Origin of the sequence: Thalassotalea sp. PP2-459 (assembly GCF_001913705.1) — a bacterium.
Lineage (GTDB): Bacteria > Pseudomonadota > Gammaproteobacteria > Enterobacterales > Alteromonadaceae > Thalassotalea_C > Thalassotalea_C hakodatensis.
In genome coordinates this window covers 1-57,671 of record NZ_MKQD01000017.1, presented here as the reverse complement: position 1 = coordinate 57,671, position 57,671 = coordinate 1, and the positions used below count along the sequence as shown (strand labels likewise).

The following is a 57,671-nucleotide window of genomic DNA, read 5'->3' as shown; positions in this document are numbered from 1 at the left end:
GCCACCAATTGCGATGGTTGAAAATGCATGACAAATGGCATCAAATACCGTCATACCAGCTGCCCAATAACTTAATGAGCAAGCCACGGTAAGCGATAAATAAATATACCATAAGTGTTTTGCGGTATCGGCGATTCTGGGGGTCATTTTAGAATCTTTGACAGGTCCAGGCGTTTCTGCACGATATAACTGCATTCCACCAATACCTAACATAGGTAACACAGCTACTGCTAATACGATGATACCCATACCACCTAACCACTGTAATTGTTGGCGATACCATAATACAGCATGTGGTAAGCCATCAATTTGCGATAAGATCGTAGCCCCAGTTGTAGTAAGCCCTGAGAATGCTTCAAAAAAAGCATCTGTAATGGTTAAATTAGGCATTTCTAACAGCATTAATGGCACTGCAGAGAAGCTGGCCAAAACAGTCCAGAATAGCACAACAATCAAAAAGCCTTCTCGTGCTCTTAATTCGCCTTTTTCTTTACGAAGAGGATACCAAGTAATAAGTCCGCTAAATAAACAGAATAAAAAAGAAAGGATGAAAGCGACACCACCACCATCGCGGTAGAGTAATGAAATTAGCGCAGGCGGAAGCATAGTAACGCTCAGCAATGTTACTAACAGCCCTAAAATTCTAAGTATATTCTTATACTGCACTGTGCATTCTTATTATTTTTTGTTAATTTTATTCAGCGTTAACTGTCCGGAAGACATTGTTTTTAACTGTTCCGCTAACAATTCTACACCTTGTTCAGGAATAGCCAAGGTCAAATCAACTCTTTCGGTAAAATCTTGAGCCAAAATGTCTGCACCTGCTTGCTTCACTAAGTGCAGTATGTCATCGACCTGTGCATATTGACAAGCTAAGCTTTTGTAGACCTTAGGAATTTTAGTTGCTACATCAAGCAACGACAACGCACTTCTTACACTTGCACTATAAGCTCGTTGTAAACCACCAGTACCTAGTTTCGTGCCACCAAAATAACGAACCACAATGGCCGCTACTTCTCCTACTTCACTGCCCTGTAAAACAGCCAACATTGGTTTTCCAGCCGTTCCTGAGGGTTCTCCATCATCAGAAAAACCATAACATTGACTGTCTTGTGGATGCCCAGCAACAAATGCGTAACAATGATGATTGGCTTGAGGGTGGAGTTGCTGCACGTCATTTAGCAATTGTTTAAACGCAGTTGTTGAATCACAAGGTGATAAATAACAGATAAATCGACTGCGAGTAACCTCGATTTCATCAATAATGTTACTCGCTGCAATATTATAAGGTTCCACAAGCGTTAGTCTAAGCCATTTTCTCGTGTCATATTTTCATTGTGTGATTGATGAACAATAATATTATCTTCAATACGAATGCCACCAAATGGCCTCATTTCATCGACTTTTGACCAGTTAATCATACTACCATTAGCTGATTTTTTTAAATCAGCTAGCAATGAGTCAATAAAATACATACCTGGTTCAATAGTAAACACTTGGTTTGCTTCAACCATTCTCGAAGTGCGTAAGAACGGATGATTATCAGGGGTATTGACATGAGTACCACGCTCGTCTGCCATAAAACCACCCACATCATGTACTTGTAACCCTAAGTGGTGACCCAAACCATGAGGAAAGAAGGTAGAAACAATGCCTGCTTCTAATGCTGACTCAGGAGTTACATTAATAAATGAAAACTCACTCAATACTTGAGCAATTTGTAAGTGTGTTGCTATATGCAGATCAACGTAACTTGCCCCAGGCTTTAGCCCATCCACAGTTGTTAGCATTAAGCGATCCATACGCGCAATAAGTTCTGCAAATCGATTATTTTCAAAGGCATAGGTTCGAGTAATATCAGATGCGTAGCCGTGATAGTTAGCGCCCGCATCAATCAAAAAGGAACGATGGGCATCAGGTTTCGCTTTATCAAGCATGGTGTAATGTAAAATTGATGCATTTTCATTTACACAGACAATACTACCGTAAGGGGTTTCATTTTCACCATATTGCATAGCAAATAAATAGGCTTGCATTATTTCATACTCACTAGCCCCTGCTAAAAATGCTTGTTCAGCGGCTTTATGACCGATTACAGCTAAGGCATTTGAGCGCCTTAAACACTCTTGCTCATAGGCAGTTTTATAGGCTCTATGATAGTGAATATAATTAAGCACGTTTTCAGGATTAATCGTTTCGAAACCAAGAGCTTGCGCTACTTCAATATGCGCGCCAATGTATGCGTAACCTTTTTTATCATACGGCAATAATTTATCAACATCTGTTGCTTTACTTAGCATTTTAATATTGAAATGCTCATTCCAATAATCTTCTGGTAATGCGATTACTTTATGCCAAAAATCTACTGGCTGATAATAAATCAATGTTGGTTTATCTTCGCCATTAAGCAAAAGCCAACTGTTTGGCACATCAATGATTGGCAACCAATGTTTAAAATGAGGGTTTACTTTAAAAGGGTAACCCGTATCGTCTAAAAAGGCTTTTAACTCTTGGCCTGAATGAATCACAAGCCCTTGCAAGTTTTCTCTTGCTAAAACTTGCTTAGTGCGTTGTTGTAACTCATCAATATGTGCAGGATATAAGCTTGCTAGTGTCATCATTTTCATGTCCAAATGTATCATAGTTTGATCTTAACACATGGTAAGTCATCGCGTTATATTCATCCGGTGTAATTGCTCAAATAATGGTGTTGGCTGGCCTACTTTTTGTTGATAAATTTGCTGATAAGCCAATACGCTTTTGACATATTCACGCGTTTCTTTAAAAGGAATTGTTTCTATCCAAATATCAGCTGGCATGCTATCAATTGCGGCTAACCACTTTTTCACTCGGTAAGGCCCTGCATTATAGGAAGCTGTTGCTAATATTTGATTACCGTCATATCTATCTAGCAAATTCTTTAAATATTTAGTACCTAAGCGAATATTGTTTCCACTATCAAATAAATAACTGTTTGATATTTTTTTCTTGCGAGTTAATTGTTTTGCTGTGCCAGGCATTACCTGCATTAAACCCTTCGCGCCAACAGCTGAGTTTGCATCTGACATAAATGAACTTTCTCGACGAGCGATGGCAAATGCCCATGCCGATGGTATTTTATGTTGATCTGAATACGTTGTAATTTGTTCATTAAACGCTAGAGGAAATCGTAAATCTACATCGTCTAAATACCCAACTCGTGATAACGCAAAAATAGCGCGATCATACCAACCTATTTCATTTGCTAACTTCGCCGCCCCTAACCTTTGTCGTTTATCAAGTGTCGACACCCAATAGTTCCATTCTTTTCGTGCATGATAAAAGCGACCAAGTCGAAACAATTCAAACGCCCTTTTACCTGCGGAGTTTTCAAATAGTGATTGCTTTTCTAGTTCAGAAAACACTAATGGGTTATGCTGTAAGTTCATCGGCTGCTGCAAATAACTTGCAGCTAAAAAACCGTAATAATGTCGTTGATCTGCAAGGCTTTTCAGCTGTGCCTTACCCGCAGTGTCATCACCTGTTTCAATTAAACTTCTACCATACCAATACCGCCACTGATAAGTACTTTGCTGATTTTTCGGTAGTGCTGACAACACTTGCTTTATCGCATGCCAATCTTGTTGGCGTAATACATCAGCGATTTTCCACTGTACGATGTTCGATGTTAAGTGCTGGTCTGCTACTTTTGCTAACCAGGTTTTTGCTGCACGATGTTTTTTACTAGCAAGCGCTAATGAAAACTTAAGTGCCACTTGTTGCAACTGGTCATCTGTGATTGGAAATACTTTTGCTGCTTTGTTGAATGTAGCAATTGCATTGTCTGGACTTCGCCATACTAACCGTTTAATACCGTAAATGAAGATCTCAGTTTCTTTCTTAGACTTAGTCGGAAAGCGACTCAGTTTCGTAATATAGGCAGGGTTTCTTCTTACTTTATGCCAAAGCTTGCCTAGATATTGCTGCTTTTTTGGCATTAATGAGGTCAAGTATGGAATTAAGGTATGTTTGCCACCATCAGCAGCCTTTACTAAACGCTGCCATACATGACTCTGTGTACGTAAGCCTGCTTTTTGCCACTTCGCAAATAATGGATCACAAGACTTAGGCTGTGATTTACCGACAACCCATAAGCGTTCAATATTTTTCAATATTTGCTGTTCTTCCGCCCCACTATTGAGTTTATATTGATAGTAATGACAGGTTAAATTGACATCAGACGTTGGTTTAAAAAACGCCATAAACAACGTTTGCCTGTTCCTCTTTATTAAATACTCTAACCATTTTTTCCTCAATGGCCAGTCAAGTGGGCTCCCTTCATATTTTGTTAAGAATTGCTCAATTTCTTTTGCCGATGTTAAACGCATTTTAATCATCAGCCGGCGTTGATCTAGGTACGGTTGTAGTGGGTAATAATGTAATTGCTTATATAAGTTAAGATACGTTGACGAGTCAGTTTTCCATAATTGACGTTCAGCTTTTAAAAACGTATCACGCATCTGCGCATTATCGAAAGCAAATGCGACTTGAGTAAAAAGACTAAACCAACAGAAAAAGAAGGCACAAAAACGCAACATAAATAACCCTGAGAAAAACATTCTGTTTAAGAGTATTCAGGCTAGCATTACAAAGCAAGTAGTTATGAGGAATTTACACTAATTCAAAGAGAAAATAGTGTTACTAATAAACCACTGGTAGTATATCTACATAATCTTTTATTCTATGTGCTAATGCGTACTTATTTGCTACTTTCTTTACTTTTAAGCCTATCTTGTTTTGCTCAAGAACATAGCCTTAGTTTCGGTGTTGACTATCATCACCAGCAATCTTCTTCTAACGGTGTTCATCTTAGTTATCAATGGCAATTTTCCGAAAACTTCGCTATAGAAAGTCGCTTTGTTGATCATAGAACAATCATGATACAAACAAACGCTCAACAACAAGCCATCAAGCTTAAACGTGCAATGGTTGGCGTAAACTTTATTCGTCAAATAAATAATCAACTCACTATTAAAGCAGGCACAGGTTTTGGGTATCTAGTTCATTCTGATAAACCTTCGTTAATTAATAAGGACAGTGTCTCTTCTTATCTTAACTTGGCAACTCAATTTCGCTTTACCAACCAGCTCGCAGTTGAGTTTGGACAAACTAGTTATTTTGATCACTCAACATTAAATGCCAATCACAACCTTTATGCACAAGTAACCTGGCTTTTTTCTGACTCGAAATCTGCCACTATTAAGTCCCCATCGACAAAAAGAACGCTCAAGCAACCGTTAGAAACACCTCTAAAACGAATAGCGATTAATACCAGTTCGCAGTGGCAAGTTCAATTAGGTGCTTTTGCTCAAAAAAGCTATGCAGAAGTATTATTAGCTAAGATAAAAACAAAAATAGGTCAAAAACATTGGAGCATTATCTACCAAAACAAGCTTCACCGTGTGGTAAGTCAGCATTTTTTAGAAAAAGCCAATGCAGAACAACTTCTCAACATGTTAAAATCTCAATATTCTTTATCTGGTTTTCTTCGTCAAGTTAAATAGACTGAATATATCTATGCAAAATCTTTTCAATAATACCGATCATACACTAGATGCGTTGGGGCTTCGCTGTCCTGAGCCTGTGATGATGATTAGGATGAATATAAGAAAAATAAGTGCCGGTGAAACCTTATTGGTTATTGCCGATGACCCTTCTACGACCCGTGATATTCCAAGTTTTTGTCGCTTTATGGAACACGAACTTATTGCTTCACAAACCGATGTCCTCCCTTTTCAATATGTGATCAAAAAAGGGTAATTGTTAACAACTACCCTTTTTAATATAGCTTTGCTTAATTATCGCGTTTCTATTTTAACAATTAAATCAACATGGTTTAATTTTGTAATACCGAAATATCAGCAATATCTAAAAAGCGATTACGTATTTCATTTAACAGGGTTAAACGATTCACTTTCACTTGTTCATCATCAGCCATTACCATGACATTATCAAAAAAGTTATCAATGGGTTGCTTAATGTTGGCAAGTTCAGCTAATGCCTGCTGGTAGTCTTGAGCTGCAACTAATGGTTGAATCTTTTCTTTTACTTTTGCAAAAGTATTAGCCAATTCTGTTTCATTGTCATCAGTAGCATAGTCAGTATTAAAAGTAGAAAATAATTGACCATCAAACTTGGCTAAAATATTACCTACTCGTTTGTTTGCAGCTGCCAATGTTTGTGCTGCTTCCATTGTTTTAAAATGATTTACAGCTAATACTCGCTTTTCAAAGTCTAGTGGTGCCGTTGGTGAGTTAGCTAAAACAGCCTGAATGACATCAACACTAATTTTTTGCTCTTGATAGTGTGCTTTAAATCGACCAAGCACAAAATCAATCACTTGTTGGGTTGTACTGTCATTCGTTAACACTTCACCGTATAAGTTCACACTTCGTGACACTAGATCAGCAATGTCTAAATCAAGCTGTTTTTCAATAATTATGCGAATCATGCCAATGGCAGCTCTACGTAGCGCAAATGGATCTTTATCGCCTTTTGGAGGTTGGTTTATACCAAATATTCCAACCAAAGTGTCAATTTTGTCAGCAATAGCTACCGCACAACCAATAACACCTTTAGGAATACTATCGCCAGAATATCTTGGTCGATATTGATCTTCTAATGCTTGTGCTACCTCAACGTCTTCGCCATCATGCTGCGCATAGTATTTACCCATGGTGCCTTGCACTTGAGGAAATTCTAATACCATTTCTGTCATTAAGTCTGTTTTACTTAATAGGCCTGCACGGTATGCCAGTTTAGGTGATTGATTGATTTTTTCAGCAATATATTCACTTAGCGACGCAATTCGTTCTGACTTCGTTTTTAACGTTCCTAATTGTTTTTGGAACAAAACGGACTCTAAACTAGCAAGCCTTGATTCAAGTGTTTGCTTTTTATCTGTTTTAAAGAAAAACTCGGCGTCCGCTAATCGTGGACGTATTACTTTTTCATTACCGAAGATAACCTGGTTAGCATCTTTACTTTCAATGTTAGCAACAAAAATAAATTTGTTTAATAATTTTCCCTGCTTATCCTCAACTGGAAAATATTTTTGGTGATCTTTCATTGAATAGATTAATGGCTCTGGTGGTACATCTAAAAATTCTTTATCAAAGCTACCGATTAAAGTAACTGGCCACTCAACAATTGAGGTAACTTCTTCTAACAATTCTTCATCAATTAATGCCACAGCATTTAGCTCTTGCTCAGCTTTTTTAATCTGATCAACGATTAATTGCTTTCTTTCTTGATAATCTGCAACAACATACGCTTGTTTTAACGTTGCAACATAATCATTTGCATGCTCAAGTGAAACTAAACCTTGATGATGGAATCTATGACCTTGTAGCACGTTGTTTGACTCAATACCTAACGCTTCACCTTTTATAATGTGTTCACCAAACATTAGTGTTAACGTATGAATTGGACGAATAAATTGTGTTCTTGAGCTACCCCAACGCATTGGTTTTGGAATTGGTAGCTTTGCAATTGCTTTATTAACCATTTCAGGAATCAATTCCTGAATTGTTTTCCCTGGTTGTAATGCTTTGTGTAGTAACCATTCGCCTTTATCGGTTTTTAAACGTTGTGCTTGTTCAATAGTGATACCATTCGATTTTGCCCAACCTAAGGCGGCCTTACTCGGGTTACCTTCTTCATCAAACGCTACATTTATAGCAGGCCCACGTTTTTCAATTTCTTTATCAGCTTGCTTTTCGATTAATTGTGTAATTTGCACGGCTAAACGTCTTGGAGAAGCAAACCAAGAGGCTTGTTCAAAACCTAGTTCGGCTTGTTCCAATTGTGTCGTTATTTGATTGTAGAAAGTGGTCGCTAATTTTTGTAACGCTTTCGGTGGTAGTTCTTCGGTACCTAACTCTATTAATAATGTTTCTTTAATCATTTTTTATTCTCCCACCTTTTTATCACCACACAGTGGGAAGCCTAATTGTTCTCTCGTCGCATAGTAAACCTCTGCACACGCTTTGGATAATGCCCGTACACGTAAAATATAGCGCTGTCTTTCTGTCACTGAAATTGCATGGCGTGCATCTAATAAGTTAAAGGCATGTGAAGCTTTCATCACTTGTTCATAAGCTGGTAATGCTAAGCCTTTTTCAATTAACTTTTCACTGTCTTTTTCACACTGATCAAATTGGCCGAATAGCGCTTTTACATCTGCATGCTCAAAGTTATATGCCGATTGCTCTACTTCATTTTGATGGAACACATCTCCATAGAGGACTTTACCCATCGGGCCATCTGTCCACACTAAGTCATAAATACTATCTACATTTTGAATATACATTGCTAAACGTTCTAAACCGTAAGTGATTTCGCCTGTTACAGGAGCACACTCTAAACCACCGACTTGTTGAAAATAAGTAAATTGAGTGATTTCCATTCCGTTTAGCCAAATTTCCCAACCTAATCCCCAAGCTCCAAGTGTTGGCGACTCCCAGTTATCTTCAACAAAACGGATATCATGTACTAAAGGATCTATACCAAGCTCTTTCAGTGAGTTTAAATATAACTCTTGTATATTCTTCGGAGAAGGCTTTAACATCACTTGAAATTGATAATAATGCTGTAAGCGGTTTGGGTTTTCCCCGTAACGACCATCTGTTGGTCTTCGACAAGGTTGTACATATGCGCTACTGATAGGCTCAGGTCCTACCGCACGCAAAAATGTCATGGGATGAAAGGTACCAGCACCAACTTCTAAATCTAAAGGCTGTACAATGACACAACCCTGTCGAGACCAGTAATCTTGTAGTTGTAAAATCAATCCTTGGAATGTTTTGCTATTAAACGTACTCATGCGTGCCTGTATTTATAATATAAAATTTTAATTTGCTGGCGCTAGTATAACGTTTGTCTGTTTATTCGCCTAGTTTACAGCAGTGATAAATTGAGCAAAAACTCGAATATTTTAACTTTTTATTTATATCTTTGATAAAACCGTATATTTCATGACCGGTCATTATTTCAAATGGATACTTCTCCTTGCTGTATATAAAGCCAGTTATATAAAGCTACTTATACCAATTCTATTAAATATTTAATTGAGTTGGTATTAAAAGTTAAACCATTCCGTTAAGGTTGTTTTCATTCGCAGGCATAGTTTGTTTTTTGACATTCTAATGGTCCTTGATTTGGCTTGTTTTTGCTTTTTAGGCATTACAACCTTTTTTACCCTGTCTGTGCACACCAGAGTATCTTACCTTGAACATAACGCAGACCATAGTGAAACTGATCCACAACGCAGGTTCATTTGTCACTTTAGCTACCTCGCTTATCTCAACCTAACCGGACTTATAAGTAATCAATACCCCAAAATACTATTACCGTTTGTGGAGCGGTAAGCTCCTTTGAAAAACTTATCCGCTTTAGGCACCACAAATGTTTTCACATCATCTAGCCACATCAATTACATAAAAAAATAGCCCTATCATAAAGGTAGGGCTATGGTCGTATAAGCGTTTTATTCCCACCGATCAATTGCTTAATTGATCGGTATTGACTTTTTTATCTAAAACTAAACATCTAAGTTTTCTACTTTCAACGCATTTTCTTCAATAAAATGTCTACGAGGTTCAACATGATCACCCATTAACGTATTAAATAGTTGATCTGCTGCAATGGCGTCTTCAATCGTTACTTTCAACATACGCCTTGTTTCTGGGTCCATCGTTGTTTCCCACAGTTGATCTGGGTTCATTTCACCCAAACCTTTATAACGTTGGATATACTGCCCTCGTTTTGATTCAGCCATTAACCATGTTAACGCTTCATCAAAGGTTGAAACTGGCTTTATTTTCTCATTGCGTTTTACATAGCCGCCTTCTTCAATAAGGCCATTTATTGCAACGTTAAGGTCAATTAACTCTTTAAACTCTTTAGAATGTATAAATTCATAACCACAGTTATATACCTTATCAATTCCATGTTTTCTAACATTGAATCGAGGATAATAAATGTTACGCTCTTTATCTTGCTCTACCGAAGCTGTATAAATTGAACCATTGCCATCTTGATCATGAAGTTGCTTTAACAGGTTATCTTTCCAAGCCGTAACTTTCCCTTCATCTGAAAAATCTTCGATATTTATTGTCGATGAATAGATCATCTTAATGAGAATATCTTCTGGTATTTGGCGAGAAACACGTTTAATCGTGTTATATGCTCTTCTAAATTGATTTACTAATTTTTCTAATGCCAAGCCTGAAATTGCAGGTGCCGATTCATTTACATGTAATGAGGCATTTTCTAACGCTAGTGTTGTGAGGTATTCAATTAATGCATCGTCATCTTTAATATAACGTTCTTGTTTACCTTTCTTAACTTTATATAGTGGTGGTTGGGCAATAAAAACATGACCGCGTTCCATAATTTCTGGCATTTGACGATAGAAGAATGTTAATAACAAAGTACGAATATGAGAACCATCAACATCAGCATCGGTCATAATTATGATTGAATGATAACGAAGCTTTTCAGGATCATATTCATCACGGCCAATACCTGTACCCAATGCCGTAATTAATGTACCTACTTCTACCGAAGCAATCATTTTATCAAAGCGTGCTTTTTCTACGTTTAATATTTTACCCTTAAGTGGCAAGATTGCTTGGTTTTTACGATTGCGACCTTGTTTAGCTGAACCACCCGCAGAGTCACCCTCCACTATGTATATTTCAGATAACGCTGGATCTTTTTCTTGGCAATCAGCAAGCTTTCCAGGTAAACCCGCGATATCAAGTACACCTTTTCTTCTTGTCATCTCACGCGCTTTACGAGCAGCTTCCCTTGCTCTAGCGGCATCAACAATTTTCATGATTACTGTTTTTGCAGTACCCGGATTCTCTAATAGATATTCCCCAAGCTTTTCACCCATCGCTTGTTCTACCGCAGTTTTTACTTCAGAAGAAACTAGCTTATCTTTAGTTTGCGATGAAAACTTTGGGTCTGGGACTTTAACAGAAATAACCGCTGTTAATCCTTCACGGGCATCATCACCAGATGGATTTGTTTCACCTTTTTTAGATTTATTTAACCCTTCTTTTACCATGTAGCTATTTATGGTACGAGTTAACGCCGCTCTGAAACCACTTAAATGCGTTCCACCATCACGTTGAGGTATATTATTGGTAAAACAATGTATATTTTCTTGGAAACCATCATTCCATTGCATTGCTACTTCAACAGCAATTCCATCTTCACGTTCTAAGTCAAAATAAAATATCTCTTCATTTACCGCTGTTTTATTTGTATTTAAATAATCAACAAACGCTTGAATACCGCCTTCATAAAAGAAATGTTCTTCTTTACCTTCTTCACGTTCATCAATGAGTTTTATTGAGACACCTGAATTTAGGAAAGATAGTTCACGGATACGTTTTACCAGAATGTCATAATGAAACTCTACATCAGTGAATGTTTCTTCGCTTGGCCAAAACCTTAACTCAGTACCTGTTTGATCTGTTTCACCAACGAGTGCTAACGGTGCTTGCGGCTCTCCTAATTTATATTCTTGTTCGTGAAGTTCACCGTTCCTACGAATAGTAAGTGTTAGTTTATGGCTTAATGCATTAACTACAGAAACACCTACACCATGTAAACCACCTGAAACTTTATAACCAGAGTCTTCACCGCCAAATTTACCACCCGCATGTAATACCGTCATGATAACTTCTGCTGCAGAAACACCTTCTTCTGGGTGAATATCCGTTGGTATACCACGGCCATCATCTTTTACAGATACAGAACCATCAAGGTGAATAGTTACAACTATATCACTACAGTGACCTGCAAGTGCTTCATCTATTGAATTATCTAACACCTCAAAAACCATGTGATGTAAACCTGTGCCATCATCTGTGTCACCAATATACATACCCGGTCTTTTTCTTACAGCGTCCAGCCCTTTTAAAACCTTGATACTGTCTGAGCCATATTCATTTTCTACACTCATAGCTTTAGCCTACTCACTCATTAAAGAAATATTGCCATGTTTCACGTGAAACATTTTATAATTTTTGTTTTTCGGAACCAATGGTTCCACTGCACTTTTATCAATTGCGGTTATTATTGATTGACAATTCAATAACTGATTTGCCACAGACATTGCTGTTCTAGAACTTATGTCTAATTCAGCACCAATATCATCAATTAATAAAATTGGCTTTACTCGTTTAACTTTTTCAATTAACTTTGTTTGTGCAAAAGTTAACGCGAGTAAAAACAACTTTTGTTGGCCTCTTGAGAGTCTTTGCTCTAACGATAATGTATTAAATTGAAATCTAACATCAAATTTATGAGCACCAAAAAGTGAATGGCCACGTTCACGCTCTTTCTCTTTATTTTGACTTAGCACGTCAAATAACTCTTTTTTACTGTGCCATCCCTGTAAATATTGAAGCTTAATGGCATCGTTAATTTCTGGTAATAACACCGATAACCAATTGGTGACTTCTGTTGATAATTCTTTTATATACTCCGATCTTAATGCGGCAATTGTTTCTGAAAGTTGGCAGAATTGATCTGTCCAATAGTGTAATTGCTGATCACTCAATCGTTGTTTTAAACATGCATTTCGTTGTTTTAATGTTTTATTAAACTGTCGCCAAACTTCAGGAAAAGAATGTTTCACGTGAAACAATCCTAAATCGATAAACTTTCTACGTTCTCTTGGCCCACCAATAAACAACTTAAAACTCTCTGGTGTAACAACTTGTACCGCTAAATTTCTTGCAAGCTCAGAAAGTTTTGTTTGGCGTTCACCGTCTATTTTAATTCGTTTTTCACCCGTTAGAGAATATTCAATGCCTAACATTTGATCGGTAGATGTTTTAGCGCTTAACACAAAACGTTGTGACTCATTGCGAACTAAATTACTAACATTCGTTGTTCTAAACGACTTTCCATGGCTAAGATAATAAATACTTTCTAAAAGACTACTTTTTCCACTACCATTATCACCCAGAATAAAATTAAATTCAGAATGAAGCGAAACTTTTCCGTCTACTAAATTTCTAAATTGATATGCATTTAAATCTTTAATACTCATTACAAACGCATAGGCATCACAACATATAACGCTTCGTTTGAATCCTGCCCTTCGATAACAACACTACTGTTAGCATCAGCTAAAGTAAATTTAACCCCTTGCTCTTTAATTGCATTTAGTACATCAAGTACATAGTTTACATTAAAACCAATCTCGACATCTTCATAAGGAAAGTTCACTTCTAAAATTTCCTCTGCTTGTTCTTGTTCAGGATTATTTGCAGTAATTTTTAATTCACTGTCAGCAAAATTCAGACGTACACCTTTGAATTTTTCATTCGACAAAATTGAAGCTCTAGATAAAACTTGTTTAAGTTGATCTTTGTCTGCATTTAGTATTTTGTCACCATTGCGCGGAAGAACTCGGCGATAATCAGGAAAACGACCATCAACTAATTTACTGGTAAAAGAAAATTCAGTATCAATAATACGAATATGATTAGAACCTAAAAAGACTTGAACTTCTTCATCGACTGGGTCAAGTAAACGGATGATTTCTAAAATACCTTTTCTAGGTACAATCACCTGTCGATTTGGCAGTTGTAATTCATCATTTGAAATTTTACAAATAGCTAAACGATGACCGTCAGTTGCAACAGAGCGAATTTCATTAGCTTCTGTTTCAATAGACATTCCATTTAAGTAATAACGAACATCTTGGTTAGCCATGGAAAAGTGGGTACTTTCAATGAGGCGTAATAACTGAGCTTTACTTAATTTAAATTCAACGTCGCCTTTCCACTCTTCAATATTAGGAAAATCTGTTGCAGGTAAAGTAGATAATGAATACTTACTTCGACCGGAAGAAATAGTGACAGTATCTTCTGTAGATTCGAAGCTGATCAAGGCTCCATCAGGTAAGCTTTTACAAATATCTAAAAGCTTACGTGCTGGTATTGTTAATTTACCGTTGGCTTCGGCATTATCGATATCTGCATAAGCAACCATTTCCAGCTCTAAATCTGTGGCAGTCAAGGTAAGTGATTGCTCACTAACTTCGATTAACACATTACCAAGAATAGGTAAGGTACTTTTACGTTCAACCGCTCCGGATACCAATAGCAATGGTTTTAACAATAATTCTCTATTTAAGGAAAACTTCATTTTTTACCTACTCTTTATTACTCTTTTTGTTAGGAAGATAACGTTCTATTTAAATTTGAATAATCTTCTTTAATATCATGAGATTCTTCACGTAATGCTTTTACTTTCCGACAAGCATGTAATACCGTTGTATGGTCTTTTCCACCAAACGCTTCGCCTATTTCAGGTAAGCTATGATTAGTGAGATCTTTCGATAAAGCCATTGCTATCTGTCTTGGTCTTGCTACCGAACGATTACGTCTTTTTGATAATAAATCTGATACTTTGATTTTATAATATTCAGCAACAGTTTTCTGTATGTTATCGATAGTAACTAACTTATCCTGTAAGGCAAGTAAATCTCTTAGTGCTTCTTTAACAAAATCAATATTAATTGCTCTGCCAGTAAAATTAGCATTAGCGATTACACGATTAAGTGCACCTTCTAATTCCCTAACGTTTGACCTTAAACGCTTAGCAATGAAAAAAGCAACTTCATCAGCGAGATTGACGTGACTCTCTTGTGCCTTTCTTTTTAATATCGCAACACGCGTTTCAAGCTCCGGCGGTTCAATCGCAATGGTTAACCCCCAGCCGAAGCGAGATTTTAATCTATCTTCTACACCATCAATTTCTTTTGGATAGCGGTCACTGGTTAAAATAATTTGTTGATTACCTTCTAATAACGCATTAAAGGTATGAAAAAACTCTTCTTGTGTACGCTCTTTATTAGCAAAGAATTGAATGTCATCTATCAATAAGGCATCAACAGAACGGTAGTACTGCTTAAATTTTTCAATCGCATTATTTTGTAATGCACGAACCATATCTTGAACAAAACGCTCTGAATGCATATAAGCTATTTTTGCATCAGGTTTATTCAACAAAATACCGTTACCAACTGCATGTAACAAATGCGTTTTACCTAAACCAGTTCCACCATATATAAACAAGGGGTTATAAGCAGAGCCTGGGTTATCAGCTACTTGAGAAGCAGCCGCTCGTGCTAATTGATTAGACTTACCTTCTACAAAGTTATCAAAGGTATAATTAACTCTAACATTCGTTTTTTTCGGTAAGTTTGATTCTGGAACCTGGTTATTCGGAGCTTTCGGTTGACTAAGCGTCGCGGAAGGCATGGAAGCAGTATTATTACTACTAACCTTAACTTTAGGAATACTACCAACATCAAAACGCAATAAAGGCGGATTGCCACTTTCTTCCAAGCTGACTAATTCATTAATACGATTAACATATTTATCACGAACCCAGTCTAGTACAAAACGATTTGGCGCATACAACGTCATGACATTATTATCTACGACACATTGAAGCGGTCTAATCCACATACTAAACTGCTGAGCAGGCAACTCTTCTTGTAATACTGACAAGCAGCGTTGCCACAAAGAATGATCCAACGATAGGCTCCTAGCTGATCTACCACTTTAAAATTAGAATAAAGGGATAAACCTGTTTATCTTTTTTATAATATCCAAGCATTATCCCTCTACTTATCCACAACTTCAATATTGACTTTTGACTATTTTACAAAAAAGTAAAAATAATCGTTAAAGTCAGCTATTTAATGGCTTGATTTTTTATTTATCACTTGAAAAGAGCAGAAATTAACATCAGAAAAAACGCAAACAAGGGATAGAAAGATGGAATTACAATCGTAAATGTTAGAAAACTGTGGATATGTACAGGATCGATAAAAAGATCTATTTTGATCCTCTAACAATATAATCAAGATTAATGATTGACATTAGCGCGTATAATATATAGAATTCCGCCTCTTTTTTTGACCAAGTGTGCTCGAAACGGCGGTTTTGCCAGGGCAACAACAACCGACGGATAGCGTAATGAAAAGAACATTTCAACCTAGCGTATTAAAACGTAAGCGTAACCACGGATTCCGTGCTCGTATGGCTACTAAAAACGGTCGTGCAGTATTAGCACGTCGCCGTGCTAAAGGCCGCGCACGCCTAAGCGCTTAATCTCTTTATTAATCTTTCAATAAAGAGTTTGTAACCTCATGGTTACTTTTGAATTTACTCGGGAGTCAAGACTTTTGACTCCCAGTCAATTCCAATCAGCTTTTAAAAACCCATCTCGTTTTGGCTCTAGCCATATCACTGTACTAATTACACCAAATTCAGAACAAAATAGTCGTTTAGGTTTAGCCATTGCTAAAAAACGCGTAAAACTTGCTGTGCAAAGAAATCGGATAAAAAGATTAGTACGAAATAGTTTTCGCTTGAAACAACATCAACTACCCCATATTGATATAGTAGTTATGGTTCGCTCAGGCACAGATGAACTCGATAACCAACAAATAAGAAAGCAGTTGGATAAAATATGGCGAAAAATAATTCAACGCCACAAAAAATAGCCATATCTGCTGTAAAAGCTTACCAACGCTGGCTTAGCCCGTTATTAGGGAATAACTGCAGGTTCACGCCAACATGCTCTTTTTATGCAATTGAGGCAATTAATCGCTTTGGTGTTGTAAAAGGTTGTTGGTTAGCAGGCAAACGTATACTAAAATGCCACCCACTAAATGCGGGCGGTGAAGATCCCGTACCACCAAAAAAGAAGAGAAAGTATTAATTATGGAGTCTCAACGCAGTTTTTTATTTATTGCGCTTATGGTTGTTAGTTTTTTGCTGTATCAGCAATGGCAACAAGACAATGCGCCTGAACCGATCACACAATTCAGCCAAAGCGACAATGATTCAGCTATCACACAATCAAGTGATGACGACTTCGTTCCTGCGCCAAGTGCTTCAAAATCAACAGAAGTTACAACAAAAGCTAGTGCAACTTTAGTGGAAATTACAACGGATGTATTAGCCATAAAAATAGATACCAAAGGCGGTGATATCGTTGAGGCGACGTTGCTTAATTATGACACGGAACAAGGTAATGGTATTCCGTTTACCATGATGCAAAATGGTAACTTTAGATATATTGCGCAAAGTGGATTAACGGGTGCACAAGGCATAGACCGAACAGTGAAAGGTCGCCCTATTTACCAAGTTGAAAGCACTACTTATCAAATGAGCGAAGGACAACCCCTTGTTGTTTCATTAACTTATATTACAAACGATGGCTTAACCGTTAAGAAAAACTTTTCCTTTACACCAGGTAGTTACCAAGTCGACGTAGATTATATTGTTGAAAATGCATCAAACAGTGCAGCAAGTGTTGAACTATATGCTCAGCTACGCCAATCGGCTAGTGTTGATCAATCTAGCGCTTTAATACCAACCTATCGAGGTGCAGCTTATTCTACCCAAGAAGAACGCTACGAAAAATATGACTTTGATGACATTGCTGACGCAAAATTAAATGAAACAACTCAAGGTGGTTGGGTTGCAATGCTTCAGCATTACTTTGTATCAGCTTGGGTACCTAATGCTGAGCAAGTAAACTTATTATATACTGAGTTTTCACGTAGTAAGAATGAAGCGGTTATTGGCTTTAAAGCACCAGCTCAAATTATTGAATCAGGTTCAACTGAAACTATCTCAACAACATTCTATGTTGGACCTAAAGATCAAGACGCACTAGCTGAAATAGCAGATGGACTTGATCTCACCGTCGATTTTGGCTTTTTATTTATGATCAGTTCACCACTACATTGGTTACTGATTCAAATACAAGCACTTGTCATCAACTGGGGCGTTGCAATTATTATCATTACGGTCATCGTAAAAGGTATTATGTACCCGCTCACCAAAGCGCAATACACGTCTATGGCAAAAATGCGTGAACTACAACCAAAAATGACGCAGTTAAAAGAGCGTTTTGGTGACGATAGACAAAAACTTTCTCAAGCCATGATGGAGCTTTATCGCAAAGAGAAAGTAAACCCTGCCGGTGGTTGTTTACCGTTATTAATTCAAATGCCTATTTTCTTAGCATTATATTGGGTGTTTTTAGAAAGTGTTGAATTAAGACATGCGTCATTCGGTTTATGGTTAACTGATTTATCTTCTAAAGATCCTTACTACATATTACCAGTGTTGATGGGTATCAGTATGTTCATTATGCAAAAAATGCAGCCAATGACCATACAAGACCCAATGCAGCAAAAAATTATGCAATATATGCCGGTAATGTTTACTATCTTTTTCTTCTGGTTCCCGTCAGGCCTAGTATTGTACTGGCTAGTAAGTAATGTTATTTCCATCATTCAGATGAAAATTATATTTGCCTCACTCGAAAAGCAAAAAAATAAATAACATTAAGCGACCGAAAGGTCGCTTTTTTTTACCCTGAATACGATTATGTTTATAATACTGGCATTCATATTTAGTCGTTAGAGCATTATGACAACAACAGTATCCAATATTGAAACCATTGCAGCACAAGCTACTCCACCAGGTAGAGGCGGTGTTGGTATTATTAGAGTATCGGGCCCCTTAGCCTCTATAGTTGCAGAAAAAGTATTAGGTAGATGCCCTGCGATTAGAAAAGCTGAATACTTACCCTTTTATGATAATAATCAACAAATCATTGATCAGGGTATCGCATTATTTTTTAAAGGGCCACATTCATTTACCGGTGAAGATGTATTAGAACTTCAAGGTCATGGCGGCCCCATTATTCTTGATATGTTGTTAAAATCTATCATCGCAATTGACAATATTCGTATGGCCAACCCCGGTGAATTCAGTGAGCAAGCTTTTCTAAATGATAAGCTCGATTTAGCACAAGCTGAAGCGATTGCAGATTTGATCAATGCCACATCAGAACAAGCAGCAAAAAGCGCATTACATTCGTTACAAGGCGATTTTTCAGCACTAATTCACGAGATAGTAAACGACACAATTCATTTAAGAATGTATGTGGAAGCAGCTATTGATTTTCCAGAAGAAGAAATTGATTTTCTTGCAGATGAAAAAGTCGTCAATCAACTTAAAGCACTGATCAAAAAAGTAGAAGATGTGCAGCAAAAAGCAAAGCAAGGTAGTTTATTAAGAGAAGGTATGAGGGTTGTAATCGCTGGCCGTCCTAACGCAGGCAAATCGAGCCTGTTAAATGCGCTAAGCGGTAAAGAAAGCGCTATTGTTACAGATATCGCAGGAACAACACGAGACGTATTATCAGAACATATTCATATTGATGGGATGCCGCTACATATTATTGACACCGCAGGGCTTAGAAAATCATCTGATAAAGTCGAGCAAATAGGTATTGAACGCGCATGGCAGGAAATAAAACAAGCAGATCGAATTTTACTATTAATTGACGCGGATCAGTCAATTGAAGATCCAAAAAAATACTGGCCCGAGTTTTTTGAAAAACTTCCAGAAAACATTGAATTGACAATCATTAAAAACAAAGCAGATATATTCAACAAAGCCGTTCAATTTGATAAAGACACTGACTATCCAACCATAACCCTTTCTGCAAAAAACCAAGATGGTATTTCATTACTAACTGGCCACTTAAAAGATATTATGGGTTATCAAGGTAGTACAGAAGGTGGTTTTATGGCCCGTAGACGCCATTTAGCAGCCATTGAACAAGGCTATCATCATCTTAGTATTGGCTTAGAGCAACTTGAATCTTATGTGGCAGGTGAAATTCTAGCTGAAGAATTAAGACTTTGTCAGAACGCGTTAAATCAAATAACAGGCGAATTTACTAATGATGATCTACTAGGTGAGATCTTTTCATCATTTTGTATTGGCAAATAAAGGATCATTATGTCTTCATTTCAAATTATCGTTGGAAGCATGCTAGGCGGCACTGAATATGTTGCAGAAGCGTGCGAAGAAACATTAACGCAATTAGGACATGATGTAACGCTGCATTTATCACCTGATCTCACTGAAATACCCTCTCAAAATCAAACATGGTTAATATGTACCTCAACACATGGTGCTGGAGATTACCCAGACAACTTACTGCCTTTTATTGATCAACTCACAAATACGACGATCGATTTATCCTCAACTAAGTATACGGTGATCGGTATTGGAGACTCTAATTACGACACCTTCTGTTTTGCAGCAAAAAACATAGATAATCTAATATATTCAAAGGGTTGCAAAAGGTTAATATCAATAAAAACATTTGATATGACACTTGATATTGATCCAGAAGAAGAAGCACAAGCATGGCTTTTAGCAAATAAAGATCACTTATAAACTGCTTATAAGTATTTTATTCACAGAAAGAGTATTAAAACAAATCAAATGTGGATAACTTAAGAATAAACCCTGTATTAAAATTTATTTTCCAGTTAATAAAATATTAAATACGCACGGTTGTGGATAAATAGGCTTTTTGATCAAAGGTTATTTAGCAATTGATCATACTTTGATCACAAGAAACGATCATTAAGATCAAATTGATTTATATAAGGAAAAACCCTTTATCCACAGAAAATCACTTTACTAATAAAGATCAATAATAAGATCTTTATATAGATCTTTATATATTATTAATGATCCACAGCTGATCTTTTTAGTGATTTGATCGTTTCACTTCACATGAAAACAAGATAAAATACGTGCCCTTTTGCAAGAAATACATTTTAAGGTTAGTGGCATTATGTGGTATCAAGACACTTATGAAGTCATCGTTGTAGGTGGTGGTCATGCTGGTACAGAAGCGGCCTTGGCAGCTGCTCGTATGGGGTGTAAAACCCTATTGTTAACACATAATATCGACACGTTAGGTCAAATGTCTTGTAACCCTGCAATCGGTGGGATCGGCAAAGGACATTTGGTTAAAGAAATTGATGCGCTAGGTGGTTTAATGGCGACAGCCATTGATCATGCTGCCATTCAATTTCGTACCTTAAATGCAAGCAAAGGTCCTGCTGTAAGGGCTACTAGGGCTCAAGCAGATCGTACGCTTTATCGAAATTACGTACGTAACTATCTTGAAAACCAAGAAAACTTAACGATCTTTCAACAACCTTGTGATGATCTTATTTTAGAAAATGATCAAGTCGTTGGTGTATCAACGCAAATGGGCTTAAAGTTTAAAGCTCAAACCGTTGTATTAACCGTTGGTACTTTCCTCGCAGGTCAAATACATATTGGTTTGAATAATTATCAAGGCGGTAGAGCTGGAGATCCAGCAAGTGTTAATTTAGCAAATAAATTACGTGATATGCCTTTTAGAATGGATCGTTTAAAAACAGGTACACCACCAAGACTTGATGCTAGAACCTTAGATTTTTCAGTGATGGAAGCACAACCTGGGGATGATCCTAGACCCGTATTTTCATTTATGGGATCAACAACTGATCATCCAGAACAAATACCGTGTTTTATTACTCACACTAATGCCAATACCCATGACATTATCCGTAAGGGACTTGATAGATCACCTATGTATACAGGCGTCATCGAAGGTGTAGGGCCTCGTTATTGCCCTTCTATCGAAGATAAAATCATGCGTTTTGCAGATAAAGATACACATCAAATATTTGTAGAGCCAGAAGGCTTAACCACACATGAAGTATACCCTAACGGTATTTCAACGAGTTTGCCTTTTGATGTTCAAATGACGTTAGTTCGGTCAATTAATGGCTTTGAAAATGCGCACATTACCCGCCCTGGTTATGCGATTGAATATGATTTTTTTGATCCTCGAGATTTAAAACAAACCTTAGAAAGTAAATTTATCAATAACCTTTACTTTGCAGGGCAAATTAATGGTACTACAGGTTATGAAGAAGCTGGCGCTCAAGGATTAATTGCTGCAACTAATGCTGCTGCTCGTGTTCAAGGTAAAGATCAAATGATTTTAGGTCGTGATCAAGCCTATATGGGAGTACTCGTTGATGATTTAGCAACGCTTGGTACTAAAGAGCCATACCGTATGTTCACATCTCGTGCTGAATATCGATTATTGCTTAGAGAAGACAATGCCGATATTCGTTTAACTGAAACGGGTCGCAAACTTGGTTTAGTTGATGATGCAAGATGGCAACGTTTTAATGAAAAGCTTGAAAATATCGAAGTAGAACGTCAGCGATTAAAATCTACATGGATCCAGAAAGATCACCCTGCAATAGCGCAAATAAATCAGTTGGTTAAAAACCCAATTAGCCGTGAAAATAGTTTAGAAGAATTATTACGTCGCCCTGAAGTTCGCTATCAAGATTTAATGGCGATTGAAGCATTAGGTCAGCCTTTAGCTGATAAACAAGCGTCTGAGCAAGTTGAAATTCAAATTAAATATGCCGGTTATATTGATAGGCAACTTGACGACATTGCCAAAAAAAAACGTCATGAAGATACATTGATCCCTGTTGAATTTGATTATAGCCAGATTTCAGGACTTTCAAATGAAGTTGTTGCAAAGCTTTCTGATGCTAAACCTGAAACGATTGGCAAAGCTTCGCGAATTTCTGGTATCACACCAGCAGCAATATCGTTATTATTAGTTTATCTTAAAAAACATGGTTTATTGCGAAAATCCGCATAGATTCTTTGGACCTATACATGTCGTTGAAAGAAAACTTAGCACGTTTAATTAGTAAAACTGATCTTAACGTATCAGAACAGCAAATTTCTCAGTTAATTAGTTATGTAGAGTTACTGAATAAATGGAATAAAACCTATAATTTAACTTCGGTTAGAAACCCTGAAGATATGTTGGTTAAACATATTTTAGACAGTATGATGGTCGGCCCTCTCCTCGTGGGCGAAACATTCATTGATGTTGGAACAGGTCCAGGTTTACCTGGCATACCTTTAGCGATAATGTACCCAGAAAAGCACTTTACGTTACTTGATAGCTTAGGTAAGCGTATAACCTTTTTAAAGCAGGTTGTTTTTCAATTAAAACTTGCTAATGTATCTCCTTTATTATCGCGAGTTGAAGCATATCAACCTGAAGTTCCATTTGATGGGGTATTAAGTCGAGCTTTTGCGTCGCTAGAAGATATGGTGCAATGGTGCCATCACCTTGTTGCAAAAGATCAAGGTAGATTTTTTGCGCTAAAAGGTCAATATCCACAAGAAGAATTAGCGCAATTACCTAAAGGTGTTATATTAGCGGATAGTCATGAAATTAAAGTGCCTGAACTAATTGGCGAACGTCACTTGATTGAACTAATTAACGTTTAACAATAATAAAAATTGAGGTTTCAGTGGGAAAAATAATTGCAGTTGCTAACCAAAAAGGTGGCGTTGGCAAAACAACAACAGCTGTTAATTTAGCCGCATCTTTAGCTGCTACAAAACGTCAGGTATTGTTAATTGATTTAGATCCTCAAGGTAATGCCACAATGGGGAGCGGTATTGATAAATATGATGTACATGCGACTTGTTATGAATTATTAATTGAAGAAACGCCTTTCGAAAAAGTTGTCTGTAAAGATACAACAGGTATTTATCATCTTATTGCTGCAAATACTGATGTTACCGCAGCAGAAATTAAATTAATGGAAGTTTACGCGCGCGAACAACGTCTTAAAAATGCTTTAGCGCCAGTAAGAAATGAGTATGATTTTATTATCATCGATTGTCCTCCTTCGTTAAATATGCTGACGGTAAATGCAATGACTGCTGCTGATTCTGTATTAGTGCCAATGCAATGTGAGTATTATGCACTTGAAGGTTTAACGGCACTAATGGATACCATTTCGCAATTACAATCTGTCGTTAATGGTGATCTCGAAATAGAAGGGATTCTACGTACTATGTATGATCCTCGTAATCGCCTTGCGAACGACGTATCAGAACAATTAAAACGACATTTCGGTGATAAAGTTTATCGTACAGTTATTCCAAGAAACGTACGTTTAGCAGAAGCGCCAAGTTTTGGTGCTCCTGCAATGTACTACGATAAATCATCAACAGGCGCTAAAGCTTATCTAGCCTTAGCGGGCGAAATGATCAGAAAGAAACAACAACAAAAGCAAGCTAGTTAACATATTATTTTGCAAGGAAAACTATGAGCCCTTCAAAACGTAGAGGCCTTGGTAGAGGCTTAGATGCCCTATTAACCAATGCACCAAGAAAAGCAGCTGAATCAAACGACGTTGAAATACAGCAATCCGATTCAGCTGTTATTACCGATAGCGAATTGCAAAAACTTCCGATAGAACAATTGCAACCTGGTAAATATCAACCACGAAAAGATATGTCACCAGATGCGTTAGATGAATTAAGCCATTCAATTAAATCTCAAGGGATCATCCAGCCCATCGTTGTTCGTGTTATTGATCATAATAAATACGAGATTATTGCAGGTGAGCGTCGGTGGCGTGCCGCGCAATTAGCCAATATTGATGTTGTACCCTGTCTCATTAAGAATGTCGCTGATGAAGCTGCGGTAGCAATGGCGTTGATAGAAAATATTCAGCGAGAAGATTTAAATGCAATGGAAGAAGCTGTTGCGTTAGAGCGCTTATTGACGGAGTTTGAATTAACCCATCAAGAGGTTGCTGATGCTGTTGGTAAATCACGCACAGCGGTTACTAATCTATTACGCTTAAATAATTTAAATGATGATGTTAAAACATTATTAGAGCATGGCGATATTGAAATGGGTCATGCGCGAGCATTACTTGCGTTGCAAGGGGATGTGCAAACAACAACAGCGAGAGCCGTCGTTGCTAAAGAGTTAAATGTGCGTGAGACGGAAGCGTTAATAAAAAAAGCGCAACAGCCTGAGCAACCTAAAGAAGATAAAGTGAAAGACCCAGATACATTGTCTCTTGAGCAAAACTTATCAGAGAAGCTTGGTTCACATGTGAACATTTCTCATAATAAAAAAGGCAAAGGTAAATTAGTCATATCGTATAGCAATTTAGATGAGTTAGATGGCATCGTCGCGCGCTTTGGTTCATTTTAAAAAATTGTTAATATAAATTTATTATTAATATAAGATATTCGCACATATAGAGGGCAAGCGCTGCCCTCTTTTGTTGCATTAACGCTGTAATTAAGTATACTTGCGTCGACTTTTATCAAGTATAAAAACTTGCTGAAAAAAAGTACAAGTTTTACGAAAATCTTCGTTGAGGAGCCTTGCGATAAACAGGCAAAACAATGCATTAACTAAAGAAGGTAGAAAACTCGCGTTAATGCAACTATTGATCATGATTTGTGTAGTGATCACTTGTACGATAATAAGCTTTATTTTTGCGGGAGTATCGTATGCTGAATCAGCTATTGCTGGTGGCATAATAGCAATACTCCCTAATTGTGTGTTTGCATATAAAGCATTTAAATATGCAGGAGCACAAGCGTCCAAAGAGGTAATGCAATCCTTTTATAGTGGCGTGAAGTTAAAACTGGGGTTGTCAGCATTATTATTTGCATTGGCATTTAAGTTTTTGAATATTTTACCAGCCCCTTTTTTCGCAACATATTGTTTAGTAGTGGTGATACCACTACTAACACCGATTTTTTATAGAAATTAGAATTTAAACTTTAATCATTAGGACAAAAATATGGCTTCAAGTGCTGAAATTACCAGCCAAGAATATATTAGCCACCATTTAACTAATGCAAAGATGTGTATGGCAGACGGCGGCGTCGCGTTTAATAAAGCGTGTACTGATGCTGGTTTCTGGACCTTACATGTTGATACATTAGGATGGTCAATATTCTTAGGTATGGTGTTTTTATATATCTTCCGTTCCGTGGCAAAAAAAGCAGAAACAGGTGTTCCTGGTAAGCTTCAATGTGCTATTGAAATGATCGTTGAGTTTGTTGACGATAGCGTTAAAAGCTCATTTCATGGAAAAAACCCTGTTATCGCTCCTTTAGCATTGACGATTTTTGTTTGGGTTTTCTTAATGAACGCGATGGACTGGGTACCAGTGGATCTTATTCCAACCTTAGCCGGCCTAGTGGGTATTCATTATATTAAATCTGTACCTACTACAGACATTAATATGACCTTAGCGTTAGCATTAGGCGTTTTTTGGTTAATCATTTATTACTCAATCAAAGTGAAAGGCATTGGCGGCTTTATTAAAGAGCTGAGCGTACAACCTTTTGGTCATTGGACATTATATCCTGTGAACTTTGTACTTGAAGTGGTTACTTTATTAGCTCGTCCGCTATCACTTGCTTTACGTTTATTTGGTAACTTATATGCAGGTGAGCTTATTTTCATCTTGATCGCAACAATGGGTGTTTGGCAAATATTTGGCCCGCACTTCTTATGGGCTGCGTTCCACTTGTTAGTTATTCCACTACAAGCATTTATTTTTATGACGTTAACGATAGTTTACTTGAGTTTAGCGCACGAAGATCACTAACCTTTCGGGATTAGGTTAGAACGGCTATTAGCCGGCCCGAAGGGCAAAGGGTAAGGAAACCCGAAAAAATTTAATTTTTTAACTTTTAATTTTACTTTAATAATCGGAGATAAAAATGGAAAACTTAGGTTTACTATATGTAGCAGCTGCGTTACTTATCGGCTTAGGTGCATTAGGTACAGCGATCGGTTTCGGTCTTTTAGGTGGTAAGTTCTTAGAATCTGCTGCTCGTCAACCAGAATTAGCGCCACAACTTCAAGTTAAAATGTTCATCGTAGCTGGTCTAATCGATGCGATCGCAATCATCGGTGTTGCAATGGGTCTATACATCCTATTCGTGAAAATTGGCTAATTAATTTTTTTTAGACTTTTTTAACTGCGAATTTAAATAGGAGGTACACAAATGAACGTAAATATCACTTTTGTCAGTGAAATGATCGCATTTGTCGTATTCGTTATTTTCTGTATGAAGTTTGTATGGCCGCCAATTATTGCAGCTATTGAAACTCGTCAGAAAACCATTGCTGATGGTCTAGCTGCATCTGATCGTGCTGCTAAAGATCTTGCCTTAGCGCAAGAAAAAGCAACAGCACAATTAAAAGAAGCTAAAGCGCAAGCTGCTGATATTATCGAAGCAGCTAAAAAGCGTGAAGCACAATTAATTGAAGATGCTGCTGAAAAAGCGCAAGCAGAAAAAGAGAAAATCTTAGCTGCTGGCCATACAGAAATTGAGTCTGAACGCAATCGTGCTAAAGAAGAGTTACGTAAACAAGTAGCTATTCTTGCTGTAGCCGGTGCCGAGAAAATTCTCGAGCGTTCAATTGATGCCGCTGCACACAGCGACATCTTAGATAAACTAGTAGCAGAACTTTAAGAGGGTATAGGGCATGTCTGAATTGACAACAATCGCTCGTCCCTATGCTAAAGCAGCGTTCGAATATGCTGTGGCAGCTGGTGCGGTAGATGCTTGGCAAGAAATGCTAGTATTTGCGTCAGAAGTTTCAACTAATGAAACAATGACCAGCTATTTATCAGGCGGAGCATCTGTTGAACAAGCACAAGACTTGTTCATCAAAGTATGTGACGAACAACTGAATCCACAGGGCCAAAACTTAATTAAAGTAATGGCTGAAAACGAACGATTGTTGGTACTACCACAGGTTTCAGAGCAATTTGGCTTATTAAAAGCCGAATATGAAAAAGAAATTACTGTGGATGTTTCGTCAGCTGTTGAATTAACAGCTGACCAACAAGTAAGTATTAGTGCCGCGCTTGAAAAGCGCTTGGCTCGAAAAGTAAAGCTCAATTGTATTGTAGATGCAAACGTAGTGTCAGGCTTAGTAATTAAAGCTGGTGACATGGTAATCGACGGTTCTGTTAGAGGTAAATTGAACCGCTTAGCAACAACAATGCAATCTTAACGGGGAACAGAGCATGCAACTGAATTCCACTGAAATCGCTGAACTGATCAAAAAACGTATTGAACAGTTTGACGTTGTCAGCGAAGCTCGTAACGAAGGTACTATCGTTTCAGTAACCGACGGTATCATTCGCATTCACGGCCTTGCAGACGCAATGCAAGGTGAGATGATCGAACTTCCTGGTAACCGCTTCGCTATCGCGTTAAACCTTGACCGTGATTCGGTAGGTGCGGTAGTTATGGGTCCATATGCTGACCTAGCAGAAGGCGTAAAAGTAAAAGGTACTGGCCGTATTTTGGAAGTACCAGTAGGTCGTGGTCTTTTAGGCCGCGTAGTAAACACATTAGGTGAGCCTATTGATGGAAAAGGCCCGATTGAAAATGACGGTTTTTCTCCAGTTGAAGTAGTAGCACCAGGTGTTATCGAACGTAAATCAGTTGACCAACCTGTACAAACAGGTATCAAGTCAATTGACTCGATGATTCCAATCGGTCGTGGTCAACGTGAGCTTATCATCGGTGACCGTCAAATCGGTAAATCAGCGATTGCACTAGATGCGATTATTAACCAAAAGAACACAGGTATTAAATCTATCTATGTTGCGATTGGTCAAAAAGCGTCTACCGTCGCAAACGTTGTACGTAGTTTAGAAGAGCATGGCGCATTAGATAACACAATTGTTGTTGTTGCTTCAGCGTCAGAAGCTGCTGCACTACAATACCTTGCACCATACTCTGGTTGTGCAATGGGTGAATACTTCCGTGACCGTGGTGAAGACGCGCTGATTGTTTATGATGATTTATCTAAACAAGCGGTAGCTTATCGTCAAATATCACTATTACTTCGTCGTCCACCAGGACGTGAAGCATACCCTGGTGACGTATTCTACTTGCATTCACGTTTATTAGAACGCGCTGCACGTGTAAATGAAGAATATGTTGAACGTTTCACTAATGGTGAAGTTAAAGGCCAAACGGGTTCTTTAACAGCATTACCTATTATTGAAACACAAGCAGGTGATGTATCTGCATTCGTACCAACGAACGTTATTTCAATTACTGATGGTCAAATCTTCCTTGAGACAGATTTATTTAACTCAGGTATTCGTCCTGCTGTTAATGCTGGTCTTTCAGTATCTCGTGTTGGTGGTGCAGCGCAAACGAAAATCATCAAAAAACTTGGTGGCGGTATTCGTTTAGCACTTGCTCAATATCGTGAGCTTGCAGCTTTCGCTCAGTTTGCTTCTGACTTGGATGACGCTACGCGTGAACAGTTAGAACACGGTCAACGTGTAACTGAGTTAATGAAACAAAAGCAATATAGCCCATTATCAGTTGCTGAAACGGCGGTTTCGCTTTTCGCTGCTGAAAAAGGCTATTTAAACGACGTAGACCTAGCAAAAATCGGTGATTTCGAAGCTGCATTACACAGCTACGTAACCGGCGATCATGCTGAGTTGATGGCTAAGATCAACGAAAGCGGTAACTACGATAAAGACATCGAAGCAGGTTTGGCAAAAGCACTTGACACGTTCAAGTCTACGCAAACTTGGTAATTAGTTAACCTTTTCGGAGAGAATAGTCATGTCCGGCGCTAAAGAGATAAAATCGAAGATTGGAAGCGTACAAAATACGCAGAAAATCACCAGCGCAATGGAAATGGTAGCAGCCAGTAAAATGCGCCGCGCGCAAGATGCTATGGCTGCATCTCGTCCATACGCTGAAAATATGCGAAATGTGATCGGTCACATCGCGCTTGGAAACCTTGAATATCGCCATCCATATTTGGAAGAGCGAGAAGTCAAGCGTGTAGGCTATATCGTTGTCTCTACAGACCGTGGATTATGTGGTGGCTTAAATGTAAATTTATTTAAGTCTGTGTTATCTGATGCTGGCAAATGGCAAGCTGATGGCGCTGAAGTTGAATTTTGTGTAGTAGGCTCAAAAGCTACTGCTTTTTTCAACAATATGGGCGCAAACGTAACCGCACAAGTTTCAGGTTTAGGTGATACACCCTCTGTAACTGACCTTATTGGTTCAGTACGAGTGATGCTTGATGCCTATGACAACGGAAAAATAGACAAGCTTTATGTGGTTTACAACAAGTTTGTAAATACCATGACGCAACAGCCGACTATCGATCAACTTTTACCTTTGCCTAAGTCAGACGATGACGCAATTCAACATCGTTGGGATTACTTATATGAACCAGATGCTCAAGCAATACTTGATAAATTATTGGTTCGTTATACAGAGTCTCAGGTGTACCAAGGCGTGGTTGAAAACCTCGCATGTGAGCAAGCCGCTCGTATGATTGCGATGAAAGCCGCTACAGATAATGCTGGTGACTTAATCGATAACTTACAATTGGTATACAACAAAGCGCGTCAAGCAAGTATTACTCAAGAATTGAGTGAAATATGTGCTGGTGCTGCAGCGGTGTAGGCAAAGATTAAATTTAAAGAGGAATAAACATGAGTACAGGTAAAGTCGTCCAAATCATTGGCGCAGTTGTGGATGTTGAATTTCCACAAGATGCTGTACCTCAGGTATATGACGCATTAAACATAACCGAAGGTGACCTTGACGGATTAGTACTTGAAGTGCAACAGCAGCTTGGTGGCGGTGTTGTACGTACTATCGCAATGGGTACCTCAGACGGTTTGCGTCGTGGTCTGAATGTAGTAAATACAGGTAATGCAATCCAGGTTCCAGTTGGTGTTGAGACGTTAGGTCGCATCATGAACGTTTTAGGTGAGCCGATTGATGAAGCAGGTCCTATTGGTGAAAAAGATCGTTGGTCTATTCACCGTGAAGCACCAGCTTACGCAGAACAAGCCATGTCTAACGAATTGTTAGAAACAGGCATCAAAGTAATCGACTTAGTATGTCCATTTGCTAAAGGTGGTAAAGTTGGTTTATTCGGTGGTGCTGGTGTTGGTAAAACCGTTAACATGATGGAGCTTATCCGTAACATCGCTATCGAGCACAGTGGGTATTCAGTATTCGCTGGTGTTGGTGAGCGTACGCGTGAAGGTAACGATTTCTATCATGAAATGAACGACTCTAATGTACTTGATAAAGTATCATTAGTTTATGGTCAGATGAACGAGCCACCGGGTAACCGTTTACGTGTTGCGATGACTGGTTTGACGATGGCAGAGAAATTCCGTGACGAAGGTCGCGATGTACTGTTCTTCGTTGATAACATCTACCGTTATACACTAGCTGGTACTGAGGTATCTGCACTTCTAGGTCGTATGCCATCAGCGGTAGGTTATCAACCTACATTAGCTGAAGAAATGGGTATCCTTCAAGAGCGTATTACGTCAACGAATAAAGGTTCAATCACTTCCATCCAAGCGGTATATGTACCTGCGGATGACTTGACAGACCCTTCTCCAGCAACAACCTTTGCTCACTTAGATGCAACAGTTGTACTTTCACGTTCTATTGCTGAATTAGGTATTTACCCTGCGATTGATCCTCTAGATTCAACTTCTCGCCAGCTTGACCCATTAGTGGTTGGTGCTGAGCATTATGAGGTTGCTCGTGGCGTTCAATCAGTACTTCAACGTTACAAAGAACTTAAAGATATTATTGCCATCTTAGGTATGGACGAACTATCTGAAGAAGATAAGCAAACGGTTGATCGTGCACGTAAGATTCAACGTTTCTTATCTCAGCCGTTCTTCGTTGCAGAGGTATTTACAGGTTCTCCTGGTAAGTATGTATCACTTAAAGACACTATTGCTGGCTTTAAAGGTATTCTTGCTGGTGAATATGATGCATTGCCTGAGCAAGCTTTCTACATGGTTGGTTCTATTGAAGAAGCAACTGAAAAAGCTAAAAGCATGTAATGAAAGCTGGTGACTATGATTACGTAGTCACCTTTTAGGAGGTCAAAATGTCTTTAACAACTGTTAATCTGAATGTAGTAAGTGCTGAAGAAAAATTGTTTTCTGGTCGCATTGAATCATTACAGATCACAGGTAGTGAAGGTGAGTTGGGTATTATGCCTGGTCATGCACCTTTGCTGACCTCACTAAAACCTGGTATGGCTCGAATCGTTAAATACGGTGGAGAAGAAGAAGTACTTTACCTTTCAGGTGGTATGCTTGAAGTTCAGCCGAACAATGTTACTGTGCTTGCTGATGTTGCTGCACGTGTAGATGACCTAGATGAACAAGCAGCGTTAGAAGCAAAACAGCGTGCTGAAGCGCACATGAATGCGCAAAGTGATGATGTTGATTATGCCGAAGTTGCTTGTGAATTAGCACGTGCCGTTGCTCAATTACGCGTCATTCAAGCGTCTAAGAAAAAGTAAATTACGGTTTATTTTACTATGTTTTAGTGAATTAAAAAGCGACCAATAGGTCGCTTTTTTTATAGTTGAAAATAGGCTCTATAAATTTTTATAAAGGATATTGTGCCTTTCTAGCAGGGATGACTTAACATTGTTTTCTTAAATGAAGTCTTTTGTCCTGATTGAGATAAATGGCCGTTACAATGCAATGTACCGTGACCAACCGCTTGTGTGTAGGTTGCATCCGAGAAGTATATATATTCTTCTGAATGACTGGGTAAAGCATAGGCTGCAAATGCGATAATTGCTGTTAGTGATGATACCGTGGCTGTGTTGATTAAATATTTCTTCATCTTTATTCCTTTAAGTATAGTGTTTTAGCAAGGTGAGCTACCAATTAATTAAAACAACGTTAGTGACTCCCTTCACTCATTTAGGTTATAAATTAAACGTTTATTTGTCAACGTCTGGAAAATGAAAGTTAAAAAGATAAACTTGGTACTTTTACTTCACAATCTTTCGATAATATCGCACTATGAAAGAATCACAGTCCTGTTTTCTTACGCTAGAAGCAAGCAGGTATCAACAACAAATAACAACTAATGGATTAACTATGTCACTCTCTGTTGTCATTTTAGCTGCGGGTAAAGGTACTCGTATGAAATCATCATTACCTAAGGTTCTTCATGCTATTGCAGATAAACCCATGGTTGAACATGTCATTGATGCTGCACGTTGTGTTAATGCAGATAATATCTACATGGTTTATGGTTTTGGCGGTGAAGTATTAAAAGCCCGTATTACCGGTGAAGATTTAACGTTTGTAGAACAAGCTGAACAATTAGGTACTGGTCATGCGGTAAATATGGCTTCACCTTTTTTAAAAGATGATGAGAATGTTCTTGTACTTTATGGAGATGTGCCATTAACAAAAGTATCAACACTAGAAAAATTAATAGCAGTAAAGCCTGAAAACGGTATGTCGTTATTAACGGTGAACCTTAAAGATCCAACCGGCTATGGTCGTATTGTAAGATCATCTGGTGATGTTGTTGGAATTGTAGAGCAGAAAGATGCGACATCCGACCAACTAACTATTAATGAATGTAACACTGGTATCTTATTAGCAAATGGTGGTGATCTAAAACGATGGCTAGCAAATTTGTCAAACGACAATGCACAAGGCGAGTATTACTTAACCGATATTATTGCGGCATGTCATGGTGAAGGTAAATCAATTGCTACTGCCCACCCTGAAACTGAAATTGAAGTAGAAGGGGCTAACAACAGAGTTCAATTAGCAGCGTTAGAGCGTGCATTTCAGCTAAGAGAAGCTGAAACATTAATGTTAAATGGCGCGAGTTTACGAGATCCTAATCGTATCGACATTCGAGGAAAGCTACTTATTGGTCAGGAAGTTAACATTGATGTTAACTGTGTGTTTGAAGGTGAAGTGGTTTTAGCGGATGGCGTAAAAATTGGTGCGAACTGTATTTTGAAAGACTGTACCATTGGTGAATTTACTGAAGTTAAACCAAATACAATTATTGAAGGTGCGGTTATTGGTGACCAATGCTCTGTAGGCCCTTTTGCACGTATACGACCTGGCTCTGTGATGAATAGAGATTCGCACGTCGGCAATTTTGTTGAAATGAAAAAATCTATTTTAGGCGAAGGCAGTAAATCTGGTCATTTAACCTATTTGGGTGATGCGAATATCGGTAAAAATGTGAATATTGGTGCTGGTACAATTACTTGTAACTATGATGGTGTTAATAAATCACAAACCATTATTGATGATAATGCTTTTATTGGTTCAAACACGTCTTTAGTTGCTCCCGTGTTTGTTGGCGCAAAAGCCACTGTTGGTGCGGGTTCTGTGGTCGCTAAAGATGTTGAAAAAGAGCAGTTAGCTGTAGCCCGTGGTAAACAACGAAACATTGATGGTTGGCAGCGTCCATCGAAAAAATAAACGATTAACCTTCTGTCATACTAATGAAAAGTGAGTAAGGGAAACTTAGCTTTACCTTACTCACGTATTGTTAGAGCTCAAAACTAATCGAGTTTAAAACTTGAGACAGAACCATTAAGTTCGTGAGCTAAACTAAGAATATTCATTGCGTCATTACCATTATTCCTAGCCATTTGGTGATTAGCGGTGGTTTGGTCTGCTAATAGGGTTATATTCTTACTTACATCTTCTGCTACCTGGCTTTGTTCTTCTGTTGCTGTAGCGGTTTGTGACGATGCGTCTATTACGTGATTTGATGCAATCGATATTTTTTCGAATGCTTCTAATGTTTTATCGGATAAAGCTACCCCGGTTTGTGTGGCTGAATTTCCTTTATTAATAGCTGTCACTGCTTCCTCAACGCCATGTTGAAGTGTTTCTATCATCACATGAATATCTTCAGTAGATTGTTGTGTACGGGCAGCAAGCGTTCTTACTTCGTCTGCTACTACAGCAAAACCTCGACCTTGTTCACCAGCCCTAGCTGCTTCTATTGCGGCATTTAACGCTAATAAGTTTGTTTGCTCTGCAATACCTCTGATCACATCAAGTACTGACGCAATATTGGAAGAGTTATCTGAAAGTTTACGAATAACATCTGTGGCTTGGCTTACGGTTGTAGACAAAGTATGCATTTCATTGGCGGCTTCGGTAGTAATTTGTCTTCCTTCATTGGTTAACTGGTTTACTTTATTCACTTCTTGCGCTGTCATTTGTGCATTTTCTGCTACCTCTTTGATAGCGTAAGACATTTCGTTAACTGCCGTGGCGATAGCATCAACGGCATCGGTTTGTTGAAGGCTGGTGTTTTCTATTTCGTGGGCACCGTTGTTAAGTTGCTCCACACCATTGATCACTGAACTTGATTGCACAACAATAGACTTTATTAACGTCGTTAAGCTGTTAAACATCTCGTCTATATCATTGGCAACTTCGCCTATTTCATCTTTACGATTGCTGTTTAACCTTTTGGTTAAATCACCATTACCACTATTTAATTCTTTTAATTTTATCGACAAACTTTCTAAGGCATCTGCCATCGCTTTCGGTGCTAATACGCCCACCGTAGCTGTGAGAATCACTACAATTACACTAATAATAATTAACACTGTTTGTCCCTGTTCAGCAGCAGCAATTGTTTCTTCATTTACGGTAGCACTTTTTTCGTCTGCAACTTCGCCAGCAATGTTATAAAAATCACGTAATTGATCAAATAATACTAAAGACTGCCCTTCACTTAAGGCAATAGCTTGTGATATTTGGTTTTGTTCAATAAGCGAGAAAACTTTTAATGATGTGCTATTCCATTGTTGATAAGCCTTTGTAAAGCCATTAAGTTTATTGGCAACATCAGGATATAAACTTAAGTGTTGTATAAATTCTTGCATTCTGTCATATGCTTGTTTTGCATTTTCTTTGTAATTGGTAAGATCATCGGTGAGCTTTTCACTGTTGTTGCCATGAGACAAAGCTTGAAGTTCAGCTACCCTGGCTTGATATAAGTCACGATCAGCATTTAACACAGCAGAAATTGCAGGATTAAATTTTTGCCCGAAAAGTTCCATGCCATTGAGTGTTTTATTGACGAGGTTGACATTGAGTAATACGAGCACTACAAAAGTAAGCGCTATAAAACAAAAAACTGAAGTGTATTTCACACGTATACTATTGAAGTTCATATAAGCTGTTCTCTTGTAAAGAAAAGTGAATGCTTTAAATATAGCTAATAATTAAATTATTGCGTGAAGAATGTCTTGAATAAATCGTGATAATTCCTATAATAACTTTCGGTTTGAAATTTAAGGTTGTCAATCGAAACTATGACAAAGCGAAATACTAAGCAACGTCGCCATATTATTATTACCGAGTTAAATGAACATGGTGAAGTGAGCGTTGAACAACTAGCGAAAAAATTTGAAACGTCAGAAGTAACTATTCGAAAAGATCTTGCCGCCTTAGAAAACAGTGGCTTATTATTACGTCGTTATGGCGGTGCGGTACCATTACCTACAGAATTGATTGAACCTAAAAGTGAAAAGGTTTCAAAGCGTAAACAAAGTATTGCCGAATGCGCAGCAACACTCATTAGAGATCATAACCGTATTATTCTAGACAGCGGTAGTACAACATCAGCATTGGTGAAAGCACTAGGTAAAAAAGAAGGCCTAGTGGTAATGACTAACTCTCTATCCATTGCTTCTGATATACATGCGCTTGAAAACGAACCGACTATGCTCATGACAGGTGGTACTTGGGATCCTCATTCAGAGTCATTTCAGGGAAAAGTCGCTGAAAGTGTTTTAAGATCTTATGATTTCGACCAGTTATTCATTGGTGCAGATGGTATTGATATAACCCGTGGTACCACAACGTTTAATGAACTTTTGGGGTTAAGCCAAGTAATGGCCGAAGTATCTCGAGAAGTGATTGTGATGGTTGAATCAGAAAAATTTAATCGAAAAATTCCAAATTTAGAAATTCCATGGGATCAAATTCAGTATTTGGTGACCGATGAAGATTTGTCTGCGGAATTAAATAAAAAGTTAATAGAACAAGGCGTTAATGTCATTATCGCTTAACATAAAAAGGATAATATTATGTGTGGTATCGTCGGTGCTGTGGCACAACGTGATGTTGCAGACATTCTAGTAGAAGGCTTAAAGCGACTAGAATATCGTGGTTATGATTCAGCAGGTGTAGCTATTATCAATAACGATAAGCAATTACGCCGCTTACGTCGATTAGGGAAAGTACAAGAATTATCAGATGCGTTATCATCAGAGCCGTTATTTGGTGGAACTGGTATTGCTCATACGCGTTGGGCCACTCATGGTGTACCAAGTGAAATTAATGCTCACCCTCATATTTCAAGTGAAAATATTGCCGTAGTACATAATGGGATAATTGAAAACCATAAAGAACTACGAGAAAAGCTTGAGTCACTAGGCTACACCTTTACTTCAGAAACAGATACAGAAGTGATAGCCCACCTTGTTCATCATGAATTAAAAACTGCTGATACGTTATTAAAAGCGGTGCAAATTACAGCAGCGCAACTCGATGGTGCGTACGGTACCGTTGTAATGGACAACACAGACAGTGATCGCATTATTGTGGCTCGTTCAGGTAGTCCGCTTGTTATTGGATATGGTTTAGGCGAAAATTTTATCGCTTCTGACATGCTAGCTCTATTACCTGTAACACGAAAATTCGCATTTTTAGAAGAAGGTGATGTCGCCGAAGTAACACGTCATTCCGTTAATATTTTTGATGTAGAAGGTCATGCGGTTGAGCGTGAAGCAAAAGAGCGTGAAGTTGCTCAAGACAGTGGTGACAAGGGTGAATATCGTCATTACATGCTCAAAGAAACCTATGAACAACCAACGGCAATTCGTAATACATTAGAAGGTCGGTTAATTGGTAATGCTATCGACATCAATGCCTTCGGTGAAGGTGCAGACGACATATTTAAACAAATTGAACATGTACAAATTATTGCCTGTGGTACTAGTTATCATTCTGCAATGGTAGCGCGTTATTGGTTAGAAAGTTTAGCGGGCGTTTCATGTAATGTTGAAATTGCCAGTGAATTTCGCTACCGAAAATCACATGTACCGAAAAATGCATTGTTAGTGACGATTTCTCAATCTGGTGAAACAGCTGATACACTTGCTGCGCTACGCTTAGCAAAAGAGCTAGGATATTGTGCAAGTATGACGATTTGTAACGTACCTGGTTCATCGCTAGTACGTGAATCCGACTTAGCCTTTATGACCAAAGCAGGTGCTGAAATAGGTGTTGCCTCTACCAAAGCATTCACCACACAGCTGGTTGGCCTTTTAATGATGACTCTTGCCATTGGTCAACATCATGGCATGCCTGAACAAACCCAAGCAGAAATAGCGACATCATTGATGAGTTTACCCAATAAGCTCGATGAAGTGTTAGCACTTGCAAACTCGATAGAAGATTTGGCAGAAGACTTTGCTGACAAAAACCATGCGTTGTTTTTAGGTCGAGGTGATCAATATCCAATAGCAATGGAAGGTGCGCTTAAATTAAAAGAAATTTCATATATTCACGCCGAAGCTTATGCTGCCGGCGAATTAAAACATGGGCCTTTAGCACTCATTGACGCTGAAATGCCTGTGATTGTAGTGGCACCTCGAAATGATTTAATTGAAAAGCTTAAATCAAATGTTGAAGAAGTAAGAGCACGTGGAGGCTTAATGTATGTTTTTGCTGACATTGATGCTAAGTTTGAAAGTGATGACACCATGACGGTGATTAACGTTCCACACTGCGATGATATTATTGCCCCTATTGTTTATACGCTTCCATTACAGTTGCTTTCATATTATGTCGCTATCATTAAAGGTACCGATGTTGATCAACCAAGAAACCTTGCAAAATCAGTGACGGTGGAATAAGCGTATTTTAAAGAAACTGTGCTTGTAGATTCTGAATAAAGTTGGAAAGCAGGCCTCAAATTGAAGGCCTGCTTTTTCATATGCAAGTTAGTTGGTTGGCAGCCCTAGTTTGTCAAAGAAAGCTCTATTTCTCTCTTTTGCAGCCTTAACGAGTTGGTCAAAAGTTATAACTTCAATGTAAGCATGAGATGGTTCGTTATATCCAAAGTAGCCCATTCCGTCCGAAGTAATCCTCAAGTTTGCTCTACGACATCGCTTGTGCATCGATTCAGTTAAGTCACAAAGTACGTAGCAATAACCAGGAATGTCATTATTTCCAGGGATTGGGCGACCTGATTTAGTTGTTACTTTTCCCTCGCGAACTTTTTCCAAGTAACTTAATGCTTGGTCTATTGGATCTTTGTCTTCACCTTCTCGCATATCGTTGCGCATTGGCCGCTTTATCTCTATTACTGTAATGGCAGCTAAAGGAAAACTTGTTTGATCGTTAACTAAAATAGGGTTATCGAACACTCTTAGGCTAAGTAAATCAGGTTCCTTTGTTGAGTCATTACCAGTAATGGGCATCGCTTTGAATGTTTTGTCGGAAGCCAAATAGTTGTGGAATGCCAAACGTTCGTCGATCAACCAAAGATTGCAAGAATCCAGCAAAACCTCACCGGAATCTTTACGCATTGGCATGATTAGTTCGTGAATCAAATCTTCACGGGCATATTTTCCATTATCTAAACGCTCAATAGACTTTTGCAGCAAATCAAGAATGACTTTTCGATGCGAGACATAATTAGCTAAATCTGATTTCTTTAAGTCTTCAGCTCTTTGCAGATATTCACCAAGCTTCACTTTATATTCTTCAATATGATCCTCATTGTGAGGTTTCATGATGTCATGCCCGTCACTGACTAACTGGCTTTCTACTTCGTACCATTGTGCATGAAGATGTAACTCTAACTCTTTATCTGACTTATCGGGATCAACAACCAATAGGTCTTCAGGTATATAATTGACAATAGGCCTGTAACGGGGGGCATGATTATTGATGAAGTCTTCTACTCGCTTTCGGCCAGATTTTACGTTTTCCGCTAATACATCTTTTAAGTATTCTTTTGCACGAGCTAAGACAGCTTCTCTAATATCTTTAAAGCTCACATCGTTTAGCATCCCTTCTACATCTTCGGCTATATCAAAAGATGTACGCTCACTTCGAACATGTTGATCTAGGTATTCTGACGACACATAGCAAGTGTAGATAAAGTCACCAGTAGTATCTGAAATTTTCCCATATAAACCAGGAAGTTTGCCCTGAATAGATTCTTCTTTAACAAGCCTATTAGCAGCGCAAAGAGCCAATTGATGTTTTTTGTTAACCGACGCACGAAATTTTATGTGGGTCAATTCGAAAGCGTATTCACGAACTTTAATTGTTTCAGTGGATGCACTTGAATGCATATGTTCTTCTAATAGCTTATCTAGGTCAAAAACTTCTCCATTGTCCTCAACCTGTATATTCGGTGCACTGCCTTGACGTACAAAATACCAGAGTACGTGTTCAAGCAGCTGGTTTGCGATGGATACGCCTTTGATAGGAGCGTGTTTTCGATAACTGTCATCAAAGCCAACGAGTTTTATCTTTGTACCAGTATGGCTTTGGGTCGCAGACGATACTGTTTCTTGGTGGACACCAAGTTTTGCATCAAAGTTGAACTTTCGTAGTTTAAGCTCACCTTCATCGCTTACAAAGTGACTTTTTACTTCAACCAAATCAAAGACTTTTAGCCACATAAGCCGTCCAACACCACGACACCCTTTAGCAATTTTGTGATCTGAATCGAGCGTCTCAAAAGACCTGAAGTTATCTTCATCAAAGCCACAACCATTATCAACGATAGTAAAACCGACTATAGGAGGTAAAGACTTTATCTCTAGATCGAGGCTGTTCTGCGATGAACGGTTAATCTGAAGTGTAACCTTACGATTTGTGGTTTCCCCTTTTTCTTCAATAGATTGAATTGAATTCACTACAGCTTCGAACACAGGCATAAGACCGTGACTTTTTGGCAAAGATGTATTCCGTAAACGGCCTTTTAAATTTGTTTGCAAGCTCATAAGCTAGTGTCCTTGTCGCTATCGCTGTTATTACTGAGGAACTCGTGTAATTGTTTTAATTTGAGGAGTAGCTCATCGAAGGTAATAATTTGAACGTTTTTTGAATTACGGCGATATATCTCGAAAGACTTTATCTCGTCGTCATTCACTGGCAGTCTTCCAATAATTAAAATGCAATGCACTGCATAAGACTCTATATCATACAGTCGATTATTGTTTTTTATTGTGGCGATGTTTTGTTGAAGTTGATAGCACTGATCGAGTACTTGAGTCACTGAACCTGTTAGCTCTGTTGATGCACAGTAAACAGAACCCCTATAGGCTGTTTTGTTCAACAACGCCGAAGACGGTTTCTTAATTTCAATCAGCGCAAGGTTATTTGTCATTCCATTTTTTATTAGGTAATCAGTAATCTTTTCACCGTCACCACTCAAGCGCTTTCCACCGACACAGGCTTGATCTGATATTTTTATTGCTGGGTAACCAAAAGCTAAGCTCAAAATAAATGGATTTTGATTAAACAATTCTTGCCATGTATCTTCTTTGGTTCTTTTATCAAGCAGCTCTTCATAGGAAGTAATCAGTCGCTCAAGTGATACAAGTTCGATATCACATTTTAACTTAGCCAAGGTCACAGAGTCAGTTTGTTTTACCGCTGATTTGTCTTCTGTCACCATGTTCATGGCAGCCTGCTTATCACTATCCGTTATTTTGATCCTAAGCATTTTGCTAATCGCGTCGTTATTGGTAGGCAATGGTTTTTGCTCCACTCCTAATCGATAGGCAAGATGATTATATGAGGCTGCGGATTTAGTTATTCGGGCCACTTTCCTTGCTCTTTCGGTAATGCGATTACATGAGCGGCGCATTTCATCATAATCATTTATGTTTAGCTGAAAATACTCATACTCTGAATCGCCTGTTTCATCGGAGCCTATCTCGATACACTGATGCTTCGAATGGTCCTCAATGGCGGAAATGATCGCTTGATACTCTTTGGTTAACCCTAAGCCATATCGGATATCTTTGATGAAGCCTGCTGGTAGCATCTGTAATACATCTATGACTTCTTCTTTCGAATATGGAGCAGTGTCTATGTCTATTTCTATGGTGATAACATTAATTTGATCATACTTTTGTTTTAGGTAGCCCGGATGGGTTGGCAAGGTATATATGGGGTAGACAGAAATGTAATGATCCTGACCACTAACTTCGGCTATTTTTCTTTTGTGCAGACTTAAATCTTGGGTATCTAATCCAGCATCCTTTAAATCACTAATACTTGGTGTGTAAAAAACCTCAGTACAGTTCGGAAATACTTCTTCGATATCAATATTCAAATCTTCAGGTGTAAAATCTCCTGGTAATAACCTTGCCATACTCCCTCCTTAGAGCTCTCCTTTAAAGGCGGAATCGAGAATTGATGCTTTTAAATATTTTAAGTCTTCTATTTTCCCTAGAAGGACTGCTTCCGCATCGTGAATTTTGCTTTTCAGTGCTTCAATCGTTGATACCAATGACTTCTGCTCTTCCAACGAACTCATTGGGATTTCAATCTTGCTTAAACGAGTTAGCGCCAACTTTGGTTGTGCAACGGTCTTCGTCGCTAATCCTGCCTGAGCAGAGAAATCCGAGGTCAATGTAAACAGATACAGATAACTTAAATCTAGTTGTTGTTTATCTTTGATAACAAGTTTAGCTGCGTTTTCTGTCAGGTTTGCACCGTCCAATTCTGGGGGGACAAAACCTGTCTTACCGATAGTCCCGGCAATACTGATATAAAGATCGTCCTTGGAAATCACATAGCGTTTGATTTGTTCGTGAATTTCTTTTGATATGTACTTGATACCAGATAAATCTATTGTTCCTTTATCTGTAAAATCTGCTACTCGGATATATGGGTGCTCAGTCTCATCATCACTTAACTTTTCACCTTTTGGTAAGCGCTTGCCACCTTTTACCTCAGCCAGCGATTCAATCGTCATTCTTTCAGTGATAGCTGAAAACTGACCATCGAGTGCTGATTGAAGAAGTCTATTTTTCAGTGTGACACTTTCCTGCAAGTGCTCGATGGCGGTGTCAATACGAGTGAGTACTGCATCGAGCTTTTCAACGATTCGTTTTTGTTCGCCTTGAGGAGCCACTGGTACAATAAACTCTGAAAGCTTTGTGCCGTTGATGTTGGGCTGAGCTGCGCCTGCGGCATTCTGACCAACAACCTCCCAATAAGCAGGTGTTAGGAAGAAATAACTTAAATATTCTGGAATAATGTCCTTTTTGTTTGGAACAATTCTAATCAAGTAAGATGCGAATACAGCATCCTTTGGCGCATTCTTGATTAGAATCGATTTTCCCGCAGTTGCACCACTACGGGCAAAGATCAAGTCATCATCATTCAACGCGTACTTGCTGATTTCTTTTTCTTCTAGCGATACGGTTGGAACCCCCTGCCAGTCGATCTTTCCATCTTGAATATCAGTAATGCGCAAGAACTTTGCGTTACCGTTACTTTCTGCTTTAGCTGTGTGCCCATACTGAATATTATGGCTAAGCTTCTTGACTGAATGCCACTCCCACCCATCCGGTAGTTTATATAAAACCTGCTCCATGTTTATTACTCCGCCAACAGGTTTTCAATTTCATCCAACAATCCAGATACCAATTTTTCCTTGGTACGAATCTGCTTGAGGATATCGCTGGGCGCTATATGCTCGGCATCTTTTTGCTTAGCAGGGTTTTTGGCTGATAGGTCATAGTCTTCAGCTAGTTTACTAGCTGAAACTGTCCAAGAACGTTCGGTGGTTTCGCGACTGCTATACAGCTCAACAAACTCTTTTAGGTGGTCATCGGTAATAGGTTTGTTTTTGGTGAGCTTTTGCTCGGGTTCGCATTCGTAGTACCACACCTCGCTGGTGCCGCCGCTGCGCTCAAAAAACAGCACATTAGTTTTAACGCCCGAATATGGTAAAAATACCCCAGCAGGCAGGCTTAAAATGGTATGTAGGTTAAAGTTCTCGAGCAGTTCTTGTTTGACTTGTTTAAACGCACTGTTGGTTTGGAACAGCACACCTTCTGGCACTACGATGGCTGCCTTACCGCCACTTTTAAGGGTTTTCATAAAATGCTGTAAAAACAGTAATTCAGTCGCATTACTCTGGATAGGAAAGTTTTGTTGAATTTGCGACTTTTCTTTGCCGCCAAACGGCGGGTTAGCCAGAATAATGTCGTAGCGGTCTTTTTCTTGAATATCACGAATATTCTGGGTTAGGGTATTTCCACGGAATAGGTTGGGCGATTCGATGCCATGCAGAATCATGTTCATCATACCCATCACATAAGCCAACGAGGTCTTTTCAAAGCCCCAATATGCATCTAAACGTTGAAAGTCATATTCTTCGCTTGTTAGTTCTCTTCCTGCTCTTTTCTTAAACTCTTTAGGCTTGTTATATTCAAATGCTTCAACTAAGAATCCACAAGAGCCGGCTGCTGCATCATAAATCTTATCCAGAGGCTTAGGGTTGAGTACCTTTACCATTGCTTTCACTACGGGGCGCGGAGTGTAAAATTCGCCTGCATAGCCCCCTGCATCGCCCATATTTTGCAATAAGCCTTCATAGACTAACGAGAGTTCAAACATTTCAGCTTCAGATTGGAAGTCCAGGGTGTCGACAATATCCAACACTTCGCGCAAGGTATGACCAGAGGCAACTTTGTTATCTAAATATTGGAAAATAGCACCAATTTTATAGGCAAAGGACTTTGGGTCTGCTCCTGAACCTGTGATAGCCGAATTAGCAAAGCCTTTTAGATAAGCAAATAACTCGTTATTAACATACTCAGTAAGGTCATCACCTGTCCGAACTTTGTTGATATCTAGCTGGCCATCGGCGTTTTTGGGGCAGGCCCAATTTGACCAACGGTGAGCTTCATCCAATACAGGTTGATAAGCTTTACCTGACAGTACTGCCTCATCCTCTTTTTCAGACTCGTAATCATCCAAAAACTTCAAGAACAGTACCCATGATGTTTGCTCGGTATAGTGCATTGCACCGCTAATGCCATCGTCACGGCGCAGTATGTCGGTAATTCGGTCAATCTTTTGTTGTAATGACATGGCTTATAGTTTTCCGATAATAAAATTGTACATATTAGTGATGTCTTCGCTGATTTCTTCTGGCGGAATCAAGTCGATATAGGCTTGGAGCTTTTCAATAACGAGCCCTACACCCTCGGTATTGATCAGAGGGTCGATGACACCTTTTACGTTCAAACGGCGAATATCGTCGTTATCACCTGGGTTGTTTGGTTGTAAATAGAATGGCGTTCTTAATAGCTCTGTATTGTTGATCTGCTCTAACACACCTTGGTGCAACAACGCTGTATGTGAAAGTAAATAATTTTTAATTTCACGACGCTTCCAAGTTAGTAAGTAGCTATTTAACTGTTCAGGACAAGGCATCCCTAAATTGTGTTTTTCGTTGTAATCAACACCAACAACCTTGACGCCGCTGTTTGTGTGAATGTTAGCTTCTGGGAGTTCATCCCGATCACAAACTAAGAAAATATTTGTTGTCTTGGGCGCATGTAGTGGTGTTTTTTTACCGTATTGTTCAGCTTTACATGCCCTGAGAAACTCTTTCATATCTCTTAATTCATTAACCCATTTTATTTTGGATGCACCAAAACTATCGCCAGCTGCATTATAACCTGATGACTTTGCAATAGGGTTTATGGAAGATATAGGGAGCCAGTTCAATCCTTTCTGCTTTACTAATAGCTCAAAAATTTTCCAATCGTTGTAGTAGTCAATCAAGCAAATATTGTTCAACTTAGAAGCTATTTCTAATTCAATAACTTTACTTTTGGATAAGATTTTTAATCGTTCTAATAGCTTTTGAGATTTGTGGTCATTTTTTATCTGGCCATTTTCAACCAAAAACAATGAATCAAAGTCATTCTCAGCTATTGAGTCCACTAAATGTGTTGTGGTAATAACTTTACCTTTAGTCTTAGTTAATGTGTCCCAAAGCAGCTCAACATTTTTATGGTGCAAGTGTGAGTCAACTTCATCAAACATGAAAAGAGAAGAAGTGCTATCAAAAAGATCAATTAGTGACGCTACGAATAGGAACTGATACTCACCATCACTGAGCAATGAAAATTCGATATTATCAGTGAGGTAAAGCAAAATTTCAGAAGCTGAAAAGAAATATTCGTTGTATGAGCCTTCAATTAGAAATTTAGTGGCATCAACTCTAGAACCATCAAAAACATCAAAAAACTGTTCATAAGTTACTTCTATTTCGGTTGACTTTAAGCCTTTACCTGTTTCTAGCAGAGCATCAAGGTCAGGAAGTGTTTCTATCTTTTCAAGAAAGGCGTCAAGTCGCTGATTAAAAGGTCTTTTTCTTATCGACGGGTGTTCATAGTCTTTAGCTTCAGCGATCTGGTCTTGTTGTACATTCTTTATGTAAGTATCAGGAACAGATATTTTCAGTCTCAATTTAACTGAAACTTGATCCTTGAATGCTTTGTGGTTGTTAACAAAATTAAAAACTAAGCCGTTCCTCTTGAATGTGTAGGCGAGAAAGGCAAGAAATCGAACGTCTTTCTGAGTAAAGAAAAGGCTAGAAAAATCAATGTCATTTATATCTTTTCTTGATCGTATAGAGGTTAGTCTTCGATCAAAAAAGGAAGAAAAGTTTTCATTTTGTCCTGAAGTAGCACAGATCAGCTGAAGCGCGTCGCTAGGTTCTTCAATCTGCTTTCTAAAAATTGAATGCAAGATACTGGATTTACCGCTACCATTTTCACCAATTAAAGTAGCTACTTTATTGATATGTAAGGTTTGTGGCTGGTCGTGTAACGGATTGGGCTCTAAAGTTAATTCCATTTTAATTCACATGATAAAGCTGTTGTTGTAATTGTTTAAAGGCTGTTAGCAAGTAGGCAGGTTTACCGCCAAAAGCAGAAGAGGCATCTTTAATTGTACCTAAACCTGATAATTCAATCAGTGCAGGTAAACGCTCTCGTGAAAGCTCGGAACTGCCAGTTTGTTCGTAGCGGTTCAGCACAAAATGTAGGAATTTTTGTGCTTTTTCTTGCTGGTATTGGCTGAAAAACTGACTGTTTTTACGCACGTTATCAGCACGCGCCTTGCGTGTGGCCATTGGCTGCTCAAAAGCTAAGAATGCCAACAAATCGAAAATATCGCACTCTTCAGCTTCGAACATACGCCGTAGAGTGGTAAGTTGCTCTTTGTCGAAGCCGGCTTGCACGAGTTTACTAAGCAAAGTTTCGCGCTCATCTGGGTCAGACCAAATCTTGGTTAGCTCTTCAACCGATTTAAACAGCCCCGGCAGTTGACTGATCAGGCGCTCAACAAACTCCTGAACAGTGAGTGGCTTACCGTTTTCATCGATATAACGGGTTTCAACGTCGATCACTTTAAGCTCACGATGTTTCCCTAGCTTCACTTTTAGTCGAGGCTTTGGCTCTCCAGGCTCGGGTAGTGGACCTTCTCCTGGTGGTTTTGGAGTATATGGAGGTGGTTTAGGCTCACCTGTGCCTCCAGGCTCAGGCGCTTCTGGCTCTCCATCCCATTCCTTATCGTAAAACTTGTTGGTAGCACCTCGAAAATCGACAATGGTAAAGTAGTCCTTTCCGTCAAAAACGCGGGTCCCGCGACCAACAATTTGTTTAAACTCCACCATTGAACCTACGGTTCTATCAAGCACTACATTTCGCACATTGCGGGCATCAACACCAGTCGTTAACATTTGCGAGGAGGTAATAATGGTTGGAATGTCTTTGTCGTTATCCTGAAACTTCTCTAACAGCTCGCGGCCAATTTTGCCTTCATCACTGGTTACTCGAACGCAGTAATGTGGGTCTTTAACTTTTTTATGTTTATTGATCATGTCGCGCATAGTGAGTGCATGATTCTGGTTTTCACAAAAGACGATGGTTTTTTCTAGTGGATTGATATTGTCTAAAATCGCTTTTGCGACAAGCTCTGTACGCTCATCAACAATGATTTTCTTGTCGTAATCTTCTACCTGATAGACGTCTTGCCCAGACTCACCTTCGACCACTTGATCATCTTTCGTTAGCACCAGCTCGTCGAGATTAGTGCGCACCCGTTTTACTCGGTAAGGCGTTAGGAAACCATCGTTTATACCGTCTTTTAATGAGTATTCAAATGCGGGGGTTCCAAAGTAATCATAGGTGTCAACGTTGGCTTCTCGTTTCGGTGTTGCTGTTAAACCTACGTGCACCGCGCTGCCAAAATGATCGAGTATAGCTCGCCACGAGCCCGCTTCATTGGCGCTGCCACGGTGACACTCATCAATCATTACTAGGTCAAAAAAATCACTTGGGTAAGCTTTGTAATAACCCTCAATATTTTCACGTTCAGCAATAGCTTGGTAGATAGCAAAAAATATGTGTGCATTGGTTGGTACAACTCCACCACGCTTGCGTACCTCCTCACCGTTTATTTTGATGAGGTCATTTTCATAAGGGTTGAAAGTGTTAATCGCTTGGTCGGCCAATATATTCCGATCTGCTAAAAACAAAATTCTGGGTCTGCGTGTACCCGGAGATTCTCTGTTCCAGCGCGACTGGAAAAGCTTGTGAACTATTTGGAAGGCAATAAAGGTTTTACCTGTGCCGGTAGCAAGCGTTAATAGCACTCGTGGTTTACCTTTACCAATGGCATCTGTAGCAGCATGTACCGCCAATTCTTGGTAGTAGCGTGGCTGCATTGCGCCTTCTAAGTGAAAGGGTACATCACGAAGTTGCTGGCCTAGATCAGAATTAACGCCAGCATAGCGTTTCTCAAGCTCTTGAGGAGTTGGATAAAACTCAATGTAATCACCTTTGCCTGTTTCCAAGTCGAACTCATACGTTTGCTTACCGTTGCTTGAATAAACAAAACGAACGAGTAGCTTTTTGGCATAGTCTATGGCTTGTTGAAGGCCTTTGGTTGGGTGCTCAGACTCTTTTTTGGCTTCAACAACCGCAAGGTAACGATTGTCTTTGTGCAGCAGATAATCGACGAAACAACGACGACCACGAACACCGCCAGCAAGCTTGCGGCCATCGGTAAAGTAGTGTTCCCTAATAATATTATTTGGTTGCCAATGTGCGGCTTTTAACGCTGGGTCTATGTAATTCGCTCTTGTATCTGCTTCTGATGCCATTCCCTTCTCCAATTTCCTTAAATAAGCTGTGTATCAAGACCAGCCGCTTTTAGCCTTGCAGTTAAATTACGCATCTTACTGAACTCTGTTCCTAAACTTTGTTTAAGCCCTACACCTTCACAGAATTCTTTTGAAGTGATGTGCTTTAGTTCATCCGCGAATTTGATCATTTGCAGGTGTAACTCAGCCGTATACTGATTGCGTGGTGCATCAGCGAGTGCCAATTTAATTTGCTCAAAAATTGTTTGTTCAGACATGATCAGGACTTAGTTTTTATCATTTAGCTAAATTAGCTAATTTAGCAACAATATGCAAAGACTATCATCAGAGGATCTAACTAGCGGTTATTTTATGATCGCGAATAGCTGAGTTTTTAGCAGCCCAACAACATATATGTTGTTATTTCATCATGATTTGAAAATTTTTTAACCTTCTAACATACTGAGTTTTTAATAAAAACAATGATTATGTTTTGTAATTCAATCAGTTAACGACTTATTGTAGATCCATTTAGATCCTTGTTTTGCTATAATTTGATCACGTAAAAACTGCTAATGATTCAAGGATTGAATCTGGTTTTACAGTTTCCGTTCAAATTTGGAGGTAAAGCGGATGGCGAACTATGTTCAAAATGCAAGGACGTATGAAAAGTGGGATAAAGAGGGTCGTGGGCAAGGTCAAAAAGAGACTTATAAGCCTTGGCTTACGATTTTTGATGTGCCTTCGGAAGGAAAAAGCCACCGTATCCCATCATTCAAACTCAAGCGAGAAATTACCGCTTTTTCAGATCTCGAAGCCGCTAGAGTTTATCAACTTGAAAATGATTGCTCTGTCATTGATTACAACGAGCAATATCCTCTCAATCGCAATAGGACACTAGCTATTGCGAACCGACCTGAGTTTGCGTTTACTCATCCAAGAATAAGGGAATTTCCTATCGTAATGACAACGGACTTTGTAGTTCATTACGCCGATCGTATCGAAGCGGAGCAAATTAAGCCCACATCAAAGCTCGATAACGACAGAGTGTTAGAAAAGCTCAAAATTGAGCAGGCCTATTGGGAAGAGCAAGGTATTAAATTCCTTATTAAAACTGAGAAGGACTTTCCGCTTGATCTGAGGAAGAACCTGCAATGGCTTCATCAACCACAATGGTACCAAACACCTGAACATTTATTGCGTGCGTTTGCAGCTGAGTTTATGGAACTCTTCACGCGATACCCAAATGATCGGCTCGCCGATATTGCCGAGTACTTAGAGCTTAATAGCAAACTGGCTAGGTTACAGGAAGGTAATGGCTTGATGCTTTTGCGGCAGCTGTTTGCGAAGCACTATCTTACTTTTGACTTAATGGTCTACTTCACACGACTCAAAGGTCGCGACATATCATTCAATAAAAGCAAAGTTATGTAGGGACGAGTTAGCTAATGTTCCAGATTAATGATGTTTTTAAAATGGGTGGCACGTTGTATCGAGTACTCGCTTTGCCTATCGAGCATGTTGTCTTATTTAATATGGATGACAAAGGAGCAATGCCCGAAATACATAAACGGAATTGCTTGGAAGAAATGGCATTTGATGCTGATTTAATACGTACTGAAGATCCATTCCTTGAGCACGTTGCTGCGGCAGAGTTTGCTTCAGATAGCGATAAAGCTATACGCGATCAAAGATTTAGTGTGATTCAAAAGATTGTTGAAGATCCTGAATTTTACATTTCATCTCGCCGGAAAGAGTTGTTTAAAGACGCTAAGTCTAAATTTAATAAGCAAGCGAAATTCCTGTGGCAGATCTGTCGTTTATATTGGCTAAAAGGCGCCGTGCCGAATGCGCTAATCGGTAAATACTGTAACAGCGGGGCAAGTGGCAAGACGAGAAATTGCAATAAACCACGAGTTTGGAGGGGGAAGGAAGGTACTGGTGATGAGAAACCTATCGCAGCAGTGACACCTCGAACCCGAGAACATTTTGACACAGTTATAAAAAGGCACTATTTGGCGCAGCGGAAAACATTCGCGCAAACGCACTTAAAATTACAAGCGCTATACCAAAAGCTTTACCGCGATATTGCTGACGAGGATATTCCTACAATTAATCAGCTTCGCCAGCACTATGAAATGACTTATATTGAAGTCGAGGTGCTCAAACAACGTATTGATAAGCACAAATATGAAAAGGATGTTAAAGCTAAACGTTCGACTGTTAACACTGAAGTTAACGGTCCAGCCGACATATTTGGTACCGATGCAACCAGAGCAAAAATTCACCTCGTTTCAAAAAAGGATCGTTCGTTAATTGTAGGTAAACCCACGCTCATCCTAGTAAAGGATGTTTTTTCTTGAATGGTAATGGGTTGGTATCTCGGATTTGAAAATCCATCTTATTATTCTAATGTGCTGGCGTTTGCATCAGCAATTTCCGATAAAACCAGTGAATATACCGAAGCAGGATTTGAAACTGTACCTGATGGCTTATTGCCTGTGGCCATATGCCAGAAAATTTCCGGTGATAAAGGGGAGCTTTATACTCACCGTGGAGAAACTTTAAGAAAAAATTTTGGAGTTACGTTCACCACGTCGAGAAGTTATGGCTCTGATGCGAATGGCATTATTGAAAGAGCATTACAAAGCGTCGAGAAAAGTTTTGAACATGATCTGCCCGGAATTGCTCAACCGCCAAAAGCTAAGAAACAAGGCGGAAAAGACAGTCGCTTGGTTGCAAACGTGACGATTGAAGAACTCAGAGAATATGTGCTTGAAGAGATCTTGCTTCACAATCAATTAGCGGATTTATCAAATAGCTATGACCGTGATGATGACATGCCAACAGGTTTACCACTTACGCCAATTTCGCTGTGGCGATGGGGTATAAAAAACCGCATGGGGACTGTGAGAACCGTCTCAAAGAAAAATTTCTTGTTGACTATGTTACCTCGTGGAATGGCTACTGCATCAGTGAAGGGTTTTTGTTTTCAAGGTTTGTACTTTTGGAGCGAGCGTCTTGAAGAATTAGGATTCTTTGAAAAAACCGCACAATTGCACCATACGACCAACTTGAGTGCATCTTTGATCCTTCTTCAATGAATAATCTTATGCTGATTCTACCCGGTAAGAAGCCTGAATTTGTTCAGTGCTATCTATCTGATCGAAGTCGATATTATCGCAACTGTTCATTGCAAGAGGTTAAGGTTTTGCAGCGTGCAAACAGCAAAACCGACGAGAAAACCAAAAAGAAACACAATGAAGCTCTTGTTATTAGAGAAATACGCAAAGATGAATTTATCAAGGAATTGAAGCGGAAAAAACCGCACAGCCACCTTAAATCTGACGCTGAAAGGCTAAGAGACATTCCCGAAAATCGCAAAGCAGAACTCGCTGAAGAGCGTAGCGAAAGAATGCAAGGCGGCAGCATATTTGAGCCAGTTGAGGGCTCAAAACACCAAGAGCATCAGGATGATGCTTTATATAACCCAGAAGTAGCTGAGCTACTTAAGAACAAAAGGAATTGATGTTATGCACCAAACCGATTTAATACCCAATGTGGGCAGTCACTGGCAAGAACTACCAAAAGCCCAATATCAAATGGACTTATTGCAAGTCTATCAAGGCAATGAGTTGATTGAAGCATTGCCTAAACTGATTAGTGTGTCGGATATGTTAGATCGCCTAATAGGCCCTGAAAAGGACTACGGCTCATTTGAAAATCTATCAACGCATGAGCGAGCGCAGTATCTTGTTTCGATGTTGCAAGATTTTTTCTATCCAACAGAGCAACACTTTGAACTAGCTTACAAAATCGACTTGATGATTCGCCAAGGTTACCGCACGCGTAATATTTCAGATGTTCCCTGTATGGAGCAACGAAGTGGCAAAGCGAACCTGCTTTTTGTTAAAGGCTCTGCTGGCGAGGGAAAAAGTAAAGCGTTGTCTAGGGTGTTGCGTTTGTATGACCAAGTCGTCGTACATCAGAAACTTAATAAAGCGCAAGTCGTATATGTGGCTATGGATTGCCCTGTTGATCCTAGCTTGAAGTCGATATGTTATGCATTGTTCGAAAGTTTACAGCGTGTTAGTAAAACTGATGTCATGAGCAATGCATTTCGTAAGAGAAGTGAACCAGAGCTAAAGTTTGCAGCAAAGTCAGCCTTGGATCTCTTCCATGTGGGGTTAATTGTGATCGACAACATCGAGAATCTGTTCTTGTCTAAGAACGACCCACTCAAATTGATAAGCGAGATCATTTCGTTATCTGCAACTACAAGCGTTCCTATTTTACTATGTGGCAGTGCTGAGTCTGAAAACTTATTCAAGAGCCATGCGAAGGTTACCTTTGATGTGCTGGGAGCCGGCGTTATGGACTGGAAACTTTTGCCACTCACACATAGTGAGAGAGAAGGTAATGAAGTTTCATTTGAAAACTGGGACGCATTTGCGTCAGAGCTCTGGAAGTATCAGGTCGTTAATCAGCGAAAACAGCAGATCCCCGATGACTTTAAAAACACGTTGTTTGAGCTTTCTCAGGGGATCCCAAAACTAGTAATTAGTTTGTTTATGGCGACACAGTTAACAGCTCTCTACACTCAGAAAGAAGCAGTAACTACGGCCCTGCTTGAACAGGTTGAGAAAAAGGAGTTTGGTTTGATACGGAGCCAAATACAAGCGTTGAAAAACAACGACGAAACAGCGTTGAGGTCTTTTGAAGGGTTACAGCTTCCTTCGGTCGCTTCTTTAATGTTTAAGTTACAGAAAGAAGCCGAATCGAAGAAGCATAAAGTTGATAACTCGAAGCGATCGCAGTTATTCAATACATTGCTAGAACAATCGGTTAAGGCGGATATTGCTAGACAAGCTTCAAACGCTATTTTTAAACAGTTTCCTGATATTTCCGTTGGTGAGGCAGTGGAGAAAGCAGTTACTTGGTTGAATGACAACAAAGAGCAAGTCATTGAAGGGCGTGAGCTTAATCGGCAAATCGCGAAGCGAAGAGTTGATGACAATGATCGCAATGAAATAGAAGCAGCATTGTCCGAAGCATCTAAAGGCCGTAATGATGTTGGCGATAGCTGGTTTAACGAGTGGTAGACGGTAATGCTCAACTTCCCCTATCCATACGAAGATGAGCTAGTTTACAGTGTCTTAGCGCGCGCAAGTGCGCACTTCTGTAGCTTCAGCCACAAAGGTTGGCTGGAGCTAACATTAAAAAATCGATGTGCAATTGCTACTATTGAATTCCCTTCTCATTTAGATGAATTGGCCAAACTGTTCTTTATGGGTCAGGTATCTGCGACTCAGCTTATTTACCAAAACACATTGTTCCCGCTTTATGCCCCATTTATCCCTGAGGATAAGAGAAATGCTTGTATTGAATGGATGAGGGGAAAAGCTAACGGAGGGCCTCATTTAGCCACTGGATGGGCTGCTAGCAGAATTCCAAAAATAAATACCATTCGGTATTGCCCAATGTGTTTTAACGAACAAAAAGAGTCATATTGGCAGCGTAAACATCAAGTCGTTGGTTTATCTACGTGTGAAAAGCACAACTGTCACTTGGAGTCACTAGATCACTTTAATCATAAGCGGCATCGTCATGAGCTTTATCCGGCATCACGCCATCTACAGTCATTTGCAATCACGTTGGAGAAAAATGCTATTGATGAGCGGCTTGACTCAGTAATTGAAACGTTACTGGATAGACCGGAGTTTCCATCCGCTTCCTTCCAACAGTGGACTAATTTTTATCATCATCTCATAGAAGATTGTCGCTGTAATAAAGGTAAATATTGCTGCTATGAAGCGCTAAAGGAACGAGTATTAGCCAAGTGGCCTAAATCCTGGTTACTTGATAATAACCTGTTCGATTTTTCAAATGAGCATAGCTGGCTACATTGCATTTCTAGGAAGCATCGGAAGTCCTTTTCATATCTCGAACACATCGTGTTACTGACCTCACTTTATGACAATCCATTGGATATTAACGAGGTGCTGCACGAAGTAAGTGAAGAGAGGGAAATTTCAAAATACAGCCAGCCATCCCATGCTGTTTTTCAGCCTTCAGAAGCGACTGATAGAGCCAAAAGTAATTGGTTAACAAGCGTTATTAAAATTGGCGCAAAGCTCTCAAGGAAGCGACTGGGTGGGCTTTATATGTGGCTATATCGCAATCACCACGATTGGTTAGTAAACGTAAATCAAAAGTACAAGCGAGACATAAATAACAAAACACACAGAGTGTGTTGGGATGCACGCGATTTATCAACTGTGAAGCAACTCATTAGCATTAGAAATGAAGCTGAGTTCGATATCAATCTACCTCGCCAATCAAAGCTTTGGTTTATCCAGCAGTTAAACAACAAAGCAACCGTAGAGAAGAGACTAGCTAAATTACCGCTTACAAGTATGTTTCTGGATCGTTACCAAGAAACGGTTGAGGAATACCAGATTCGCCGGCTCACTCGAACACTGTTTGAATACAGCCCAAGAAAGCCTCCTATTTGGCGACTTTTGCGTGAGTCAGGTTTGAGTGACGAGCGGATTACTGCTCAAGCAAAAGAATTTATTAAATGTATTTTGTAATGAGGGGCTTAACGTGGATGTATACGAAGTTGAATTAAGATTCAGTGTTGGCGAACCGGCGCTATCAATAGATGCCATTGATGACATCCTATATGACTCTGGTTTCGGTGACGCTCTAGTTGGTCATGGCGGCAGGGGTAAGGTAAGTATTACGTTGAGCCGTCAGGCCGCTAGTGAAAAAGACTTAATCAGTAGTACGCAATTGTTAATAAAGGAAATTTTTCCCAAAGCAACTTGGTTGTAGGGAGTACATGCATAAACGAAAATTTTATAGGTGATGCCATGGGTATTGAATGTAACGATATGACGTTAGATGTTATGCGGCAATCATATGATTTCATGATGATTGTAGACATAGAGCACACTTGCAGCCATGATGGCTCTATACCGCCCGAAGAGCGAGAAATAATAGAGCTCGGCGCAGTCGTTGTCGACATAAAATCCTCAGAAATCATTGACGAGTTTAGTGCTTTAGTAAGGCCACAAAGGCACCCCCAAATCAGCAATTTCTGTAGTCAACTAACAGGAATAACTCAGTCAGAGTTAGATAATTCCGACAATTTTAAAATTGTTTTTTCAGATTTTTTGCACTGGTACTCAAAAACTCCTAGGGTGCTATTTGCAACTTGGGGAGCCTACGATTTAGTTCAAATAAATATTGATTGCGCGTCTCAAAATTTGCCGCATTTTTCTCCCGACGCTGCGTTGAATCTGAAAAAGATATTTAAAAAAGTAAACAAATTGAAAAAGCCTGTTGGCTTAGCGAGAGCGTTGGAATTATGTCAGTGTGAATTTGAAGGTAGTCACCATCGAGCCCTTGATGATGCGAGGAACACCGTTAAGTTACTGCCGTTTATTTTCAGCAATACAAAGCCTTTATAGATAAGGTGTGATTGACATGGCATTCATAAGCGAACGCTAAATTCTTCGTAGGTTAAATATGAAACATCAAAAAACTCAGTGTGAAAACCCATTTAAAACGGCGCAACTTAAAAACCCTGGTGTTGAGCGTGGAGATAAATCAGAACGGCTAGATGTTGAAACATTAGTTGCGACCCCTACAATTATTGATGTGCAAACGAGTCGCGGTTTTGTCAATGTCCCTCAAAACAAGGAAGCATTGCACCCTTGTTTTGAGCGCCTGTATTTGCTTAAGGCAACGGCAAAGGGGATGAGTGTTCGATATGTAATAGATAATCTAGATATATCCGATGAACTTTTTGACGATTTTTTGAATGAGAAAGTGAGTGTTGGTATAGACTTCGCGAAGAAACTAGAGCTCGTCACAGGTATGCCATTCGATTTCTGGTTACGCATTCAAAGCAAATTTGATTATTCGATTAATGTTCACAGCATAAAGTGAATTCGTTCATAAGAGAACTGACAGTCAGCTATGCGTGAATAAGTACGGTCGGGTAAACTCGTTTTGGACAGATTCGTGTTAGAACGAAAGCAATTTCAAAGCCGTTCCAAGCGGACTAAAGTAGTTGGCTATAATGTAGCGAGGCGGAACTTGTCAAATATAGAAGCTCCGTTTAAAAGACTTGTATATGCCTACTAGTGCTTGCAGGGATGAATAGCAACGTTCGTAACACTCCCATTTAATGAGTAATGGTTTAATAGTTTAATTTCTTTACATTTAGGTTCTCTTACACTGGTTATTACTGTTTGAAAATCTATGTTACTAGACATTAAAAATTTCAGATAATTGCCAAAAGTTGCATCATCAAAGGAGGTTGCCTGTAAGTTAAATAACAAAATGCTTTGCTTATATTTAGCATGTGCTTGAACCAATTCGCTGATCAACTCAAGCATCAACATACTTTGCTGTCCAGACGACAAGTTCGAAAAATTAAGCGGGAAATTATTACCTTTAAGCACTACACACAGATAATAACCATCCTTAAAACCTTCATCATCCTCGTCGGCTTCTTGAATTTCCATATAGGCACGGCTTAAATTCGAGTATTTTGACGTTCCAATAGTCGACAATAAGTTGTTTAGCTTAAACTTATCTATACCCAAATACTCGGTAAATTTAGCTTGGTCATCTCGTTCGTCTTGATGTAGCTTTTTAAGAAAGGATTGTCCACTTCCCTTAAACTGAGACAGACATAATTAGAGTTTTCTGTAATGATTAATGCAGGAGACGACTATGAAAAAATCACGCTATACAGAA

The 57,671-nt window shown here is 39.0% G+C and carries 54 protein-coding genes (1 of these 54 running past the window's edge); 33 read left to right on the top strand and 21 right to left on the bottom strand.

The genetic code is table 11. The features are described 5' to 3' along the window. The 4 genes in view from BI291_RS03000 to BI291_RS02985 are tightly spaced (at most 45 nt apart) and all read right to left on the bottom strand, a layout consistent with a single transcriptional unit that may run on beyond the window. Positions 1-666, bottom strand: partial view of a TrkH family potassium uptake protein gene (locus BI291_RS03000; RefSeq protein WP_074496273.1) — the beginning only. The gene continues 786 nt to the left of window position 1, outside the view; 666 of the gene's 1,452 nt are visible here — the first part of the coding sequence; the start codon lies at positions 664-666; its stop codon lies beyond the left edge, outside the window. A gap of 12 nt (positions 667-678) precedes the next feature. Further along, a complete protein-coding gene (locus tag BI291_RS02995; RefSeq protein WP_074496272.1) occupies positions 679-1,296 on the bottom strand; it encodes a YigZ family protein in 618 nt (205 codons plus the stop codon). Positions 1,297-1,301: 5 nt separating this feature from the next. Next, on the bottom strand, positions 1,302-2,621 hold the full coding sequence (gene pepQ / locus BI291_RS02990; RefSeq protein WP_074496271.1) for a Xaa-Pro dipeptidase: 1,320 nt from the start codon (positions 2,619-2,621) through the stop codon (positions 1,302-1,304). 45 nt (positions 2,622-2,666) lie between these two features. Continuing rightward, entirely contained in the window at positions 2,667-4,577 is a 1,911-nt protein-coding gene (locus BI291_RS02985) for a transglycosylase SLT domain-containing protein (protein ID WP_175573068.1), read from the bottom strand. A 153-nt stretch (positions 4,578-4,730) separates the two neighbouring features. On the opposite strand from BI291_RS02985, the gene BI291_RS02980 reads away from it, so the two are divergent. Together BI291_RS02980 and tusA are read left to right on the top strand one after the other, a co-directional pair. After that, complete coding sequence (locus BI291_RS02980) at positions 4,731-5,543, top strand: SPOR domain-containing protein (RefSeq protein WP_074496270.1); 813 nt, start codon at positions 4,731-4,733, stop codon at positions 5,541-5,543. Between the two features lie 13 nt (positions 5,544-5,556). Then, positions 5,557-5,799, top strand: coding sequence for a sulfurtransferase TusA (gene tusA / locus BI291_RS02975; protein ID WP_074496269.1), 243 nt, complete (start codon positions 5,557-5,559; stop codon positions 5,797-5,799). A gap of 76 nt (positions 5,800-5,875) precedes the next feature. On the opposite strand, the gene glyS is transcribed toward tusA, so the two are convergent. The 6 genes from glyS to dnaA form a co-directional block, all read right to left on the bottom strand. Beyond that, positions 5,876-7,945 (bottom strand): glycine--tRNA ligase subunit beta, encoded by a 2,070-nt coding sequence (glyS, locus tag BI291_RS02970; protein ID WP_074496268.1) that lies wholly within the window; start codon positions 7,943-7,945, stop codon positions 5,876-5,878. Positions 7,946-7,948: 3 nt separating this feature from the next. Beyond that, complete coding sequence (gene glyQ, locus BI291_RS02965; protein WP_074496267.1) at positions 7,949-8,863, bottom strand: glycine--tRNA ligase subunit alpha; 915 nt, start codon at positions 8,861-8,863, stop codon at positions 7,949-7,951. Positions 8,864-9,580: 717 nt separating this feature from the next. After that, positions 9,581-12,016 carry a DNA topoisomerase (ATP-hydrolyzing) subunit B gene (gyrB, locus tag BI291_RS02960; RefSeq protein WP_074496266.1) on the bottom strand — a complete coding sequence of 812 codons (2,436 nt, stop codon included), beginning with the start codon at positions 12,014-12,016 and terminating at the stop codon, positions 9,581-9,583. Between the two features lie 9 nt (positions 12,017-12,025). Continuing rightward, on the bottom strand, positions 12,026-13,111 hold the full coding sequence (recF, locus tag BI291_RS02955) for a DNA replication/repair protein RecF (RefSeq protein ID WP_074496265.1): 1,086 nt from the start codon (positions 13,109-13,111) through the stop codon (positions 12,026-12,028). Beyond that, entirely contained in the window at positions 13,111-14,214 is a 1,104-nt protein-coding gene (dnaN, locus tag BI291_RS02950) for a DNA polymerase III subunit beta (protein ID WP_074496264.1), read from the bottom strand. Before dnaN ends, recF begins: the two co-directional genes overlap by 1 nt. Positions 14,215-14,243: 29 nt before the next feature. After that, positions 14,244-15,611, bottom strand: coding sequence for a chromosomal replication initiator protein DnaA (dnaA, locus tag BI291_RS02945; protein WP_074496263.1), 1,368 nt, complete (start codon positions 15,609-15,611; stop codon positions 14,244-14,246). Positions 15,612-16,055: 444 nt separating this feature from the next. Between dnaA and rpmH the strand changes: the two genes are divergently transcribed. From rpmH to BI291_RS02895, 10 genes are all read left to right on the top strand, one after another. Continuing rightward, a complete protein-coding gene (gene rpmH / locus BI291_RS02940; protein ID WP_074496262.1) occupies positions 16,056-16,190 on the top strand; it encodes a 50S ribosomal protein L34 in 135 nt (44 codons plus the stop codon). Positions 16,191-16,228: 38 nt separating this feature from the next. Further along, complete coding sequence (gene rnpA, locus BI291_RS02935) at positions 16,229-16,585, top strand: ribonuclease P protein component (protein WP_074496261.1); 357 nt, start codon at positions 16,229-16,231, stop codon at positions 16,583-16,585. Further along, positions 16,552-16,803 carry a membrane protein insertion efficiency factor YidD gene (gene yidD, locus BI291_RS02930; RefSeq protein ID WP_074496260.1) on the top strand — a complete coding sequence of 84 codons (252 nt, stop codon included), beginning with the start codon at positions 16,552-16,554 and terminating at the stop codon, positions 16,801-16,803. Before rnpA ends, yidD begins: the two co-directional genes overlap by 34 nt. 2 nt (positions 16,804-16,805) lie before the next feature. After that, positions 16,806-18,440 (top strand): membrane protein insertase YidC, encoded by a 1,635-nt coding sequence (yidC, locus tag BI291_RS02925; RefSeq protein WP_074496259.1) that lies wholly within the window; start codon positions 16,806-16,808, stop codon positions 18,438-18,440. Between the two features lie 87 nt (positions 18,441-18,527). Further along, entirely contained in the window at positions 18,528-19,901 is a 1,374-nt protein-coding gene (gene mnmE, locus BI291_RS02920; RefSeq protein WP_074496258.1) for a tRNA uridine-5-carboxymethylaminomethyl(34) synthesis GTPase MnmE, read from the top strand. A 9-nt stretch (positions 19,902-19,910) separates the two neighbouring features. Beyond that, positions 19,911-20,354 (top strand): FMN-binding protein MioC, encoded by a 444-nt coding sequence (gene mioC, locus BI291_RS02915; protein WP_074496257.1) that lies wholly within the window; start codon positions 19,911-19,913, stop codon positions 20,352-20,354. A 406-nt stretch (positions 20,355-20,760) separates the two neighbouring features. After that, the gene (mnmG, locus tag BI291_RS02910) at positions 20,761-22,650 is read left to right on the top strand and encodes a tRNA uridine-5-carboxymethylaminomethyl(34) synthesis enzyme MnmG (RefSeq protein WP_074496256.1); all 1,890 of its coding nucleotides are present in this window, start codon (positions 20,761-20,763) and stop codon (positions 22,648-22,650) included. Positions 22,651-22,667: 17 nt separating this feature from the next. Further along, positions 22,668-23,294: a 16S rRNA (guanine(527)-N(7))-methyltransferase RsmG gene (rsmG, locus tag BI291_RS02905; protein ID WP_074496255.1), complete on the top strand. Its 627-nt coding sequence runs from the start codon at positions 22,668-22,670 to the stop codon at positions 23,292-23,294. Between the two features lie 23 nt (positions 23,295-23,317). Next, positions 23,318-24,100, top strand: coding sequence for a ParA family protein (locus BI291_RS02900; protein ID WP_074496254.1), 783 nt, complete (start codon positions 23,318-23,320; stop codon positions 24,098-24,100). A 23-nt stretch (positions 24,101-24,123) separates the two neighbouring features. Next, positions 24,124-25,026: a ParB/RepB/Spo0J family partition protein gene (locus BI291_RS02895; protein ID WP_074496253.1), complete on the top strand. Its 903-nt coding sequence runs from the start codon at positions 24,124-24,126 to the stop codon at positions 25,024-25,026. Positions 25,027-25,116: 90 nt separating this feature from the next. On the opposite strand, the gene BI291_RS18535 is transcribed toward BI291_RS02895, so the two are convergent. Beyond that, on the bottom strand, positions 25,117-25,428 hold the full coding sequence (locus BI291_RS18535) for a hypothetical protein (protein ID WP_254849512.1): 312 nt from the start codon (positions 25,426-25,428) through the stop codon (positions 25,117-25,119). Here BI291_RS18535 and BI291_RS02890 point away from each other — a divergent pair. The 9 genes from BI291_RS02890 to BI291_RS02850 all read left to right on the top strand — a co-directional run bounded on the left by BI291_RS02890 (position 25,313) and on the right by BI291_RS02850 (position 32,190). Then, positions 25,313-25,597, top strand: a complete 285-nt coding sequence (locus BI291_RS02890) for an ATP synthase subunit I (RefSeq protein WP_254849511.1) — start codon at positions 25,313-25,315, stop codon at positions 25,595-25,597. The two genes, BI291_RS18535 and BI291_RS02890, sit on opposite strands and share 116 nt — an antisense overlap. Before the next feature lie 30 nt (positions 25,598-25,627). After that, the gene (gene atpB, locus BI291_RS02885) at positions 25,628-26,443 is read left to right on the top strand and encodes a F0F1 ATP synthase subunit A (RefSeq protein ID WP_074496251.1); all 816 of its coding nucleotides are present in this window, start codon (positions 25,628-25,630) and stop codon (positions 26,441-26,443) included. Positions 26,444-26,558: 115 nt separating this feature from the next. Further along, positions 26,559-26,795 (top strand): F0F1 ATP synthase subunit C, encoded by a 237-nt coding sequence (gene atpE, locus BI291_RS02880; protein ID WP_074496250.1) that lies wholly within the window; start codon positions 26,559-26,561, stop codon positions 26,793-26,795. A gap of 51 nt (positions 26,796-26,846) precedes the next feature. After that, the gene (gene atpF, locus BI291_RS02875; RefSeq protein ID WP_074496249.1) at positions 26,847-27,317 is read left to right on the top strand and encodes a F0F1 ATP synthase subunit B; all 471 of its coding nucleotides are present in this window, start codon (positions 26,847-26,849) and stop codon (positions 27,315-27,317) included. A 13-nt stretch (positions 27,318-27,330) separates the two neighbouring features. Continuing rightward, positions 27,331-27,864: a F0F1 ATP synthase subunit delta gene (atpH, locus tag BI291_RS02870; protein ID WP_074496248.1), complete on the top strand. Its 534-nt coding sequence runs from the start codon at positions 27,331-27,333 to the stop codon at positions 27,862-27,864. Positions 27,865-27,877: 13 nt separating this feature from the next. Further along, on the top strand, positions 27,878-29,419 hold the full coding sequence (atpA, locus tag BI291_RS02865) for a F0F1 ATP synthase subunit alpha (protein ID WP_074496247.1): 1,542 nt from the start codon (positions 27,878-27,880) through the stop codon (positions 29,417-29,419). A gap of 28 nt (positions 29,420-29,447) precedes the next feature. Continuing rightward, positions 29,448-30,308 (top strand): F0F1 ATP synthase subunit gamma, encoded by an 861-nt coding sequence (gene atpG / locus BI291_RS02860; protein WP_074496246.1) that lies wholly within the window; start codon positions 29,448-29,450, stop codon positions 30,306-30,308. A gap of 29 nt (positions 30,309-30,337) precedes the next feature. After that, a complete protein-coding gene (gene atpD / locus BI291_RS02855; protein WP_074496245.1) occupies positions 30,338-31,723 on the top strand; it encodes a F0F1 ATP synthase subunit beta in 1,386 nt (461 codons plus the stop codon). Between the two features lie 47 nt (positions 31,724-31,770). Beyond that, positions 31,771-32,190, top strand: coding sequence for a F0F1 ATP synthase subunit epsilon (locus BI291_RS02850; RefSeq protein ID WP_074496244.1), 420 nt, complete (start codon positions 31,771-31,773; stop codon positions 32,188-32,190). Between the two features lie 110 nt (positions 32,191-32,300). On the opposite strand, the gene BI291_RS02845 is transcribed toward BI291_RS02850, so the two are convergent. Next, complete coding sequence (locus BI291_RS02845; protein ID WP_074496243.1) at positions 32,301-32,522, bottom strand: DUF6289 family protein; 222 nt, start codon at positions 32,520-32,522, stop codon at positions 32,301-32,303. A 260-nt stretch (positions 32,523-32,782) separates the two neighbouring features. Here BI291_RS02845 and glmU point away from each other — a divergent pair, with 260 nt between their 5' ends. Beyond that, positions 32,783-34,141 (top strand): bifunctional UDP-N-acetylglucosamine diphosphorylase/glucosamine-1-phosphate N-acetyltransferase GlmU, encoded by a 1,359-nt coding sequence (gene glmU / locus BI291_RS02840; protein WP_074496242.1) that lies wholly within the window; start codon positions 32,783-32,785, stop codon positions 34,139-34,141. Between the two features lie 83 nt (positions 34,142-34,224). On the opposite strand, the gene BI291_RS02835 is transcribed toward glmU, so the two are convergent. Then, entirely contained in the window at positions 34,225-35,838 is a 1,614-nt protein-coding gene (locus BI291_RS02835) for a methyl-accepting chemotaxis protein (protein ID WP_175573067.1), read from the bottom strand. Positions 35,839-36,000: 162 nt separating this feature from the next. On the opposite strand from BI291_RS02835, the gene BI291_RS02830 reads away from it, so the two are divergent. After that, complete coding sequence (locus tag BI291_RS02830) at positions 36,001-36,759, top strand: DeoR/GlpR family DNA-binding transcription regulator (RefSeq protein ID WP_074496240.1); 759 nt, start codon at positions 36,001-36,003, stop codon at positions 36,757-36,759. 18 nt (positions 36,760-36,777) lie between these two features. Further along, entirely contained in the window at positions 36,778-38,610 is a 1,833-nt protein-coding gene (gene glmS, locus BI291_RS02825; protein WP_074496239.1) for a glutamine--fructose-6-phosphate transaminase (isomerizing), read from the top strand. Positions 38,611-38,697: 87 nt separating this feature from the next. Here the strand turns inward: glmS and BI291_RS02820 are convergent, their stop codons facing one another. Genes BI291_RS02820 through BI291_RS02790 form a run of 7 tightly spaced genes read right to left on the bottom strand, consistent with a single transcriptional unit; the run spans position 38,698 to position 49,177 of the window. Further along, a complete protein-coding gene (locus BI291_RS02820) occupies positions 38,698-40,716 on the bottom strand; it encodes an ATP-binding protein (RefSeq protein WP_074496238.1) in 2,019 nt (672 codons plus the stop codon). Continuing rightward, entirely contained in the window at positions 40,713-42,095 is a 1,383-nt protein-coding gene (locus tag BI291_RS02815; RefSeq protein ID WP_074496237.1) for a Shedu immune nuclease family protein, read from the bottom strand. The genes BI291_RS02820 and BI291_RS02815 overlap by 4 nt, the downstream gene beginning before the upstream one ends. A 9-nt stretch (positions 42,096-42,104) precedes the next feature. Beyond that, the gene (locus BI291_RS02810; protein ID WP_074496236.1) at positions 42,105-43,325 is read right to left on the bottom strand and encodes a restriction endonuclease subunit S; all 1,221 of its coding nucleotides are present in this window, start codon (positions 43,323-43,325) and stop codon (positions 42,105-42,107) included. A 5-nt stretch (positions 43,326-43,330) separates the two neighbouring features. Then, positions 43,331-44,830: a class I SAM-dependent DNA methyltransferase gene (locus BI291_RS02805; protein WP_074496235.1), complete on the bottom strand. Its 1,500-nt coding sequence runs from the start codon at positions 44,828-44,830 to the stop codon at positions 43,331-43,333. Positions 44,831-44,833: 3 nt separating this feature from the next. Further along, positions 44,834-46,609, bottom strand: coding sequence for an ATP-binding protein (locus BI291_RS02800; protein ID WP_074496234.1), 1,776 nt, complete (start codon positions 46,607-46,609; stop codon positions 44,834-44,836). 1 nt (position 46,610) lies between these two features. Continuing rightward, positions 46,611-48,920 (bottom strand): EcoAI/FtnUII family type I restriction enzme subunit R, encoded by a 2,310-nt coding sequence (gene hsdR, locus BI291_RS02795; RefSeq protein ID WP_074496233.1) that lies wholly within the window; start codon positions 48,918-48,920, stop codon positions 46,611-46,613. A gap of 17 nt (positions 48,921-48,937) precedes the next feature. Beyond that, on the bottom strand, positions 48,938-49,177 hold the full coding sequence (locus tag BI291_RS02790) for a transcription factor (protein WP_074496232.1): 240 nt from the start codon (positions 49,175-49,177) through the stop codon (positions 48,938-48,940). Between the two features lie 355 nt (positions 49,178-49,532). Here BI291_RS02790 and BI291_RS02785 point away from each other — a divergent pair, with 355 nt between their 5' ends. From BI291_RS02785 to BI291_RS02745, 9 genes are all read left to right on the top strand, one after another. Further along, complete coding sequence (locus BI291_RS02785) at positions 49,533-50,333, top strand: heteromeric transposase endonuclease subunit TnsA (protein WP_074496231.1); 801 nt, start codon at positions 49,533-49,535, stop codon at positions 50,331-50,333. A gap of 14 nt (positions 50,334-50,347) precedes the next feature. Then, positions 50,348-51,262 (top strand): hypothetical protein, encoded by a 915-nt coding sequence (locus BI291_RS02780; protein WP_074496230.1) that lies wholly within the window; start codon positions 50,348-50,350, stop codon positions 51,260-51,262. Further along, the gene (locus BI291_RS02775) at positions 51,263-52,003 is read left to right on the top strand and encodes a hypothetical protein (RefSeq protein ID WP_074496229.1); all 741 of its coding nucleotides are present in this window, start codon (positions 51,263-51,265) and stop codon (positions 52,001-52,003) included. It begins immediately after the preceding gene. Positions 52,004-52,110: 107 nt separating this feature from the next. Further along, the gene (locus tag BI291_RS02770; protein ID WP_139302540.1) at positions 52,111-52,428 is read left to right on the top strand and encodes a hypothetical protein; all 318 of its coding nucleotides are present in this window, start codon (positions 52,111-52,113) and stop codon (positions 52,426-52,428) included. Between the two features lie 4 nt (positions 52,429-52,432). Then, positions 52,433-54,001 (top strand): ATP-binding protein, encoded by a 1,569-nt coding sequence (locus BI291_RS02765; RefSeq protein WP_074496227.1) that lies wholly within the window; start codon positions 52,433-52,435, stop codon positions 53,999-54,001. A 6-nt stretch (positions 54,002-54,007) separates the two neighbouring features. Next, a complete protein-coding gene (locus BI291_RS02760; protein ID WP_074496226.1) occupies positions 54,008-55,492 on the top strand; it encodes a TnsD family Tn7-like transposition protein in 1,485 nt (494 codons plus the stop codon). Between the two features lie 13 nt (positions 55,493-55,505). After that, a complete protein-coding gene (locus tag BI291_RS02755) occupies positions 55,506-55,736 on the top strand; it encodes a hypothetical protein (RefSeq protein ID WP_074496225.1) in 231 nt (76 codons plus the stop codon). 38 nt (positions 55,737-55,774) lie between these two features. Further along, on the top strand, positions 55,775-56,374 hold the full coding sequence (locus BI291_RS02750) for a 3'-5' exonuclease (RefSeq protein ID WP_083601861.1): 600 nt from the start codon (positions 55,775-55,777) through the stop codon (positions 56,372-56,374). Positions 56,375-56,432: 58 nt separating this feature from the next. After that, complete coding sequence (locus BI291_RS02745) at positions 56,433-56,855, top strand: hypothetical protein (RefSeq protein ID WP_074496224.1); 423 nt, start codon at positions 56,433-56,435, stop codon at positions 56,853-56,855. Between the two features lie 194 nt (positions 56,856-57,049). Here BI291_RS02745 and BI291_RS02740 read toward each other — a convergent pair whose 3' ends face one another. Beyond that, a complete protein-coding gene (locus BI291_RS02740; RefSeq protein WP_074496223.1) occupies positions 57,050-57,436 on the bottom strand; it encodes a hypothetical protein in 387 nt (128 codons plus the stop codon). Between the last annotated feature and the right edge of the window lie 235 nt (positions 57,437-57,671).

Excerpts from the sequence above, each read along its gene's own strand:
- rsmG (WP_074496255.1), top strand. The coding sequence starts at position 22,668 with ATGTCGTTGAAAGAAAACTTAGCACGTTTAATTAGTAAAACTGATCTT.
- BI291_RS02805 (WP_074496235.1), bottom strand. The coding sequence starts at position 44,830 with ATGTCATTACAACAAAAGATTGACCGAATTACCGACATACTGCGCCGT.
- BI291_RS02815 (WP_074496237.1), bottom strand. The coding sequence starts at position 42,095 with ATGGCAAGGTTATTACCAGGAGATTTTACACCTGAAGATTTGAATATT.
- atpF (WP_074496249.1), top strand. The coding sequence starts at position 26,847 with ATGAACGTAAATATCACTTTTGTCAGTGAAATGATCGCATTTGTCGTA.
- BI291_RS02765 (WP_074496227.1), top strand. The coding sequence starts at position 52,433 with ATGCACCAAACCGATTTAATACCCAATGTGGGCAGTCACTGGCAAGAA.
- BI291_RS02760 (WP_074496226.1), top strand. The coding sequence starts at position 54,008 with ATGCTCAACTTCCCCTATCCATACGAAGATGAGCTAGTTTACAGTGTC.
- pepQ (WP_074496271.1), bottom strand. The coding sequence starts at position 2,621 with ATGATGACACTAGCAAGCTTATATCCTGCACATATTGATGAGTTACAA.
- yidC (WP_074496259.1), top strand. The coding sequence starts at position 16,806 with ATGGAGTCTCAACGCAGTTTTTTATTTATTGCGCTTATGGTTGTTAGT.
- glmS (WP_074496239.1), top strand. The coding sequence starts at position 36,778 with ATGTGTGGTATCGTCGGTGCTGTGGCACAACGTGATGTTGCAGACATT.
- atpG (WP_074496246.1), top strand. The coding sequence starts at position 29,448 with ATGTCCGGCGCTAAAGAGATAAAATCGAAGATTGGAAGCGTACAAAAT.
- recF (WP_074496265.1), bottom strand. The coding sequence starts at position 13,111 with ATGAGTATTAAAGATTTAAATGCATATCAATTTAGAAATTTAGTAGAC.
- BI291_RS02790 (WP_074496232.1), bottom strand. The coding sequence starts at position 49,177 with ATGTCTGAACAAACAATTTTTGAGCAAATTAAATTGGCACTCGCTGAT.
- BI291_RS02750 (WP_083601861.1), top strand. The coding sequence starts at position 55,775 with ATGGGTATTGAATGTAACGATATGACGTTAGATGTTATGCGGCAATCA.
- hsdR (WP_074496233.1), bottom strand. The coding sequence starts at position 48,920 with ATGGCATCAGAAGCAGATACAAGAGCGAATTACATAGACCCAGCGTTA.
- atpE (WP_074496250.1), top strand. The coding sequence starts at position 26,559 with ATGGAAAACTTAGGTTTACTATATGTAGCAGCTGCGTTACTTATCGGC.
- dnaN (WP_074496264.1), bottom strand. The coding sequence starts at position 14,214 with ATGAAGTTTTCCTTAAATAGAGAATTATTGTTAAAACCATTGCTATTG.
- BI291_RS02785 (WP_074496231.1), top strand. The coding sequence starts at position 49,533 with ATGGCGAACTATGTTCAAAATGCAAGGACGTATGAAAAGTGGGATAAA.
- rpmH (WP_074496262.1), top strand. The coding sequence starts at position 16,056 with ATGAAAAGAACATTTCAACCTAGCGTATTAAAACGTAAGCGTAACCAC.
- gyrB (WP_074496266.1), bottom strand. The coding sequence starts at position 12,016 with ATGAGTGTAGAAAATGAATATGGCTCAGACAGTATCAAGGTTTTAAAA.
- BI291_RS02820 (WP_074496238.1), bottom strand. The coding sequence starts at position 40,716 with ATGAGCTTGCAAACAAATTTAAAAGGCCGTTTACGGAATACATCTTTG.
- glyS (WP_074496268.1), bottom strand. The coding sequence starts at position 7,945 with ATGATTAAAGAAACATTATTAATAGAGTTAGGTACCGAAGAACTACCA.
- yidD (WP_074496260.1), top strand. The coding sequence starts at position 16,552 with ATGGCGAAAAATAATTCAACGCCACAAAAAATAGCCATATCTGCTGTA.
- BI291_RS02780 (WP_074496230.1), top strand. The coding sequence starts at position 50,348 with ATGTTCCAGATTAATGATGTTTTTAAAATGGGTGGCACGTTGTATCGA.
- tusA (WP_074496269.1), top strand. The coding sequence starts at position 5,557 with ATGCAAAATCTTTTCAATAATACCGATCATACACTAGATGCGTTGGGG.
- BI291_RS02985 (WP_175573068.1), bottom strand. The coding sequence starts at position 4,577 with ATGTTGCGTTTTTGTGCCTTCTTTTTCTGTTGGTTTAGTCTTTTTACT.
- atpH (WP_074496248.1), top strand. The coding sequence starts at position 27,331 with ATGTCTGAATTGACAACAATCGCTCGTCCCTATGCTAAAGCAGCGTTC.
- glmU (WP_074496242.1), top strand. The coding sequence starts at position 32,783 with ATGTCACTCTCTGTTGTCATTTTAGCTGCGGGTAAAGGTACTCGTATG.
- glyQ (WP_074496267.1), bottom strand. The coding sequence starts at position 8,863 with ATGAGTACGTTTAATAGCAAAACATTCCAAGGATTGATTTTACAACTA.
- BI291_RS02980 (WP_074496270.1), top strand. The coding sequence starts at position 4,731 with ATGCGTACTTATTTGCTACTTTCTTTACTTTTAAGCCTATCTTGTTTT.
- BI291_RS02850 (WP_074496244.1), top strand. The coding sequence starts at position 31,771 with ATGTCTTTAACAACTGTTAATCTGAATGTAGTAAGTGCTGAAGAAAAA.
- mnmG (WP_074496256.1), top strand. The coding sequence starts at position 20,761 with ATGTGGTATCAAGACACTTATGAAGTCATCGTTGTAGGTGGTGGTCAT.
- BI291_RS02810 (WP_074496236.1), bottom strand. The coding sequence starts at position 43,325 with ATGGAGCAGGTTTTATATAAACTACCGGATGGGTGGGAGTGGCATTCA.
- BI291_RS02745 (WP_074496224.1), top strand. The coding sequence starts at position 56,433 with ATGAAACATCAAAAAACTCAGTGTGAAAACCCATTTAAAACGGCGCAA.
- mnmE (WP_074496258.1), top strand. The coding sequence starts at position 18,528 with ATGACAACAACAGTATCCAATATTGAAACCATTGCAGCACAAGCTACT.
- atpD (WP_074496245.1), top strand. The coding sequence starts at position 30,338 with ATGAGTACAGGTAAAGTCGTCCAAATCATTGGCGCAGTTGTGGATGTT.
- BI291_RS02775 (WP_074496229.1), top strand. The coding sequence starts at position 51,263 with ATGGTAATGGGTTGGTATCTCGGATTTGAAAATCCATCTTATTATTCT.
- BI291_RS02895 (WP_074496253.1), top strand. The coding sequence starts at position 24,124 with ATGAGCCCTTCAAAACGTAGAGGCCTTGGTAGAGGCTTAGATGCCCTA.
- BI291_RS02830 (WP_074496240.1), top strand. The coding sequence starts at position 36,001 with ATGACAAAGCGAAATACTAAGCAACGTCGCCATATTATTATTACCGAG.
- BI291_RS02740 (WP_074496223.1), bottom strand. The coding sequence starts at position 57,436 with ATGGAAATTCAAGAAGCCGACGAGGATGATGAAGGTTTTAAGGATGGT.
- rnpA (WP_074496261.1), top strand. The coding sequence starts at position 16,229 with ATGGTTACTTTTGAATTTACTCGGGAGTCAAGACTTTTGACTCCCAGT.
- atpA (WP_074496247.1), top strand. The coding sequence starts at position 27,878 with ATGCAACTGAATTCCACTGAAATCGCTGAACTGATCAAAAAACGTATT.
- BI291_RS02845 (WP_074496243.1), bottom strand. The coding sequence starts at position 32,522 with ATGAAGAAATATTTAATCAACACAGCCACGGTATCATCACTAACAGCA.
- mioC (WP_074496257.1), top strand. The coding sequence starts at position 19,911 with ATGTCTTCATTTCAAATTATCGTTGGAAGCATGCTAGGCGGCACTGAA.
- atpB (WP_074496251.1), top strand. The coding sequence starts at position 25,628 with ATGGCTTCAAGTGCTGAAATTACCAGCCAAGAATATATTAGCCACCAT.
- BI291_RS02800 (WP_074496234.1), bottom strand. The coding sequence starts at position 46,609 with ATGGAATTAACTTTAGAGCCCAATCCGTTACACGACCAGCCACAAACC.